This is a genomic window from Micromonospora thermarum (genome assembly GCF_012034245.1).
GTDB classification, from domain to species: Bacteria; Actinomycetota; Actinomycetes; order Mycobacteriales; family Micromonosporaceae; genus Micromonospora; species Micromonospora thermarum.
Window position 1 is genome coordinate 55,909 of sequence record NZ_JAATEO010000020.1, and the last position, 55,611, is coordinate 111,519.

General features: G+C 74.1%; 58 protein-coding genes, 1 tRNA gene, 1 pseudogene and 1 riboswitch (2 of these 61 cut by a window edge). Of the genes and pseudogenes, 16 read left to right on the forward strand and 44 right to left on the reverse strand.

Going from position 1 to position 55,611, the window contains the following annotated elements; all coding sequences use genetic code 11:
* Both gcvP and HCJ94_RS18825 read right to left on the reverse strand, forming a co-directional pair.
* Positions 1-770: the beginning of an aminomethyl-transferring glycine dehydrogenase gene (gene gcvP, locus HCJ94_RS18820; RefSeq protein WP_168002339.1), read on the reverse strand. It extends 2,047 nt beyond the left edge of the window; 770 of the gene's 2,817 nt are visible here — the first part of the coding sequence; it begins with the start codon at positions 768-770; its stop codon lies off the left edge, out of view.
* A gap of 72 nt (positions 771-842) precedes the next feature.
* Positions 843-941, reverse strand: a riboswitch (glycine riboswitch).
* A gap of 68 nt (positions 942-1,009) precedes the next feature.
* Positions 1,010-1,867, reverse strand: coding sequence for an NAD-dependent protein deacetylase (locus HCJ94_RS18825; protein ID WP_168002401.1), 858 nt, complete (start codon positions 1,865-1,867; stop codon positions 1,010-1,012).
* A 184-nt stretch (positions 1,868-2,051) separates the two neighbouring features.
* On the opposite strand from HCJ94_RS18825, the gene HCJ94_RS18830 reads away from it, so the two are divergent.
* Both HCJ94_RS18830 and HCJ94_RS18835 read left to right on the forward strand, forming a co-directional pair.
* Complete coding sequence (locus HCJ94_RS18830) at positions 2,052-2,711, forward strand: NAD(P)H-binding protein (RefSeq protein WP_168002340.1); 660 nt, start codon at positions 2,052-2,054, stop codon at positions 2,709-2,711.
* A 92-nt stretch (positions 2,712-2,803) separates the two neighbouring features.
* Complete coding sequence (locus HCJ94_RS18835; RefSeq protein WP_168002341.1) at positions 2,804-3,271, forward strand: DUF6194 family protein; 468 nt, start codon at positions 2,804-2,806, stop codon at positions 3,269-3,271.
* A 49-nt stretch (positions 3,272-3,320) separates the two neighbouring features.
* Here the strand turns inward: HCJ94_RS18835 and HCJ94_RS18840 are convergent, their stop codons facing one another.
* The 15 genes from HCJ94_RS18840 to HCJ94_RS18910 form a co-directional block, all read right to left on the reverse strand.
* Positions 3,321-4,004: a DivIVA domain-containing protein gene (locus HCJ94_RS18840; RefSeq protein WP_309227338.1), complete on the reverse strand. Its 684-nt coding sequence runs from the start codon at positions 4,002-4,004 to the stop codon at positions 3,321-3,323.
* Between the two features lie 52 nt (positions 4,005-4,056).
* Positions 4,057-5,241, reverse strand: coding sequence for a globin domain-containing protein (locus HCJ94_RS18845; protein ID WP_168002342.1), 1,185 nt, complete (start codon positions 5,239-5,241; stop codon positions 4,057-4,059).
* A 2-nt stretch (positions 5,242-5,243) separates the two neighbouring features.
* The gene (locus tag HCJ94_RS18850; RefSeq protein WP_168002343.1) at positions 5,244-5,642 is read right to left on the reverse strand and encodes a group I truncated hemoglobin; all 399 of its coding nucleotides are present in this window, start codon (positions 5,640-5,642) and stop codon (positions 5,244-5,246) included.
* A gap of 469 nt (positions 5,643-6,111) precedes the next feature.
* Positions 6,112-6,699 carry a MerR family transcriptional regulator gene (locus HCJ94_RS18855; RefSeq protein WP_168002344.1) on the reverse strand — a complete coding sequence of 196 codons (588 nt, stop codon included), beginning with the start codon at positions 6,697-6,699 and terminating at the stop codon, positions 6,112-6,114.
* Between the two features lie 173 nt (positions 6,700-6,872).
* Positions 6,873-7,337 (reverse strand): bifunctional nuclease family protein, encoded by a 465-nt coding sequence (locus tag HCJ94_RS18860; protein WP_089014393.1) that lies wholly within the window; start codon positions 7,335-7,337, stop codon positions 6,873-6,875.
* A gap of 172 nt (positions 7,338-7,509) precedes the next feature.
* Entirely contained in the window at positions 7,510-8,205 is a 696-nt protein-coding gene (gene ftsR / locus HCJ94_RS18865) for a transcriptional regulator FtsR (protein ID WP_205801517.1), read from the reverse strand.
* Between the two features lie 50 nt (positions 8,206-8,255).
* Entirely contained in the window at positions 8,256-8,708 is a 453-nt protein-coding gene (gene odhI, locus HCJ94_RS18870) for an oxoglutarate dehydrogenase inhibitor Odhl (protein WP_007071101.1), read from the reverse strand.
* A 214-nt stretch (positions 8,709-8,922) separates the two neighbouring features.
* Positions 8,923-9,303, reverse strand: coding sequence for a glycine cleavage system protein GcvH (gcvH, locus tag HCJ94_RS18875; protein WP_168002346.1), 381 nt, complete (start codon positions 9,301-9,303; stop codon positions 8,923-8,925).
* 64 nt (positions 9,304-9,367) lie between these two features.
* Positions 9,368-10,324, reverse strand: coding sequence for a DUF881 domain-containing protein (locus tag HCJ94_RS18880; RefSeq protein WP_168002347.1), 957 nt, complete (start codon positions 10,322-10,324; stop codon positions 9,368-9,370).
* 10 nt (positions 10,325-10,334) lie between these two features.
* Complete coding sequence (locus HCJ94_RS18885; RefSeq protein ID WP_155332176.1) at positions 10,335-10,667, reverse strand: small basic family protein; 333 nt, start codon at positions 10,665-10,667, stop codon at positions 10,335-10,337.
* Positions 10,664-11,596, reverse strand: a complete 933-nt coding sequence (locus HCJ94_RS18890; RefSeq protein ID WP_168002348.1) for a DUF881 domain-containing protein — start codon at positions 11,594-11,596, stop codon at positions 10,664-10,666. Before HCJ94_RS18890 ends, HCJ94_RS18885 begins: the two co-directional genes overlap by 4 nt.
* Positions 11,593-12,204, reverse strand: a complete 612-nt coding sequence (clsA, locus tag HCJ94_RS18895; protein ID WP_168002349.1) for a cardiolipin synthase ClsA — start codon at positions 12,202-12,204, stop codon at positions 11,593-11,595. The genes HCJ94_RS18890 and clsA overlap by 4 nt, the downstream gene beginning before the upstream one ends.
* Before the next feature lie 290 nt (positions 12,205-12,494).
* Positions 12,495-12,962, reverse strand: a complete 468-nt coding sequence (locus HCJ94_RS18900; RefSeq protein WP_168002350.1) for a MarR family winged helix-turn-helix transcriptional regulator — start codon at positions 12,960-12,962, stop codon at positions 12,495-12,497.
* Between the two features lie 57 nt (positions 12,963-13,019).
* Complete coding sequence (locus HCJ94_RS18905; RefSeq protein ID WP_168002351.1) at positions 13,020-14,195, reverse strand: PP2C family protein-serine/threonine phosphatase; 1,176 nt, start codon at positions 14,193-14,195, stop codon at positions 13,020-13,022.
* Between the two features lie 108 nt (positions 14,196-14,303).
* Entirely contained in the window at positions 14,304-15,059 is a 756-nt protein-coding gene (locus tag HCJ94_RS18910; RefSeq protein ID WP_168002352.1) for an SAM-dependent methyltransferase, read from the reverse strand.
* A 112-nt stretch (positions 15,060-15,171) separates the two neighbouring features.
* Here HCJ94_RS18910 and HCJ94_RS18915 point away from each other — a divergent pair, with 112 nt between their 5' ends.
* The 3 genes from HCJ94_RS18915 (at position 15,172) to HCJ94_RS18925 (ending at position 16,839) form a co-directional block, all read left to right on the forward strand.
* Positions 15,172-16,053: a universal stress protein gene (locus HCJ94_RS18915; RefSeq protein WP_168002353.1), complete on the forward strand. Its 882-nt coding sequence runs from the start codon at positions 15,172-15,174 to the stop codon at positions 16,051-16,053.
* Between the two features lie 109 nt (positions 16,054-16,162).
* Entirely contained in the window at positions 16,163-16,375 is a 213-nt protein-coding gene (locus tag HCJ94_RS18920; protein ID WP_168002354.1) for a phosphatidylethanolamine-binding protein, read from the forward strand.
* On the forward strand, positions 16,372-16,839 hold the full coding sequence (locus tag HCJ94_RS18925; protein ID WP_168002355.1) for a hypothetical protein: 468 nt from the start codon (positions 16,372-16,374) through the stop codon (positions 16,837-16,839). Before HCJ94_RS18920 ends, HCJ94_RS18925 begins: the two co-directional genes overlap by 4 nt.
* Before the next feature lie 64 nt (positions 16,840-16,903).
* Here HCJ94_RS18925 and HCJ94_RS18930 read toward each other — a convergent pair whose 3' ends face one another.
* Positions 16,904-17,098, reverse strand: coding sequence for a hypothetical protein (locus HCJ94_RS18930; protein ID WP_168002356.1), 195 nt, complete (start codon positions 17,096-17,098; stop codon positions 16,904-16,906).
* A 169-nt stretch (positions 17,099-17,267) separates the two neighbouring features.
* Between HCJ94_RS18930 and HCJ94_RS18935 the strand changes: the two genes are divergently transcribed.
* Positions 17,268-17,891, forward strand: coding sequence for a hypothetical protein (locus HCJ94_RS18935; RefSeq protein ID WP_373684351.1), 624 nt, complete (start codon positions 17,268-17,270; stop codon positions 17,889-17,891).
* 24 nt (positions 17,892-17,915) lie between these two features.
* Here the strand turns inward: HCJ94_RS18935 and HCJ94_RS18940 are convergent, their stop codons facing one another.
* The 8 genes and pseudogenes from HCJ94_RS18940 to fdh all read right to left on the reverse strand — a co-directional run.
* Entirely contained in the window at positions 17,916-18,086 is a 171-nt protein-coding gene (locus HCJ94_RS18940; RefSeq protein ID WP_205801539.1) for an amidophosphoribosyltransferase, read from the reverse strand.
* A gap of 84 nt (positions 18,087-18,170) precedes the next feature.
* Positions 18,171-18,368, reverse strand: a complete 198-nt coding sequence (locus tag HCJ94_RS18945) for a hypothetical protein (protein WP_168002359.1) — start codon at positions 18,366-18,368, stop codon at positions 18,171-18,173.
* Positions 18,369-18,467: 99 nt separating this feature from the next.
* The gene (gene selB / locus HCJ94_RS18950; RefSeq protein WP_168002360.1) at positions 18,468-20,225 is read right to left on the reverse strand and encodes a selenocysteine-specific translation elongation factor; all 1,758 of its coding nucleotides are present in this window, start codon (positions 20,223-20,225) and stop codon (positions 18,468-18,470) included.
* Between the two features lie 2 nt (positions 20,226-20,227).
* A complete protein-coding gene (gene selA / locus HCJ94_RS18955) occupies positions 20,228-21,535 on the reverse strand; it encodes an L-seryl-tRNA(Sec) selenium transferase (protein WP_168002361.1) in 1,308 nt (435 codons plus the stop codon).
* An 18-nt stretch (positions 21,536-21,553) separates the two neighbouring features.
* A tRNA-Sec gene (locus tag HCJ94_RS18960) sits at positions 21,554-21,649 on the reverse strand.
* A gap of 184 nt (positions 21,650-21,833) precedes the next feature.
* Positions 21,834-23,048, reverse strand: a complete 1,215-nt coding sequence (nrfD, locus tag HCJ94_RS18965; protein WP_309227339.1) for an NrfD/PsrC family molybdoenzyme membrane anchor subunit — start codon at positions 23,046-23,048, stop codon at positions 21,834-21,836.
* The gene (locus HCJ94_RS18970) at positions 23,045-24,103 is read right to left on the reverse strand and encodes a 4Fe-4S dicluster domain-containing protein (protein ID WP_168002404.1); all 1,059 of its coding nucleotides are present in this window, start codon (positions 24,101-24,103) and stop codon (positions 23,045-23,047) included. Before HCJ94_RS18970 ends, nrfD begins: the two co-directional genes overlap by 4 nt.
* A 26-nt stretch (positions 24,104-24,129) precedes the next feature.
* Positions 24,130-27,374, reverse strand: a pseudogene (gene fdh / locus HCJ94_RS18975) (formate dehydrogenase); the annotation flags it as partial.
* 1,025 nt (positions 27,375-28,399) lie between these two features.
* Here fdh and HCJ94_RS18985 point away from each other — a divergent pair.
* Positions 28,400-30,022 (forward strand): alkaline phosphatase D family protein, encoded by a 1,623-nt coding sequence (locus tag HCJ94_RS18985; protein WP_168002362.1) that lies wholly within the window; start codon positions 28,400-28,402, stop codon positions 30,020-30,022.
* A gap of 60 nt (positions 30,023-30,082) precedes the next feature.
* Here the strand turns inward: HCJ94_RS18985 and HCJ94_RS18990 are convergent, their stop codons facing one another.
* On the reverse strand, positions 30,083-30,853 hold the full coding sequence (locus HCJ94_RS18990; RefSeq protein WP_168002363.1) for a hypothetical protein: 771 nt from the start codon (positions 30,851-30,853) through the stop codon (positions 30,083-30,085).
* A 394-nt stretch (positions 30,854-31,247) separates the two neighbouring features.
* On the opposite strand from HCJ94_RS18990, the gene HCJ94_RS18995 reads away from it, so the two are divergent.
* Entirely contained in the window at positions 31,248-33,029 is a 1,782-nt protein-coding gene (locus HCJ94_RS18995) for a sensor histidine kinase (protein ID WP_168002364.1), read from the forward strand.
* A 43-nt stretch (positions 33,030-33,072) separates the two neighbouring features.
* Here the strand turns inward: HCJ94_RS18995 and HCJ94_RS19000 are convergent, their stop codons facing one another.
* A complete protein-coding gene (locus tag HCJ94_RS19000; RefSeq protein WP_168002365.1) occupies positions 33,073-33,702 on the reverse strand; it encodes an MBL fold metallo-hydrolase in 630 nt (209 codons plus the stop codon).
* Positions 33,702-34,787 carry an S-(hydroxymethyl)mycothiol dehydrogenase gene (locus HCJ94_RS19005; protein ID WP_168002406.1) on the reverse strand — a complete coding sequence of 362 codons (1,086 nt, stop codon included), beginning with the start codon at positions 34,785-34,787 and terminating at the stop codon, positions 33,702-33,704. Before HCJ94_RS19005 ends, HCJ94_RS19000 begins: the two co-directional genes overlap by 1 nt.
* 184 nt (positions 34,788-34,971) lie before the next feature.
* Here HCJ94_RS19005 and HCJ94_RS19010 point away from each other — a divergent pair, with 184 nt between their 5' ends.
* Complete coding sequence (locus HCJ94_RS19010; RefSeq protein ID WP_168002366.1) at positions 34,972-35,391, forward strand: hypothetical protein; 420 nt, start codon at positions 34,972-34,974, stop codon at positions 35,389-35,391.
* Positions 35,392-35,441: 50 nt separating this feature from the next.
* Here HCJ94_RS19010 and HCJ94_RS19015 read toward each other — a convergent pair whose 3' ends face one another.
* The 3 genes from HCJ94_RS19015 to HCJ94_RS19025 form a co-directional block, all read right to left on the reverse strand.
* On the reverse strand, positions 35,442-36,758 hold the full coding sequence (locus HCJ94_RS19015; protein ID WP_309227341.1) for an MFS transporter: 1,317 nt from the start codon (positions 36,756-36,758) through the stop codon (positions 35,442-35,444).
* Entirely contained in the window at positions 36,755-37,444 is a 690-nt protein-coding gene (locus tag HCJ94_RS19020; RefSeq protein ID WP_168002367.1) for a GntR family transcriptional regulator, read from the reverse strand. The genes HCJ94_RS19015 and HCJ94_RS19020 overlap by 4 nt, the downstream gene beginning before the upstream one ends.
* Before the next feature lie 86 nt (positions 37,445-37,530).
* A complete protein-coding gene (locus HCJ94_RS19025; protein ID WP_205801519.1) occupies positions 37,531-38,673 on the reverse strand; it encodes a CapA family protein in 1,143 nt (380 codons plus the stop codon).
* 56 nt (positions 38,674-38,729) lie between these two features.
* Between HCJ94_RS19025 and HCJ94_RS19030 the strand changes: the two genes are divergently transcribed.
* The gene (locus tag HCJ94_RS19030) at positions 38,730-39,617 is read left to right on the forward strand and encodes a glycosyltransferase family 2 protein (protein WP_168002368.1); all 888 of its coding nucleotides are present in this window, start codon (positions 38,730-38,732) and stop codon (positions 39,615-39,617) included.
* Positions 39,618-39,685: 68 nt separating this feature from the next.
* Complete coding sequence (locus tag HCJ94_RS19035) at positions 39,686-40,810, forward strand: low temperature requirement protein A (protein ID WP_168002369.1); 1,125 nt, start codon at positions 39,686-39,688, stop codon at positions 40,808-40,810.
* Here HCJ94_RS19035 and HCJ94_RS19040 read toward each other — a convergent pair.
* Genes HCJ94_RS19040 through HCJ94_RS19050 form a run of 3 tightly spaced genes read right to left on the reverse strand, consistent with a single transcriptional unit; the run spans position 40,805 to position 44,122 of the window.
* The gene (locus HCJ94_RS19040; RefSeq protein ID WP_168002370.1) at positions 40,805-41,710 is read right to left on the reverse strand and encodes an alpha/beta fold hydrolase; all 906 of its coding nucleotides are present in this window, start codon (positions 41,708-41,710) and stop codon (positions 40,805-40,807) included. The two genes, HCJ94_RS19035 and HCJ94_RS19040, sit on opposite strands and share 6 nt — an antisense overlap.
* The gene (locus HCJ94_RS19045; RefSeq protein ID WP_168002371.1) at positions 41,707-42,642 is read right to left on the reverse strand and encodes an SDR family NAD(P)-dependent oxidoreductase; all 936 of its coding nucleotides are present in this window, start codon (positions 42,640-42,642) and stop codon (positions 41,707-41,709) included. The genes HCJ94_RS19040 and HCJ94_RS19045 overlap by 4 nt, the downstream gene beginning before the upstream one ends.
* A complete protein-coding gene (locus tag HCJ94_RS19050) occupies positions 42,635-44,122 on the reverse strand; it encodes a flavin-containing monooxygenase (RefSeq protein WP_168002372.1) in 1,488 nt (495 codons plus the stop codon). Before HCJ94_RS19050 ends, HCJ94_RS19045 begins: the two co-directional genes overlap by 8 nt.
* A 114-nt stretch (positions 44,123-44,236) precedes the next feature.
* Here HCJ94_RS19050 and HCJ94_RS19055 point away from each other — a divergent pair, with 114 nt between their 5' ends.
* Positions 44,237-44,887, forward strand: a complete 651-nt coding sequence (locus tag HCJ94_RS19055) for a TetR/AcrR family transcriptional regulator (protein WP_168002373.1) — start codon at positions 44,237-44,239, stop codon at positions 44,885-44,887.
* Positions 44,888-44,905: 18 nt separating this feature from the next.
* Here the strand turns inward: HCJ94_RS19055 and HCJ94_RS19060 are convergent, their stop codons facing one another.
* Positions 44,906-45,364: a hypothetical protein gene (locus HCJ94_RS19060; RefSeq protein ID WP_168002374.1), complete on the reverse strand. Its 459-nt coding sequence runs from the start codon at positions 45,362-45,364 to the stop codon at positions 44,906-44,908.
* Positions 45,364-45,843, reverse strand: coding sequence for a hypothetical protein (locus HCJ94_RS19065; protein ID WP_168002375.1), 480 nt, complete (start codon positions 45,841-45,843; stop codon positions 45,364-45,366). The genes HCJ94_RS19060 and HCJ94_RS19065 overlap by 1 nt, the downstream gene beginning before the upstream one ends.
* Positions 45,844-45,887: 44 nt before the next feature.
* Here HCJ94_RS19065 and HCJ94_RS19070 point away from each other — a divergent pair, with 44 nt between their 5' ends.
* A complete protein-coding gene (locus tag HCJ94_RS19070) occupies positions 45,888-46,892 on the forward strand; it encodes a helix-turn-helix transcriptional regulator (RefSeq protein ID WP_309227342.1) in 1,005 nt (334 codons plus the stop codon).
* Between the two features lie 27 nt (positions 46,893-46,919).
* Here the strand turns inward: HCJ94_RS19070 and HCJ94_RS19075 are convergent, their stop codons facing one another.
* Together HCJ94_RS19075 and pdxR are read right to left on the reverse strand one after the other, a co-directional pair.
* Positions 46,920-47,270, reverse strand: coding sequence for a nitroreductase/quinone reductase family protein (locus HCJ94_RS19075; protein WP_168002409.1), 351 nt, complete (start codon positions 47,268-47,270; stop codon positions 46,920-46,922).
* Positions 47,271-47,502: 232 nt separating this feature from the next.
* Positions 47,503-48,987, reverse strand: coding sequence for a MocR-like pyridoxine biosynthesis transcription factor PdxR (gene pdxR, locus HCJ94_RS19080; protein ID WP_168002377.1), 1,485 nt, complete (start codon positions 48,985-48,987; stop codon positions 47,503-47,505).
* Between the two features lie 29 nt (positions 48,988-49,016).
* Here pdxR and HCJ94_RS19085 point away from each other — a divergent pair, with 29 nt between their 5' ends.
* Positions 49,017-49,628 (forward strand): LysE family translocator, encoded by a 612-nt coding sequence (locus HCJ94_RS19085; RefSeq protein ID WP_168002378.1) that lies wholly within the window; start codon positions 49,017-49,019, stop codon positions 49,626-49,628.
* 12 nt (positions 49,629-49,640) lie between these two features.
* Positions 49,641-50,333, forward strand: coding sequence for a B3/B4 domain-containing protein (locus HCJ94_RS19090; protein ID WP_168002379.1), 693 nt, complete (start codon positions 49,641-49,643; stop codon positions 50,331-50,333).
* A 58-nt stretch (positions 50,334-50,391) separates the two neighbouring features.
* Here the strand turns inward: HCJ94_RS19090 and HCJ94_RS19095 are convergent, their stop codons facing one another.
* Genes HCJ94_RS19095 through HCJ94_RS19105 form a run of 3 tightly spaced genes read right to left on the reverse strand, consistent with a single transcriptional unit; the run spans position 50,392 to position 53,218 of the window.
* The gene (locus HCJ94_RS19095; protein WP_168002380.1) at positions 50,392-51,012 is read right to left on the reverse strand and encodes a mycothiol transferase; all 621 of its coding nucleotides are present in this window, start codon (positions 51,010-51,012) and stop codon (positions 50,392-50,394) included.
* Position 51,013: 1 nt separating this feature from the next.
* Positions 51,014-51,631 (reverse strand): MBL fold metallo-hydrolase, encoded by a 618-nt coding sequence (locus HCJ94_RS19100; RefSeq protein WP_168002381.1) that lies wholly within the window; start codon positions 51,629-51,631, stop codon positions 51,014-51,016.
* A 51-nt stretch (positions 51,632-51,682) separates the two neighbouring features.
* The gene (locus tag HCJ94_RS19105; protein WP_168002382.1) at positions 51,683-53,218 is read right to left on the reverse strand and encodes a multicopper oxidase family protein; all 1,536 of its coding nucleotides are present in this window, start codon (positions 53,216-53,218) and stop codon (positions 51,683-51,685) included.
* A 148-nt stretch (positions 53,219-53,366) separates the two neighbouring features.
* On the opposite strand from HCJ94_RS19105, the gene HCJ94_RS19110 reads away from it, so the two are divergent.
* Positions 53,367-53,795 (forward strand): archease, encoded by a 429-nt coding sequence (locus tag HCJ94_RS19110; RefSeq protein WP_309227343.1) that lies wholly within the window; start codon positions 53,367-53,369, stop codon positions 53,793-53,795.
* A gap of 11 nt (positions 53,796-53,806) precedes the next feature.
* Here the strand turns inward: HCJ94_RS19110 and HCJ94_RS19115 are convergent, their stop codons facing one another.
* Both HCJ94_RS19115 and HCJ94_RS19120 read right to left on the reverse strand, forming a co-directional pair.
* Positions 53,807-55,225 carry an RtcB family protein gene (locus HCJ94_RS19115; RefSeq protein WP_168002384.1) on the reverse strand — a complete coding sequence of 473 codons (1,419 nt, stop codon included), beginning with the start codon at positions 55,223-55,225 and terminating at the stop codon, positions 53,807-53,809.
* Positions 55,226-55,283: 58 nt separating this feature from the next.
* On the reverse strand, positions 55,284-55,611 hold the 3' portion of the coding sequence (locus HCJ94_RS19120) for a DUF5818 domain-containing protein (RefSeq protein ID WP_168002385.1). 140 nt of this gene lie beyond the right edge of the window; 328 of the gene's 468 nt are visible here — the last part of the coding sequence; its start codon lies beyond the right edge, outside the window; it ends in the stop codon at positions 55,284-55,286.

Below are 55,611 nucleotides of genomic sequence, written 5' to 3' on the forward strand. Positions count from 1 at the left end.
GCGATGTCGGCGCCGATCTCGCCCGGCGGGCGCAGGAGGGTCAGCGCGAGCAGGTCCGCGGCCACGGTCACCAGCGCGCCGGCGGCGTGGGCGGCGTCGACCAGGCCGGAGTGGTCCCGCACCGCGCCGGACGCGCCCGGGTACTGCAGGTGCAGGCCGAAGAACTCCGTTGGCAGCTCGTCGGTGTCCAGGTCCACCACCCGCACCTCGATGCCGAGCGGCTCCGCCCGGCCGGTGAGCACCGCGACGGTCTGCGGCAGCGCGTCCGCGTCGACCACGTACACCGGGCTCTTGCTCTTCGACGCGCGGCGGGCGAGGGTCATCGCCTCGGCCGCGGCGGTGCCCTCGTCGAGCATGGAGGCGTTCGCGGTGGCCAGCCCGGTCAGGTCGGTGACCATCGTCTGGAAGTTCAGCAGCGCCTCGAGGCGGCCCTGGCTGATCTCCGGCTGGTACGGGGTGTACGCCGTGTACCAGGCCGGGTTCTCCAGCACGTTGCGGCGGATCACCGCCGGGGTGTGGGTGCCGTGGTAACCGAGGCCGATCATGGACACGGCGACGGTGTTGCGGGCGGCCAGGGCGCGCAGCTCGGCGAGCGCGTCGTGCTCGCTGGCCGGTTCCGGCAGGTCGAGGGTGCCGTGCCAGCGGATCACCTCGGGGATCGCCGCGTCCATCAGCTCGTCGATGGAGCCGTAGCCGACGACCTCCAGCATCCGGCGCTCGTCGTCCGGGTCGGGGCCGATGTGGCGGGCGGCGAACTGCTCTGCGGTCATGGGCTGCGCTCCCGGGGGCGAGGTCGACAGGTCGCCCTCCCCCTCTGTCGCGCCCACGGGCGCTCCACAGTGCCTGCCCACGCGGTCCTTTTGCCTGAGAGGTTCCGGGGAGGATTTGCCCCTTCGGCGCCGCCCCGGGTGGTTCCGGGCGGTCTCTCCCACGTGGGTGCTGCCGGCATGGTCAACGCTACCAGCGCGCAGGAATCCCGCGCCGCCGTCCCCCGGCCGCCGCGCCCCGGCTACGACGCGACCGGCGTCACACCCACCGGCACCGGCTCGGGCGGTGCGACGCGGTCGGCGAGCGCCGGCAGCAGCCGGCCCAGCGGGGCGTCCACCGTCAGCGCCGCGTACGCGTCGCCGCGGGTCGGGCCCTGGTTGACGATCGCCACCGGGATGCCCAGCTTCGCCGCCCGCAGCACGAACCGCCGCCCCGACATCACCGTCAACGACGACCCCAGCACCAGCAGCAGCCGCGCCGACTCCACCATCGCGAAGCAGCGGGCCACCCGCGCCGCGGGCACCGTCTCGCCGAAGAACACCACGTCCGGCTTCAGCATGCCGGTGCGGCACACCGCGCAGTCGACCGTCCGGAACCGGGCCACCGCCTCGTCGGCGAGATCCACGTCACCGTCCGGGTTGACCGCGGCCACCTGCGCGTCGAACCCCGGGTTGGCCTCGGTCAGCCGCCGGTCCAGTTCCTCCCGGGAGGTGCCGTTGCCGCAGTCCAGGCAGACCACCTCGTCGAGGCGGCCGTGCAACTCCACCACCCCGCCGCTGCCCGCCGCCGTGTGCAGGCCGTCGACGTTCTGCGTGATGATCCCGTCGACCAGGCCGGCGTGCTGCAGACGGGCCACCGCCCGGTGGCCGTCGTTCGGGGCGGCCCGGGCGATCGTCCGCCACCCCAGGTGGCTGCGCGCCCAGTAGCGCCGCCGCGCCGCCACGTCACCGGTGAACGCCTGGTACGTCATCGGGGTGTGCCGGCGGGCCGCGCCGCTGGGCCCCCGGTAGTCGGGGATGCCCGACTCGGTGGACAGGCCCGCCCCGCTGAGCACCACCACCCCACCGCCGCCGACCAGGCGCGCCAGGGGCTCGACCATCTCCTGCGTCACGTGACAATGCTGCCCCAACCCCCGCTCACCCGCCCACACACCGCCCCGGCGGACCCGGTCGACCAGGAAGGTCCGGCTGCGCCCACCGCCGACGGTCGACCTGGACCCGGCCGCGCCGGTCCGGCCGTCCACGCGGGGCCGCACGCCGCCCCGGGCCGGTAGGTTCGGCGGTATGCGTGTCGTCATCGCCGGGGGCCACGGCAAGATCGCCCGGCTGCTGGAACGGGAACTCGCCGGACGCGGCGACACCGCCGTCGGCCTCATCCGCAATCCGGACCACGCCGCCGCCCTCACCGCGGCCGGCGCCCACCCGGTGGTGTGCGACCTGGAACACGCGACGGTCGACACCGTCGCCGGCCACCTGCCCGGCGCCGACGCGGTCGTCTTCGCCGCCGGAGCGGGCCCCGGCAGCGGCGCCGCCCGCAAGGACACCGTCGACCGCGCCGCCGCCGTGCTCCTCGCCGACGCCGCCCAGGCCGCCGGCGTGCGCCGCTACCTGCTGGTCTCGTCGATGGGCGTCGAGGCGCCACCCGCGCCCGGCACCGACGCGGTGTGGGCGGCGTACCTGCGGGCCAAGAAGGCCGCCGAGGACGACGTCACCGGCCGCGACCTGGACTGGACGGTGCTGCGCCCCGGCCGGCTCACCGACGACGCACCCACCGGCCGGATCACCCTCGCCCGGCACGTCCCGCGCGGGGCCGTGACCCGCGCCGACGTCGCCCGCGTCCTCGTCGCCCTGCTGTATGCCCCCGACACCGCCGGCCGGATCCTCGAACTGGTCGACGGCGACACCCCGATCGGCGACGCGGTGCCGGCCGCCACCGGCCGCTGACCGTTCGCCCCGGAGTTGAGGGTTGCCCGCGCACCCCCGAGCGAACGCCCAGCAAAAGCCTCACAAAGCACGTCAATGAGAAAATTGAAGGTGTGAACGCCGACGAGATGACCCGCCACATCCTCGACACCTTCGACGGTGTCACCGCCCTCGAGGCCACCGGTGACACGTTCTTCATCTACGACCCGCACGGCGACCTCCCCGCGCAGCGGCAGCTCCCGTTCGCGACGATCGTCACCGGCGACCACTACGACACCGTGTCCGACCTGAACCGGCCGGGCGCCTACCGGCTCAACATCGGGCTCACCCGGGCCGGCTACACCACGCTGTTCGGCCCCGCCCCGTCCCGCCGGGACGAGCAGGGCGTCCTGGACACCGGCGTCGACTACGCGGCGACGGACACCCTGATGCCGCATCCGATCTACGCCTCCCAGCACTGGGTGAGCGTGGTCGATCCCGGCGACGCGACGCTGCCGGCCGTGCGCGCGCTGCTGGCCGAGGCGCACGGCTTCGCCGCCCGCAAGCACGCCAACCAGCGAACCCGACGCTCACCGGCCTGACACCGGACCCTGGCGTGGGGGCCGGCCGGACGCCGGACCCCACGCCGCGTCACCGCTGACCGTGGCGGGGCAACGCACCCTGCCCGGCGCCCGCACCGACCGCCGGACCGTCCTGCGCCAACCGCTGCATCGTCCGCGCCAGGTGCTCGCTGCCGTCGTCGAGGTGCCGCGCCGCCGCCTGCATGTGCGAGATCATCATCTCGCCGTAGATGCGCAGCGCCTCCCGCGCCGCCACCGAGTCGTCGAAGCTCGCCCCGGCCGACGCGCGGTACTCCTGCACCGCCCGCTCCGCCTCCTGCCGGGCCTCCTCCGCCGCGGCCCGCACGTAGCTCTCGTACTGCGCCCGGGCGTACTCGGCGACCCGCCGGGCGTAGTCGTGCGCCTGGGCGATGATCTGCTCGGCCTCCCGCTGCGCCGCCGACAGCAGGTTCACCTCCTTCGCCGCCGGCATCGCCGCCGCCGGCGCGCTCGGCAGCACCCCGTGCCGGTGCAGCTCCAGCTGGTCGTTGAGCCGCTCGTTCTCCGCCCGCAGGTGCGCGATCTGCGACGCCAGCAGATCCAGCTCGTCGGCCACCTGCACCCGGAACCGGTCCACGTCGGCGTTGTCGTAGCCCCGGCGGGTGAACGAGGCGGTGCCGAACTCCCACCGCCGCACCCGGTCCGCGGTCATCCGCACCTGCACACCACCGGAGACGTGCATACCGTCGTACCGGCTGATCTGGCTCGCGCTCACCGTATCCGCCCTTCGTCCGCCACTGCGGGGCTCGCGAGCTCACTCCTCGCGCTCACGGGACCTGCCTCTCATCCCCGGATGACGGGGTCGCCGCCTGCTGCACCGCCGTCCGCCACGACGGCCCGTACCAGTGCGCGCCCAACCCCTCGTGGTGCAGCTGGCCGGCGTGGTAGCCGGCGCGGCCCAGCGTCGTCACGGCGTGCGACACCATGTCGTCGGAGCCGCACACGTACACGTGCCGGGACCGCCAGTCGCCGTCGGCGAGGGCCCGGTCCACCGGGGACGTGAACGTCTCCGGGCGGCGCATGTCCACGCCCACCACGTAGGTCACCGACAGCCACGGGTGCGACGACGCCAGCTTGTCGATGGCGTCGCTGTCGTAGAACTCCGTCCGCGACCGCGCCCCCACGTACAGGTCGACCCGCCGCCGGGAACCCTCCGCCGTGACCTGCTCGACCAACGACTTCACCGGCGCCCAGCCGGTGCCGCCGGCCAGCAGCAGCAGGTCCGCCGACCCCGCCGAGGCCAGGGTCAGCCGGTCACCGACCGGCGACGACAGGTGGATCTGGTCGCCGGTCGTGCACCCGTACACCAGGCGGGACGACACCGCGCCGCCCGGCGCGGCCCGCACGTGCAGCTCCAGCGTGCCGTCGCTGCGGGGGGCGTTCGCCGGCGAGTAGTACCGCCACGACCGCACCGACGGGTGCGACACCCCGATCGACTGGCCGGGGGTGAACGGCAGCAGGTACTGCGGGCGCAACGTCAGCACCGCCACGTCGAACGCCCGCCGCTCGTGGCCGACGATCTCCGCCACCCACCACGGCGGGTTCACCGCCTCCGCCGCCTGCGCGCCGTCCATCATCACCTTCGACACCAGCCCGTACGCGCCGGCCCAGTCCTGGGCCAGTTCCTCGGTCCACTGGTCGGCCAGGAAGTGCCGCAACGTGGCCAGCAACGCCTCACCCACCGCCGGGTAGTGCTCGGCGCGGACGGCGAACTTGCGGTGGTCCGCGCCGAGGTCGGTGAGGAACCCGACCAGCCGGTCCACCTGGTCCACGTTCGACACGACGTGCCCCAGCGCGGTCACGAGCCGGTCCCGCTGCCCCGCCATGTTCGTCGGGAACATCTGGCGGGTCTCCGGGTGCGCCAGGAACAGCGTGGAATAGAAATAGAGCGGCACCTGGTCGCCGTGCGCGGCGACCAGGGACCAGCTCTGCTTGAGCCGGGCGACGTCCACGCTCAGACGCCCGCCCGGGTCCCGCCGGCCACCACCTGGTCCTGCACCTGGGCCAGCACCGCCTGCACGTCGGCGATGACGTCGCCCGGCACACCCAGCTCGGTCAGCGTGTCGGTGAGGTGGCCACCCACCAGGGCGTAGTGCGCCGGCGGGATGTTCAGCGGCTGGTGCGCCTCGGCCAGGCCGCGCCCGGCGTACTCGTTCGGCCCACCCAGCACCACGGTCAGCATCAGCACCATGTGCCGCCGCTGGGCCGGCATGTCCACATCGGTGAAGTAGCCGGCCAGCTCCGGGTCGGCCAGGACCTTGTCGTAGAACACATCCACCGCCGCCTTCACGGAACTGGCGCCGCCGATGCGCTCGTAGTGGGAGGTGGGGGCGGTCTCTTCGGTAACCGTCACGGTCGATTCCTTCCGTGCTGAGGGGGCTCGCGCTGGGGTCGGCGCGCAAGGGGTCACGCCCACCCGCTCCGGCGCGTCGTCCACAGTCGGCGCCAGCGCCAAGGTGGGCCGTGACGGACCATAGCGCGTCGCACGCGCCCGGTCACGGCCGGCCTATCGGATTGCTGACAACAGTCGGCCACGGAGCGTGATATAACGCCCCTGGTCGGTCGACAGTGGGCGATCACACGGACGCGCAGCGTCATCGACCCGCGTCACCCTCCACCGTGGACGTGGCATTCCCACCAACCGCAACTCACGGCGTCACCGGCCGGTTCCCCCACCGAGCACCGCCGCCGGCCGCCCACAGAACCGCCCCCGGGCCAACCCCGCGCGCCCGCCAGCGACAACCCGCAGTAGTCCCCACACACGGAAACGCCCGGGCGCGTCACACACGCCCGGGCGTACACCCACACCTCGCGGAGAACCGTCAACCCGCCCGGCGCCGCGCCCGACGCGCCGCCAACTCGTCACCGACCACATCCTCGGCCACCGGAGCCACCGGCTCCGCCCCCGCCGGCTCCCCGCCGGCCGGCTCCGACGGCAGATGCGACAACGACCCCAGGATCTCCTTGAACGCGCCACCGATCGCGATGCCAAACACCCCCTGGCCACCCTGCAACAGGTCGACCACCTCCTCCGGCGACCGGCACTCGTACACCGTCGTCCCGTCCGAGATCAACGTGATGCCCGCCAGGTCCTCCACACCCCGCGACCGCAACGCCTCGATCGCCTTCCGGATGTTCTGCAAGGACACCCCGGCGTCCAGCAACCGCTTCACGACCTTCAGCACCACCAGGTCCCGGAACGAGTACAACCGCTGCGTCCCCGAACCCGACGCGTCCCGCACACTCGGCACCACCAGACCCGTCCGAGCCCAGTAGTCCAACTGCCGGTAGCTGATACCCACCGCGTGGCACGCCGTCACACCCCGGTAGCCCACCGCGCCGTCACCGTCCGTCGCCGGCAGCGGCGCACCCTGTTCCGTACCCGAATCGGGATCCCGCGGCTCCTGCATCCGGACAACCTCCCCGCCCGTGCGGTGACACGTCGACTCCGGGACGCGCACCCCTCGATACGGCAACCCTAACGCCGCACCGGACGGTTACCACGCAACGACAGCCTCGACACGCCGCAGCCACCACACCACCACAGCCGCCGTCACACAACGTGACGACCGGATGGTCGCGGTCAGCCGGCGAAATCCTCCGGACGCACCTGCTCCAGGAACTCGCGGAACTTCTCCACCTCGTCCTCCTGCTCGTCCGGAATCACGATCCCGGCCTCACTGAGAACCTCCTCGGCACAACGAATGGGCGCACCCACCCGCAACGCCAACGCGATGGAATCACTCGGCCGCGCCGACACCCGCACCCCGTCACCGATCAACAGGTCGGCGTAGAACACGTTCTCCTTCAACTCCGTGATCTCCACCGCCCGCAACGGCGCCTTCAACGCCGCCAACACATCCCGCAGAAGATCATGCGTCAACGGGCGGGCCGGCTTGACCCCCTGCTGCTCGTAGGCGATCGCCGTAGCCTCGACCGCGCCGATCCAGATCGGCAGATAGCGGTCCCCCTCGACCTCCCTGAGCAGGACGATCGGCTGGTTGCTCGGCAGCTCCACCCGAACCCCGACCACGCTCAGCTCGCGCACCGCCGCCTCCGTGTCGTTGTCACCTACGCCGCACCGCGCCCTCTCCTGCACGGTACACGGACCGCGACACGGCCGTCCCACGCGCTGCAAGCGCCACGCCCGCGCCAGAAAGGGGTTACCCCGGCAAGCCTACGGCACGCTTCCCCGCACAGATCTTTCCGCACGGACCCCGTCACCGGCCCAACGTCGACCGCAACCCCACCCGCACCAACGCCGCGTGCAACTGCTGCGACAACGCCACCAACTCCCGCGCCGTCTCCGCCGCCCGCGCCCGCGCCGCCGGATCACTCTGCCGCGCCAACGGCGCCACCAACTGCGCGAACAGACCCACCTCACGGTCCGCCGCCGACCGATACCCCCGCACGTGCCGCGGCTCCAACCCGTACGCCGCCAGACCCGCCACCGCCCGAGCGATGATCAACGCGTCCCCGTCGTACCAACCCGGCGGATCCGACACCACCACACCGAGCCGCTCCAACTCCACCAACGTCGACTCGTCGAGCCCGCTCCGCGCCACCAACTCGGCCCGGCCCAGCCGCACCTCCGGCGACTCGACCTCCGCCTCCCGCCCCGGCACCTCACCACCGGGACCCACCGCCACCAACTGCGGCCGCGACCGACCCGGCGGCTCACCCGTCGCGTCCCACTCCGCCAACTGCTCACGGATCACCCGCAACGGCAGGAACTGGTCCCGCTGGGCGGTCAGCACGAACCGCAGCCGAGCCACGTCGTCCCAGCTGTACTTCCGGTACCCCGCCGCCGTCCGCTGCGGCTCCACGAGACCCTCAGCCTCGAGGAACCGCAGCTTCGACAACGTCGTGTCCGGAAAATCCACCCGCAACTGGGCCAGCACCTCGCCGATACTCATCAACGGCTGCGTACGGGCCGACCCCGGCGCGGCGGAGGCCGCAGGCTCGTTCACCCCCGGCCGGCCTCCTCCTCCGGGCGCGGACCGGCGATGAACACCACCCGGAACTTACCGATCTGCACCTCGTCACCGTTGCTCAACGTGGCCGCCTCGACCCGCTCACGATTCACGTACGTGCCGTTCAGGCTTCCCACGTCCCGCACCGTGAACGTCCCACCGTCCCGGTGGAACTCGGCGTGCCGCCGCGACACCGTCACGTCATCGAGGAAGATGTCACTGTCGGGATGCCGCCCACTCGTCGTCACATCGTGGTCCAACAGGAACCGGGCACCCGCGTTCGGACCCCGCCGGACCACCAGCAGCGCCATCCCCGGCGGCAACGAACCGGACATCCGGCTCGGCACCACATCGGTGTCCGGCCCCTCCAGGACCTCGTCGAGCGAACCGAGATTGAGCGTCGAAGTGACGTCGAGCGGGGGGAACTCGTCGTCTGGGCGCGTCATGGGACCACCTCACGGATCAGTTGCGTCGGCGCACGGGAATGGCGGGTCTGGCCGCCGGGCACTCTCTCACCCGGCGGCTGGCTCCCCCTGCCAGGGAAGGCAATTCCGCAACGCTCAACTATCGGATTCTCGGTCGACTGGGCGAGCCTAGCCAGCGCCGAAATGCAGGGCAACCGGACGCGCGGACCAACCGCCGCACCGGCAACGGACACACTCAGCTCTCGGTGAGCTCGCGGTACGCACCCGCCGACAGCAGCCCGTCCACCGCCGCCGGATCGTCCGGAGTGATCTCCACCAACCAACCCGCACCGTACGGATCAGTGTTGATCACCTCGGGAGTGTCGCCGAGCGCCTCGTTGCGCGCCGACACCGTCCCACTGAGCGGTGCGTAGATCTCCGACACGCTCTTCGTCGACTCGATCTCACCCAACGACTCACCAGCCGTCACCACCGCGCCCGCCTCAGGCAGCTGGACGTACACGATGTCACCCAGCGCGTCCTGCGCGAAGTGGGTGATGCCGACCCGGACAGCACCGTCGCCACCACCCGCCACCCACTCGTGCTCGGCGGTATACCGCAGATCCTCAGGAATCACCAGACGCGTCCTTCATCCCATCGGTGCACCGGCCCCCAAGGGAAACCGGCGCCGGCCGCGCCGGTCAGGAGACCGGACGGGCGTGTTCCAGCTTGATCGGCGCGTGCAGCGCCGAAACCTCGGCAGCCTCACGATCCTCGACGATCACCGTACCGCCGTCACCCGCGACCGTCGCCACCACCCCGCCCGGAATGTTCAACGCCGTACGCATGGTCGCCGGATCCCCGATCACCGTGATCGTGTACGGCCCCGTCAACCGCCGCCCGTCCACGATCAACGACCCGTTCTCCCCGTCCAGGAAGAACGTCGACGCGATGATCCGCACCGTCGCCCGATCACCGCCGGAAATCTGCATCGCCTCCGCGCCCGCGCCCCGCAACTCCTGCACCGCGTCCAGCACCCGCGACGCCGAGATCGGCTTCCCACCACCGGCCTCGAACCGCACCGACAACCCCGGCCCCGTCGCCGGCAGCGTCCCCGCCAGGATGCCCAGCTCGTCCGCCCGCCGGCTCGCCTCCTCCAACGCCGCCTGCCGACCCTGCTCACCCGAGCGCAACTGCCGCTGGCTCTCCTCCAACGTCGCGATGTCCTGCCGCAGCCGAACATCCCGCGCGTTAAGGTCGTACAGAATCCGCACCAGGTCCTCCTGGCGCGCCGCCGACGTCGTCGGATCCGCCGACGTCGTCCGCAGCTGCTCCACCAGCGTGAACCCCAGCAACGCCAGCAGCACCGCGATCATCAGCGCCGCCGAACTCATCCGCCGCCCCGCACCGGCCGGTGCCCCAGCGGCCGCCCCGTCCCCGCCGGCCGGCTCCGCCGTCGACAGATTCACCGTCGGCTCACCACCGTCCCGCGCCGCCGGCTCCTCCCCCGGGGCGGCCTCCGGCGCCAGCGGGCTCAACTCGTCCGGATCCGGCGCGTCCGGCCGCGGATCCGGCTCCCCCGCCGGACCCGACGGACGCCGCGGATCCGCCGGCTGCGGCCAACCGGTGCCCGTCTCGGTGTGCTCGTCGCTGCTCATCACAGACAACCTACGCCCGGAACAGGTGCCGGCGGATCGCCGCCACGTTCCCGAAGATCCGCACCCCCAGCACGACCACCACACCCGTCGACAGCTGGCTGCCCACGCCCAACTGGTCCCCCAGATACACGATCAGACCGGCCACCAGCACGTTCGAGATGAACGACACCACGAACTGCTTGTCGTCGAAGATCCGATCCAGCTTGGCCCGCACCCCGCCGAACACCGCGTCCAACGCCGCCACCACGGCGATCGGCAGGTACGGCTGCAACGCCGCCGGGACCGTCGGGTCGAGCCACAACCCGAGCCCCACACCCGCGAGCAACGCCAACACCGCGATCATCGACTACCTCCGGAGGGGGTGGGAGACGTCCCCGAACCGGACGCCCCCGGACTGACCGACCGACCCGACGGCGTCGGACTCGGGCTGGCCGGCGGCTGCGCGTAGCGTAGCCGCGGCTCCGGCGCGGCCGGCAACGTGAGGTCCTCGGCGTCGCGGATCCCGAACGACAAGCCCGTGTCCTCGGCGACCTTCCGCATCGTCGACGCGCTCCGGCCCCGCTCGTACCGCTCCCGCATCTCCTCCGGCCCGATCGCCGACACCTCGTACGGCCCCGTCACGGGCCGGAAGTCCACCAGGATCGCCTGCCCCGCCTGCCGGATCGTCGACGTCGCCGTCAACCGCTGACCGTTGATCGCGATCGCCTCCGCGCCCGCCGCCCACAGGTCGTTCGCGACCCCCTGCAGGTCGGTGTAGATCACCTTCGACGGCCCCACGTCCGCGTCGGGCACCGCGTCCTCGTCCGGCGGCGCGTCCGCCAGCCGCACCACGACGCCGTCACCGCGCACCCGGCCCAGCCCGGTGCCCGCCTCGAGGTTCCGCAGCCGCGCCGCCTCCGAACCGCCCAGCGCGGCGGCCCGCAGCCGGGCCACCTCCGCCCGCAGCGCGTCAGCCCGCTCGGACAGGTCGTCGGTCTCGCTCTCCCGCTGCTTGATCTGCTGCACCAGACCCTCCCGGGCCTGGGTACGTCCCGGCGCCTCCGCCACCGTCTGCCGGTACGCCACCGCGAACAGGAAACCCAGCACCAGCAGGACGACCAGGCTCACCGACCGCGCCGACCACTGCCGCCAGCTCGCCGGCGGCGCCTCCCGCCGGCGCTCGGCCGCGTCCGCGTACCCCGGATCGAGCGGGTTGCGGAACAGTTCGGTCAGGAAGTCCGGCGCGTACACCCGCGCCGTGCGCTCCGGGCGCTCCGTCGGCGTGCCGGTCATCGCCTCGCCTCCCGCACCAGCCGGTACGCCTGCACCACGTACATCCCGCCGGCCACCCAGTAGAGCACCAGACCCCACCACGCCAGCCCCCAACCGATGGCGCCGGCCGCCGTCGCCGCGGCCGGTACCGCCGCCGCGAGCAGCAGGATCGGGAACGCGGCCAGCAGCAGGAACGTCGCCGTCTTGCCGACGTAGTGCACCGGCGGCGGCCCGTACCCGTGGCGCCGCAGCACGGCGAGCGAGCCCAGCAGGAGCACCTCCCGGGCCAGCAGTGCCACCGTGAACTGCCACGGCACCACCTCGCGGGCGGTGAACGCCAGCAGCGTGGCCAGGATGTAGAGCCGGTCGGCGAGCGGGTCCAGCAGCTCGCCCAAGCGGCTCACCTGGCCGAGCCGGCGGGCGATCCAGCCGTCCACCCAGTCGGTGGTGCCGCCGACGGCCAGCACCACGATCGCGGCCACGTCGGCGCGCGGCACCAGCAGCAGGTACAGGAACAACGGGACGCCGAGCAGCCGGATGAAGCTGATCAGGTTGGGCAGGGTGAGGATCTGGTCGCCCGAATCGGCGGAGGCTCGCGGATGCCCTGCCCGAGCCGGCCGACGCGACACCGAACCTCCTCCGCGACGCGCTCCGGCGCCCGGCCGTGATCGGACGGTGCGGAGGCTCGTACGCACTGTCGGGCCGGCTGTCGCCGGCTCCCCCTGCGGCCCCGGGCCCGGGGCCGACTTCCGACGCGGCCCGTGATCACGTGGGATCACGGGCCGGGCGAGTTGCGCTGCCACTATATCCGCCCTGTCGCGGGCTTCCCGGTGTCCGGTGCCGTCCTCGCCGCGCATTCCAGCGGTGTGGTGTAGGCCACATCGCGCAAGGCGTCCTAGGAAGCTAGATGACGCCGGGATCAGGCCGAGCGGGCGGCCACCCCCGGTGCCGGTTCGGGAGCCGAGGCCGCGGCCCGGCTGAACGCCAGCAGCGCGACGAGCAGCTCCTGCTGCACCCGGCCGGGCATCCGGTCGAGGACCGCCTGCACGGCGCGGTGCCGGCGCTCCTTCACGTCGCAGAGCAGCGCCTCCGCGGCGGGCGTCGGCACCAGCCGCACCTCCCGCCGGTCGTGCGGATCCCCCACCCGCCGCAGCAGGCCGGTAGCCTCCAGCCGGTCGCACAACCGGCTCGCCGACGACGGTACGACGTCCAGCAGCTCCGCCAGCCCGTTGACGTTGGTGTCCGGTCGGCTGCTGAGCAGCGACAGCACGCGCAGCTGCGTGGGCGAGACGGCCAGCTGCTGCCGGGAGACCGCCGAGTCCAGCACACCGATGAGGGCCTCGGCCGCCCCGTCGATGGCCGCCGCCAGATCCGGAGAACGCTCCACCCGCTGTCTCCTGCGATTGTCCCGCTCGGGTCGACGCCGCCGTCGCGGCGACCGCCCTCATTCCACGTCCCTGCCGGAACCGCGCCAGTCCAGGCAGACCACCACCGCGTCGTCCCGCAGGTCCGCGTCGTCGTGCCAGGCGCGCAGCTCGCGCATCACCGTACCAACCGCCTCCGGTGGCGGTTGCAACCGCGCCGCGCGCATCGCCCGGCCCATCGCCCGGTCCCCGTACCGGCCGCGCCCGGCCGGTACGGCCGCCCACACGCCGTCGCTGACCACGAACAGCCGGTCCCCCGGTTCCAGGTCGACCTCCTGCACGTCGTAGCGGGTCTCGGCGAACATGCCCAGCGGCAGCTGCTGCTCCAGGCTGATCGGGGTGAGCGCGCCGCCGCGCAGGCGCAGCAGGTGCGGAGAGCCGGCGTCGACCGCCCGCAGCCGGCCGGTGGCGGTGTCCAGCTCCAGCAGCAGCGTGGCGACGTGCCGCGCGCCCCGATGCTGGTGGAAGACGGTGTCCGAGGCCAACTCCGCCTGCTCCACCAGGCTCTCGCCGGAGCGGCGCGCGTTGCGCAGGGCGTTCACCGTCACGGCGGTGAGCACCGCCGCCGCGAGTCCGACGCCGTGACCGTCCAGCACCGTCACGGTCAGCCGGTCACCGTCCACCGACCAGTCGAAGTGGTCACCGCCCACCGTATACGCCGGCTCCAACTGGCCGGCGAGCTGGAACGCGTCGTGGCTCATGCTGCGGGCGGGCAGCAGCTCCCACTGCAACTCGGCGGCCATGCTCAGGCGCTCGCGCCGGCGGGCCCGGTGGTAGCGGTCGGTCCCGCGGTCCGCCGCCCGCAACGCCGTCGCCAGCTCCCCCGCGATCTCCAGCGCCTGGCCGACCACCTCGGGGCCGGCCGGGCCCGGCAGCTCGACCAGCAGCACACCGATCCGGTCCCCCCACGCCGTCAGGGGCAGGTACCACCGGCACCGGCCCGCCGCGTCCTCCTCGCTGATCGCCTGCTGGCTGCTGAAGCACCGCCGCGCCAGCCCCCGCCGGTCGGGTGGGCCGCCGTCGGGCCGGTCCGCGTCGCCCACCGGCCACAGCCCGCCCAGGCGGTAGTCGGCGATGAGCACCTCCGTGCGCGTCGCGCCGAGCCCGGAACGGATCGTCCGGTCGGCGGCCTCCACCAGCCGGTCCGGCGGGGCCGCACGAAGCGCGCGCGACACCAGACCAACCGGGTCCGACATGATTCCCTCCGACAACACTTGCAGCAGGGCAAGCATCATACGGAGACGGTCGCCCGTCGCCGCGCCCGGCATCGACGCGACCGGACGGCACCGTCACGACCTGGGAATTCAGTCCGCCCCGCGCACGGCCACCCCGCCGTGGAAGGCGTCCGGCACCGCCGCCGGCGTCCCCTCGGGCCGCCAGTGCGTGATCGGCCCGATCCCGTCGGCGGTGGGGGTCCACCGGCCGAGCAGCGGGCGGAACGCCGCCGGCGCCCGCATCCGGAAGGCCGGCCCCATCATCGCCAGCGCCTGCGGGTACGCGGCCAGCTCCTCGGTGTCGAAGTCCACCGCGAGCAGGCTGCCCGGTGCCGTCGCCGCGTACAGCTCGTCGAGGGTGCGGGCCAGCGTCCCGTCGTCCAGGAACGCGGCCAGCCCCAGGAAGACCACCCCGACCGGCCTCCTCCCCCACCCCGGCACGAACCGGTGCAGCTGCGCCGGGTCGACGGTGCCGATGTCCGTCGCGTCGCCGAACCCGTAGCCGGCCCGGTCGCTGTCGGCCAGGATCCGCTGGCCGAGCCGGATGGTGACCGGGTCGACGTCGGTGTAGAGCACCGTCGCGTCGGGAACGGCCTCGTGCACGTTGCCCCTCGTGGGCACCCCCGCCCCGAAGACCAGGAACCCGTCCACCCCCTCGGCGGCCATCGCCCGCACCGCCCGGCCGAGGAAGGCCCGCAGCTCCCGGAACACCGGCGCGCACGGCCCGTACGCCGACTCGAACGCGCGGGCGGCGGCGACGTCGACCGGGAAGTGGTGCTCCCCGCCGAGCCAGTGGTCGATCATCCGTGCGGTGCTCGGCTGGTCCGGTTCCGGTTCCTCAACCATCGACGACGCTCCCTCCCCGGTGGTCGTCGCCCAGCGTACCGACCGTCCAGTGCGGGCGGTATCGCCGCGCAACCGCCCGGTGACCGGGATACTGACCCCGGAGGTGAGCGGGGTGAACTCGGCCAACGGCGCGGCGGTGGTGGTCGGCGTGGACGGGTCGGAGCAGGCCCTGCGGGCCGTCCGCCTGGCGGCCGTCGAGGCGGCCCGCCGCAACCGTCCACTGCGTGTCGTCCACGGATTCATCTGGCCGCTGCTGCACGTACCGGTGGACGCGCCGCCCGGCGGCCCGCCCGGCGCGGGCATCCGCCACCAGGCCGAGCAGCTGGTCGCCGCGGCCGTCGCCGAGGCCGAGGCGACCGTACCGGACCTGCGCGTGTCCGGGGAGATCATCGACGGGGAGGCTGCCGCGGTCCTGCTCGGCGAGTCCCCGACCGCCGTGATGATCGTGCTCGGCGACCGCGGGCTCGGCGGGTTCGCGGCCCTGGTGGTCGGCTCCGTCGCGGTGCAGGTCGCCACGTACGCCGACTGCCCGGTCCTGGTCGCCCGCGGCAGCGACCACCCCGACGGACCGGTCGTGGTGGGCGTGGACGGTTCCGAGGTGTCCCGCCTGGCCGTCGAGTTCGCGGCGGAGGAGGCAGCGCTGCGCGACGCCGAACTGGTCGCGCTGCACGCCTACCGGCACCCGGTCTCCGCCGGCCCCGGCGACATGCAACCCCTGGTGTACGACGAGAGCGAACTGCGCGACGAGGAGCAGCGGGTGCTCGCCGAATCCCTCACGGGGCTCGGCGACCGGTGGCCGGACCTGACCATCCGCCGGGCGACCACCCGGGGCCGCCCGGCGCGGATGCTCACCGAGGCGTCCCGCCAGGCGCAGCTGCTGGTGGTCGGCGGGCAGGGCCACAGCGAGCTGGCCGGCCTGCTGCTGGGCTCGGTGAGCCACTCGGTGCTGCACCACGCCGACTGCCCGGTCGCCGTCGTCCGCGCGCCCCGCTGACCGGCCCGGCACCGCGCCGTCGGCACCGGCCCTGGGCACGGTTGGCCGGCGCGCCGACGGGTAGACCAGCCCGGTACGCCAACGGCGAGGACGACCGGAGGAGGCAGCGATGCCAGGACCACGGCCGGGGAGCAACGCGTACGACAAGCAGCGCGCGCGCATCCGGGACGCGATCGACGATTCCGGACGGCGGGTGTCGGACCGGAAGGCGAACGAGGTCGCCAACCGGATCCTCCAGCAGGACCGGGGCCAGCGGGGTGTGGTCCGCGGTGACCGGATCTACGGCCCGAAGAGCGAGCGGGAAGCCGGCGACCCCACGTGAGAGCGGTGGACCTGGTCGACGGGGCGATCGCCGGCGCGGTCGGCAGCAGCGCCCTGAACGCGGTCGGCTTCCTGGACATGACGCTGCGGGCCCGACCGGCCAGCAGCACCCCGGAGGAGAGCGCCCGCCGCCTCGCCCAGATGACGCACGTCGACCTCGGGCCCGAGGACCGGGCGGCCAACCGCCGCTCGGGGCTCGGCCCCCTGCTCGGCTACGGTCTGGGTCTCACCGCCGGGATCGGGTTCGCTCTGCTGGCCCGTGGCCGGCGCATGCCGCTGCCACTGGCCAGCGGGGTGCTCGGCGGCGGGGTGATGACGATGTCGGACGGGTCGTTGACCGCGCTCGGCATCACCGACCCGCGCACCTGGAGCCGTACCGACTGGCTGTCCGACATCATTCCGCACCTGGCGTTCGGCGTGGCGGCGGCCGCAACCTGGAACCGGCTCCGGTCGCCGCGCGGCTGACCCGGAACGCGTTCGCGCCGCCCGTCCCTGGTGGGAACGGGCGGCGCGAGCCTGTGGTCGGCGGTCAGCTCTCGTCCTCGGCCACCGGTTCCGACGCAGGGCCGTACGGCGAGACCTGTCCCTTGGGCACCGGACGTCCCTCGTCGCCTCGGGAGGAGCCCCGGTTGAGCGGATGACCCGTCGGCTTCGGACCCTTGCTGTCCTGGCTGGTCGCGCCCTTGTTGTTGCGCCGGAACTCCTCCTGCTGCGGGTTCACCACGAGCCTCTCCTTCCGGGTGGGCGACAGCGCACGGCGTACGCCGCCTCCCCGATCGGGTACCCGCAGCCACCGGCCCCATGCCGGGCCGATGCCGTCGCCCCCGGACAGGGCTAACCCGACGCCGGCCGGGTACGTCCCGGCGGTGGGCGACGACCGAAGGACGGCACGGGTGCTGCTGGAGCGGCGCGGGCACACGTACGCCGAGGAGGCCGGTATCCGGTTGGCCGACCGGCCAGGGCCGCTCTACCAGCTGCTGGTGCTCGCCACCCTGCTGAGCACCCGGATCCGGGCGTGCGTGGCGGTGGCCGCCGCCCGGGAGCTCTTCGCCGCCGGCTACCGCACGCCGCAGGCGATGGAGGCGGCGAGCTGGCAGGACCGGGTCGACGCCCTCGGTCGGGGTCACTACCGCCGCTACGACGAGCGGACCGCCACGATGCTCGGCAACGGCGCGCGGGTCTGCCTGGACCGCTGGCACGGGGACCTGCGCCGGATGCACCGCGAGGGGCAGGGGCAGCCGGCCCGGCTGCGCCGCCTGCTGACCGAGTTCCCCGGCATCGGGCCCACCGGGGCGGACATCTTCCTGCGCGAGGCGCAGGCGGTGTGGCCGGACCTGCGCCCGTACGCCGACCGGCGCACGCTGAGCGGGGCGGAGCGGCTGGGCCTGCCCCACAGCCCCGAGCGGCTCGCCGGGCTGGTCGACGACGCGGACTTCGGCCGCCTCGCGTCGGCCCTCGTCCGGGTGGCGCTCGGCGAGGAGTCCGCCGGGGAGGTCGCGCGGGCGGCGGGCCGCTGAGCCCTCGGCGTGGACGCCGGCGACTCACTTCGCCGCGTTGTTCCCCGGCTTGGTCAGGTGCCACACGAGCAGGGCAGCGAGCACGGCGAGCACCACCAGGCCGCCGGAGATCCCCTCCCCGTCCTCGGGGTCGCTGCCGGTGGTCCCGAAGTAGATCACCGCGAGCCCGGCCAGCACCGTGACGGCGGTGCGCAATCCTCGGTCCTTCACGTTCAGCGACAGTAGCCAAGCAGTGGGGGCGAAGGAGGCTGAACGGCGCATTTCCCACCGATCGGGGACTCAGTCGACTTCCAGGTCGTCCAGCGAGATCTTGTGGCTCATCAGCCACCGGGCCAGCGCCGTCATCCCGAACAGCCACAGCGGCGCGGACTCGGTGGTGCCGTTGGTGGCGAAGATCGCGAAGCGCAGGTCCGGCGCCCGGTACGCCTCGATCCGCCACCGGTGCTGCTTGTCCCGCCAGACCGCCGAAGGGTCCATGGCCCGACGCTAGGCGATCCCACCCCCGCCGGGGCCGGTTACGTCCGCTCCGGCCGGGTCGGCTGGAGAACGGCCGGGCCGGGGTGCCACGGCGGGCCGCTACCGCTCGACGACGATCCGGCTGTCGCCCGGCAGCCGGCGGGTCGCGCCCCGCCGGTCCAGCAGCTCCAGCAGGGGTACGGCCACCCGCCGGGTCGTGTCCAGCGCCTGCCGCGCCGTGCTGAGGGTGAACGGCTGCGGCAACCCGGCGAGCACGCGGACGGCGTCGTCGAGCGCACCGGGCAGCAGCACGACGTTGTCGGCCAGCCGCAGCAGTGCTCCCGCCCGTACCGCGGCGCCGATCTCACGAGGCCCCAGCCCCAAATCGGCGAGGTGGTCCGCCTCCGGGGCCCGGAACGGGTGCGCGGCGCACGCGGCGCGGACCCGCGCGACGGCACGAGCCACCGGCTCGGGCAACGCGTCGGCCGGCGCGGCGGTGACCCGCCCCGCGTGCAGCCGCAGCGGGGGCCGCACCAGGGCGGCGACCAGCGCCCGGTCGGGCAGGTCGAGGCGCTGGCGCAACAGCTCGACCGGGGCACCGGGGTCCAGCGGATGCGCGGTGGCGTACCGGTCGACCTCCTCGGCGAGGCGGGTGCCGAGCCGTCGCCAGTGCCCGGGGTCGGCCAGCCAGTCCCCGGCGACCGGCCGGCCCGCCGGGGCCACGCCCATCCGGGTGAGGTCACCGGCGCGGGCCAGCCCCCGGCGGCGCAACTCGCCGGCGAGGTCGGGGCGACCGTCCAGAGTGGCCAGCACGGCCGCCCGGGCGGCGGCCGCGCCGCGACGGCGCAGCGGCGGAGGCGCGACGTCCAGCACGGTCACGCCGCCGGCGACGTGGTGGCGGCCCGGGTCGCGCAGCAGCGCCCGGTCCCCGACCAGCAGCGGCAGCGGACGGGCCAGCCGCAGCCGGGCGGTGTCCGCGCCGAGCGGGCGGACCCGGGCGGGCACGGCGGCGGACCCGACGTGCAGGGTGAGGGCGGTCGGCAGGTCGGCGGCCGGGTCACCGGCCACCCGGACGTCCAGCAGGTCGGTGCGGCGGAACCGGCCCGCCGAGAGCAGGGCGTCGCCCCGACCCAGCCGCTCGCGGGGCGTGCCGCGCAGGTTGACCGCCACCCGGGCGACGGAGGCGACCGCGTCGCGGGCGGTGCCGAGGGAGTGCAGCCCGCGTACCCGGACCACCTCACCGGTCGCGGCCAGCTCCAGCTCGTCGCCGACGACGAGCCGGCCGGCGCCCAGGGTGCCGGTCACCACGGTCCCGCTGCCCCGCACGGTGAAGCTACGGTCCACCCAGAGCCGCACCGGCGCGTCCGCCGCGGGGGCGGGCAGCGTGCCGGCCAGCCGGTCCAGGGCCGCCCTGAGCTCCGGCAGCCCGGCGCCGGTCACCGCACTCACCGCCACCGCGTCGACGGAGCGCAGCGAGGTGCCGGCGAGCCGGTGCCGCGCCTGCGCCAACGCCGGCCCCGGATCGGCCAGGTCCGCGCGGGTCACCACCAGCAGCCCGTACGACACGCCGAGCGCGTCCAGCGCCGCCAGGTGCTCGGCCGACTGGGGCATCCAGCCCTCGTCGGCCGCGACGACGACCAGCGCCGCCGGCACCGGGCCGACCCCGGCGAGCATGTTCGGCACGAACCGCTCGTGCCCCGGCACGTCGACGAACGCGACCGTCCGCCCGGACGGCAGGGCGGTCCACGCGAACCCGAGGTCGATGGTCATGCCCCGGCGGCGCTCCTCGGCCCACCGGTCCGGCTCCATGCCCGTCAGCGCCCGCACCAGCGTCGACTTGCCGTGGTCGACGTGCCCGGCGGTGGCCACCACGAACATGCTCAGCCGTCCGCGGGGACGCGCAGCACGGCGGCGCGGACGGTGTCGTCGGCGTCGGCGGGGACGCAGCGCAGGTCCAGCAGCAGCCGGCCGTGGGCGACCCGCCCGAGCACGGGCGGCTGCCCGGTGCGCAGCGGGTACGCGTACGACTCGGGCAGGCTCAGCGCCCACGAGTCCAGCTCCACGCCGGGGGCGCCGCCGCCACCGACGACGGCGACGGCCGGTACGACCTCGGCCTTGCACCCGTCGGCGGCGAGGGCGTCACGCAGCCGCTCGGTGCGGGTCCGCAGCGCCGACGGGTCGGCGTGCAGCGCCGCCCGGGTGGGTGTCACCGGGTCGGCGAGGGTGGCGCCCAACGCCGCGAGGGTCAGCTTGTCCACCCGCAGTGCCCGGGCGAGGGGGTGCCGGCGCAGCCGCCGCACCAGGTCGGCGTCGCCGAGCAGCAGCCCGGCCTGCGGGCCGCCGAGCAGCTTGTCACCGCTGGCGGTGACCAGCGCCGCGCCGTCGCGCAGGGTGGAGGCGGCGTCCGGCTCGTCGGGCAGCAGCCGGTCGGGGGCGAGCAGCCCGGAGCCGATGTCGGCGACGACCGGCACCCCGAGGGTGGCCAGCGCGCGCACCGGCACCGCCGACGTGAAGCCGCTGACCTGGAAGTTCGACGGGTGCACCTTGAGCACGAAACCGGTCTGCGGGCCCAGGGCGGCGGCGTAGTCGTCGAGGTGGGTGCGGTTGGTGGTGCCCACCTCGCGCAGCCGCGCACCGGTGCTCGCCAGCAGGTCCGGCAGGCGGAAGCCGTCGCCGATCTCCACCATCTCGCCGCGGCTGACCACGATCTCCCGGCCGGCGGCGAGCGCGGTGGCGGCGAGCACCAGCGCGGCGGCGCCGTTGTTGACCACGTGCACCGCCCCGGCGTCGGGGACCGCGGCGGCGAGCGCGTCGAGGGCGTCCCGGCCGCGCCGGGCTCGGCGACCGGTCGCCAGGTCGAGTTCGACGTCCGTGTGGCCGGCGGCGGCCACGACCGCGGCGACGGCCGCCGGGGACAGGGGCGCCCGGCCGAGGTTGGTGTGCAGCACGACCCCGGTCGCGTTCAGCACCGCACGCGGGGCCGGCGCGGACAGCGCGGCGAGCACGGCGTCGCGTACGCCCTCAGGGGTGATCTCGCCCCGCCGCGCCTGCTCCTGCGCCCGGTGCACGGCGGCCTTGACCCGGTCGCGGCCGTGGGTGGCGACGGCGGCGGCGACCGGCGGGTCGGCCAGCAGCGTGTCGGTGCGCGGCACCCGCCGGCGTGGATCGGCGGTGCCGTCGGCTGTCACGTCATCTCCCACGATGCTTGGCGGAGACGGACGGGAATCGAACCCGCCTGGCCCGGGTCCCGGACCACACCGGTTTTGAAGACCGGGAGGGGCACCAGCCGCCTGAACGCCTCCACGCAGCATTTGACCACAGGGCAGCCCGCTCCGCCCGCCGGGCGGCGGGGATCGGCCGGGGCTGGCCGCCGCAGGCGGTCGTCCGGGCCGGCTACCGGCGGCGGGCCGGCACCGGCTCGGGGCGGGCCGCCACCGGCTGGGCGGCCGGCACTCGCTGGGCGGCCGGCACCTGCTCGGCGGGCCGTCACCGGCCGGCGTCGCCGGCCTCCGCCCGCCGCCGCGCGACACGTTCCCGCTGCGGCACCACCGTGTACTTCGGGTCGCGCGCCGAGGCGACCCCGCCGTAGAAGATCCCGAACCGGGTGGCCACCGACGCGGCGAGCAGCGCGACCCCGGACGCCGCGGAGACCACCCGGCTGCGCCGGCCGAGCAGCGCCCCGGCGGCCCCCGCGACGGTCAGCGCCCGCGCCGCGCGCAGCAGCCGGCCCGGCCGGCCCGTCGTGTAGGGCTCGCTGAGCAGCCCGAGCCGGGTCTCCACGCGGTGCGAGCCGAACAGTTCGAGAGCCGCGCCGGCCACCGCCAGCCGACGGGCCGGGCCGGCCTCGCCGGGCGGCGCGGCGACCAGACCGATGCCGGCGCCGCTGGCCAGGGCGCTGCCCGCGAAGATGACCGGCAGTTCCGGGTACGCCTCGTGCCACGACGGCACGGCCGTGTCGGCGAGCAACACCCCGGTGTACGTGGCCAGGGCGGGCGCCGTCACCGCGGCGGCCAGCCCGGCGGCGTGCCCCACCGGCGGCAGCACCCGGCGGGCCAGACCGGTCACGCCGCGCCCCGGCAGCCACGGGGCGGCCTCCGCGACCGCCGCGAGCCCGGCCGCCGGCCCGTACGCGGTGAGGATCCACGTGCCGACGGACATCGGCGACGTCGGCTTCGCCACCCGCAGCATGTGGTGGAACCGCGCCGGCCGGCCCAGGTCCTTGACGAGGAAGACCGCGCTCGCGGTGACCGCGGCCAGCGCGGTGACCCGCCCGGCCCGCCGCAGCACCGGCCGGCCGGTGACCTGCCCGCCGGCGGCCAGCAGCGACGACCCGGCCGCCAGCCCGCCGGTGAACAGGTACGCGGCGATGTCCCACGTCCACACCGGCGGCTTGAGGATCGGCCGGCCGTAGTACGAGGTGAACTCGGCCTCCGGGACGGCCAGGTCCTCGCCGCCGCGCCGGCCGCGACGTCGCCGCACCGGGTCGGACGAGCGGTGCGGCCGGGGCTCCAGCCCGGCGTCGGCCGCTCCCGCGTCGCTGCGCGGCGCACCGGAGTCGAAGCCCACCGAGTGGGCGGCGTCGCCGGTCGGCCGGTCCGGCGGCGCGGCCCGTCCCGCGCCGGAGGACGGGTCGGACGCCGCGGCGTCGAGACCGTCCCGGAAGCGGCGAAACCGGTCACCGACCGGGTGCTCCGCGCTCACGAGGACCGTCCGACGAACGCGGCGACGGCCGCCGCCGCCATGGCCAGGGCGGCCAGACCGGCCCGCTTCCACATTCTCGGCAGGTCCCGCGTCGGCACTACCGGGTCCGGCGGCAGCCCGTACACCTCCGGCTCGTCGAGCAGCAGGAAGAACGCGCCGTCGCCGCCCACGCCGTCGGTCGGGTCGTGCCCGTAGAGGCGCGCCTCCGGCACCCCCCTCTCGTGCAGGGTGGCGACCCGGGCGGCAGCCCGCTCGCGCAACTCGTCGAGCGGGCCGTACTGGATGGACTCGGTGGGGCAGGCCTGGGCGCAGGCCGGGGTCTTCCCGGCGCCGATCCGGTCGTAGCAGAGGGTGCACTTCCACGCCCGACCGTCTTCCTTGCGCCGGTCGATCACCCCGTACGGGCAGGCGGAGACGCAGTAGCCGCAGCCGTTGCAGATGTCCTCCTGCACCACCACCGTGCCGAACTCGGTGCGGAACAGCGCGCCGGTCGGGCAGACGTCCAGGCAGCCCGCGTGCGTGCAGTGCTTGCACACGTCGGACATCATCAGCCAGCGGAAGTCGGTGCGCCCCTCGGCGCTGCCGGTACGGCCGGGCGGGCGCGCCCCCGGCATGCCGAGGAACTGCGTCCCGCCGGCCTCGCCGCCCGCCGCCATCCGGGCGGCCACCTCGGACGAGCCCGGTGGCACACCCGGATCGGTGCCGGTGTCGTTCCGGGTGCCGGCGGCGACGGCCGCGGACGCGGCGCTCACCGCGGCCTCGGTGGGGTTACCCGCGAACGGCGGCGTCCGGCGCCCGGCCGGACGGGGCTGCTCGATGAACGCCACGTGCCGCCACGAGTTCGCGGTCAGCGCGCCGGTGTTGTCGTAGGACATGCCCAGCAGGTCGAAGCCGGAGGCGGGAACGTCGTTCCACTCCTTGCAGGCCACCTCGCAGGCCTTGCAGCCGATGCAGACGCTCGTGTCGGTGAAGAAGCCCATCCGCGGCGGCGCCCCGGTCCAGCCGGCGTCCGGAGCGGGGTCGAGGGGCCCGTAGAGGCTGTTGCCCTCCAGCATGGTCATTCGCGCTCCCCGTCGGTGCCGGCGTCGGTGGTGACGATCGGGACATCCCGCTCCACGGTCAGCCCGGCCCGGCGCTGGTACTCGGCGACCAGGTCGAGCAGCGCCGGCCCGGTGGGCCGCCGGCCCGGCCGGATGTCGCAGGTGCCCACCTTGCTCTCCTGGATGAGCACGTTCGGGTCGAGGGTGATCCCGATGAGGTCGTTGACCGAGTCACCGGTCACCATGCCCTGGGGGCCGAAGTGGTACGGCAACCAGACCTGGTGGATCACGCGGCCCTCGACCCGCAGCGGCGTGAGCCGGTCGGTCACCAGCACCTTGGCCTCGATCACCGCGCGGCCGCTGACGAGGTGCGCCCAGCCCAGGTGCGCCAGCCCGACCTCCGCGGCCAGCTCCGGCGACACCTCCACGAACATCTCCGGCTGCAACTCCGCCAGCGGCCGGACGAACCGGCTCATCCCGCCGGCGGTGTGGTGTTCGGTGAGCCGGCTGACGGTGAAGACGTACGGATAGACCTGGCTGTGCGGCTCCGGCGGGCTCGGATTGATCCGGTTCACCGGATGGTGGTAGATCTTGCGCATCGGGTTGCCCTGCTGCCCGTACATCGGGTTGCGCATCGGCGACTCGGGCGGCTCGTAGTGCGTCGGCAACGGACCGTCGAGGACGCCGGTCGGCGCGTACAGCCAGCCCTTGCCATCGCCCTGCATGATGAACGCGTCGTCGCCGGCGATCGCCTCCACACCCGCGGCACCCGGTGGCGGCCGGTACGACGGCGGCTTGGACTTCTCGAAGTCCGGCACGTCGTAGCCGGTCCACTCGCCCTTGTCGGCGTCCCACCAGACGTACTTCTTGCGCTCGCTCCACGGCCGACCCTCCGGGTCGGCGGAGGCCCGGTTGTAGAGCGTGCGCCGGTTCGCCGGCCAGGCCCAGCCCCACTCGGCGGCCACCCAGTCCTGCTCGTGCCGCGGCTTGCGGCGCGCGGCCTGGTTGACCCCGTCCTTGTAGACCCCCGTGTAGATCCAGCACCCGACGGCGGTGGAGCCGTCGTCACGGGCCTCGGTGAACGTCGACAGCGGGCGGCCGGTGGCCACCTCGTACCCGTTGATCTCGCGCAGCACCGCGTCGGCGCTCGGCTCCGCGTACGGACCGTGCGTGGGGTAGTCCCAGGCGAGGTCCAGCAGGGCGCGGTCGCGCGGCTTGTCGGAGCCGGCCAGCTTCTCCCGCAGCCGGCGCCCCAGGTGGTAGAAGAACCACAGTTCCGAGCGGGCATCGCCCGGCGGCTCGACCGCCTTCTCCCGCCACTGGAGCAGCCGCTGGGTCTGGGTGAAGGTGCCCTCCTTCTCCACGTGCGACGCCGCCGGCAGGAAGAAGACCTCGGTGCGGCACTCCTCCGGGACGATCTCGCCGGTCTCCACCTCCGGGCTGTTCCGCCAGAACGTCGCGCTGTCGATCATGAACAGGTCACGGACCACCATCCAGTCGAGGTTGGCCATGCCGAGGCGCTGCGCCTTGCCGTGCGCCGAGCCGACCGCCGGGTTCTGGCCGAGCAGGAAGTAGCCCTTGACCTTGCCGTCGATCATGTTCAGCACCTGCTGGTACGTGCCGTGATCGCCGGTCATCCGCGGCAGGTAGCCGTAGCAGAAGTCGTTCTCCGGTGTCGCCGCGTCCCCCCAGTACGCCTTCAGCAGGCTGGCCGCGTACGCCCGCGCGTTCGCCCAGTAGCCCTTCTGCCCCGGGTGGCGAATGCTGTCCACCCACTGCTGGAAGGTGGGGTGACTGGCGTGGTGCGGCATCGGCAGGTAGCCGGGGAGCAGGTTGAACAGCGTCGGGATGTCCGTCGAGCCCTGGATGCTGGCGTGCCCCCGCAACGCCAGGATGCCGCCACCGGGACGCCCCATGTTGCCCAGCAGCAACTGGATGATCGCCCCGGTACGGATGTACTGCACGCCGACGCTGTGCTGCGTCCAGCCCACCGAGTAGACCAGCGCGCCGGTCCGCTCCCGGCCGGAGTTCTCCGTCCAGGCGCGGGCCAGCTCGAGGAACTTCTCCTGCGGGATGCCGCAGACCCGCTCCACCATCTCCGGCGTGTAGCGGGCGAAGTGCCGCTTGAGGATCTGGTAGACGCAACGCGGATGCCGCAGCGTCTCGTCCCGCTCGGCGACGGCCGCCACCGGCATGCCGTGCGACTCGTGGCGCAGGCCGGCCGCGCTGTCCCGCTCCCGGCCGGTGTCCTCGATCCCACCGTCCCGCTCCTGGCCCGCGTACTGCCAACTGGTCTGGTCGTACGCGCGCGTCTCCCGGTTGAAGCCCGAGAAGAGCCCGTCCAGGTCCTCGGAGTCGACGAAATCCTCGCTGACGACGGTCGCCGCGTTGGTGTACGCCAGCACGTACTCCCGGAAGTCCAGCTCGTTCTCCAGGATGTAGCGCACCACCCCGCCGAGCAGCGCGATGTCGGTGCCCGCGCGGATCGGCAGGTACGTGTCGGCGAGCGCGCTCGTGCGGGTGAACCGCGGATCGACGTGGAAGACCTTCGCGCCGCGCTTCTTCGCCTCCATCACCCACTGGAAGCCCACCGGGTGGGCCTCGGCCATGTTCGAGCCCTGGATGACGATGACGTCAGAGTGCGCCAACGCCTGCTGGAAGTCCGTCGCGCCGCCGCGACCGAAGCTGGTCCCCAGACCGGGGACGGTGGCAGAGTGTCAAATGCGCGCCTGGTTCTCGATCTGGAGCGCCCCCATCGCGGTGAACAACTTCTTGATGAGGTAGTCTCCTCGTTGTCCAGCGTCGCCCCGCCCAGGCTGGAGATGCCCAGCGTCCGGTTCAACGGCCGGCCCTCGCTGTCGACATCCTCCCAGGTCTGCTCGCGGGCGGCGAGGATCCGGTCGGCGATCATGTCGAGCGCGACGTCGAGGTCCAGGTCCTCCCACTCCGTGCCGTACGGCCGCCGGTAGCGGACCTTGGTCTCCCGCAGCGGGCTGGTGACCAGGCTCTTGCTGGCGGAACCCTTCGGGCAGAGCCGGCCGCGGGAGATGGGACTGTCCGCGTCGCCCTCGATCTGGACGACCTGCTCGTCCTTGACGTAGACCCGCTGCCCGCAACCGACGGCGCAGTACGGACACACCGAGCGGGCCACGCGGTCCGCCGTCTCCGTGCGCGCGGTCAGCTCCGCCGACCGCTTCGCCTGCGCCGCGGCACCCCGGCCGAGCGGATCGGTGCCGGTGAGCTGCCGGTAGACCGGCCAGCCCTCGATGAAGGTCCGCAGACCCACCGCGACACCCCCTCCCGGCCCCGACGCCGACCCCTCGAACATTAGGGCAGGCGACCGACACTCGCGACCCGAGCGTCGCGATCACCCTTCGGGTACGCGAACAGCGCCGCCCCCGGGCCCGGTGGGCTCGGGGGCGGCGCTGGGGTGTCGGTGTGTAGGTCGCCTCTCGGCGAGTGGCGCGTGGCGGCTCCAGCCGGACGGCATTCCGCGACGGCAATTTAGGTGAGGCCCGGGGACACTGGACACACCGACACCCGACTCAACACGCTACCCCGCCCGGCTCTTCCACCCGCCGTGGTGACGGCGACCACGTCCTGGCCGGGTCGGGCTCGGGGTTCGTTCGTGGGCCGGGCTCGGGGTTCGTCCGTGGGCCGGGCTTGGGGTTCGTCGGTGCGTTCCGGCTTTGGTCGTTGGTTGCGGTGGTGGGGTGGGGCCCGCCGTGACCGGCTCCGGGCGGTCAGGCTTGATCCCTGCGCCGGTCACGGCGGGCCCCACCCCCGACCCGGTCCGGGTCCGCCCGGCCGTCTCGGCCCGAAAACCCGGCACCCACACCTCTTGATCGACTCGACGTCCTTGATGTCGGGGTGTCCGACCGTCGGTGATACCCCGACATGCAGGAAGCCGAGTCGATCACCAGGTGTGCAGACGGTGTGTGTGGAGACGCCGCTGTGAGGAAAGACTGTGTTGTGCTCGGGGGTCAGCTGTTCCAGTACTTGGCGACCAGGTCGGCGGCCTGGGTCTCCCACTGCGCGTAGTGGAACGGTTCTGCTCCACCGTGCCCCACCCCGAGGACGGACGCTGCTGGAACAGGCCCTGCGAGCAGACCCCCCGGACACACCCCCAACCTGCAACCATGCGACGGAGCAAGTCGGAACTCGCGAACAACCGCAAGTCAGACAAGGAACACGACCGTCTACAAGAGACGACGGTGCGGGACGGCAATTGCGAACCTGGATGGAAGTACTGAAGAACACTCGCCGTGCGGGGCAGCGGAAGGGGGTTACTTGACGGTAGACACATAGACCATGACGAACACCCTCGACCGTCGTACCCTCCTGCGTGTCGCCGGCGCCTCCGCCGGCACGGCCGTGCTCGCCGGCGCCACCCTCGCCGGCCCGGCCCAGGCCGCCGGTGGCGCATTCCGACACGGCGTGGCCTCCGGTGACCCCCTCCCCGACGGCGTCCTGCTCTGGACCCGGCTCACCCCCACGGAAGAATCGCAGCCGGGCTCCGGTGTCGGCCCGGACGTGACGGTGACCTGGCAGGTCGCGACCGACCCGGACTTCGGGTCGGTGTCCGCGCAGGGGACGCTGGTGACCGGTCCCGCCCGTGACCACACCGTCAAGGTGGCGGTCAGCGGGCTGGCGGCGGCCACGACGTACTGGTTCCGCTTCGGCTACGCCGGGGCCTGGTCGCCCACCGGCCGCACGATGACCGCCCCGCCGGCGGACGCCGAGATCGACCGGCTGCGGCTGGGCGTGGTGTCCTGTTCAAACTGGGAGGCGGGGTACTTCGCGGCGTACCGGCACCTGGCCGAGCGGGGCGACCTCAACCTGGTGGTGCACCTCGGCGACTACGTGTACGAGTACGGCACCGGGGAGTTCGCCGCCGGGGACACGGTGGTGCGGCCGGTCCGCCCGGCGCACGAGACGCTGACGTTGCAGGACTACCGGATCCGGCACGCGCTCTACAAGAGCGACCCGGATCTGCAGGCCCTGCACGCGGCCGTGCCCTGGGCGATCACGTGGGACGACCACGAGGTGGCCAACGACCAGTGGTCGGGCGGGGCCGAGAACCACACCCCGGGCACCGAGGGCAGCTTCACCGACCGGGTGGCGGCGGCGCGACAGGCGTACGCCGAGTGGATGCCGGTGCGCACCGGCGCGGACGGCGCCATCTACCGGCGGCTGCGCTTCGGCCGGCTCGCCGACCTGTCCATGTTGGACCTGCGAACGTACCGGTCGCAGCAGGCGTCCGGCGTGGCTGTCGACGACCCGCGGCGGACCATCACCGGCGAGGCGCAGATGGCCTGGTTGAAGGCGGGGCTGGCATCGTCGGACGCGCGCTGGAAGCTGGTCGGCAACCCGGTGATGATCTCCCGGCTGGACGTGGGCGCGCTGCCGGCGTGGCTGCTCGGGCCGCTGGGGACCCTGCTGGGGATCCCGCAGAACGGGGCGGCGCTCAACACCGACCAGTGGGACGGCTACAACGCCGACCGCAACCAGCTGGTCGACCACCTGCGGGCCAACGGCACGAAGGACGTCGTCTTCCTGACCGGTGACATCCACACGTCCTGGGCGAACGAGGTGACCACCAGGTCGACCGGGTTCGCCGACCCGGCCGCCGCCGAGTTCGTGGTGCCGTCGGTGACCAGCGACAACGTCAACGACTTCCTGGGCCTGCCGGCGGGTAACGCGCTCAGCGCACTGGGCGCGGGCCTGATCCGCTCCACCAACCCGCATGTGCGGTGGGCTGAGCTGGACGGGCACGGCTACGGCGTGCTGGAGGTGACGCGGCAGCGCTGCCGGATGGACTGGTACCACCTGGCCGACCGGACGCGCGCCGCGACCGGTAGCCGCTGGGTGGCGGGGTGGTCGGTGGGCGCCGGCTCGGCGCGGCTGCGCCGGGAGAGCGCACCGCTGGTCTGACGGCACGGAAACGGAACCGGCCGGTCCCCGTTCGGGACCGGCCGGTTCGTCACGCGGTTGTCACCAGTTCTGGGCGACGATGTCGGCCGCCTGCTCCTCCCACTGCGCGTAGTGGAACGGGTACGCCGAAACCTGCACCGTCTGCGCCGCGGTGGTCAGCGGCAGGTCCTGCCAGCCGTCGACGTTCTTCAGCGCCTCGAAGAACGCCGTGGAGGCGTACTCCGGGTCGGTGATCTGCTCGGGCGTGCCCCAACCCGACGACGGGCGCTGCTGGAACAGGCCCTGCGAGTCGTGGTCGTTGTACATGCCCAGGTGGCCCAGGTTGTACAGCTTCGATTCCTGCAGCGCGGTGGCGATGCCGATGACCGCGCCACGCTCGCCGACGCCGGTCTTCTTGGCGACCTTGATGATCTCCTTGGCGTTCTTCCGCTGGTCGTCGTCGAGCGGGACGCGCGACTGGGCGCCCTGCACGCCGTGCGGGATGAGCTCGTCGCGGGTCGGCTTGCCGGCCCTCGGCTTGTCGGTGGTGCCGCCGGTCGTCAGGCCCGACTCGACAGGCACGTCGGAGCTGCCCGACTCGGAGTCGTCCGACGTGGCGTTCTTGCCGGTGGCCAGTTCGATGGCGGCCACGGCGCCCGCGTGGGGGCCGCTGGTGATGGGCGCGGCCACGGCCGACGGAGCGACGGCCAGGGCGCCGATGGCGGCCACGCCGGCCACGCTGAGCGCGACCTTGCGGTTCGGGTCCTTCGTGACGGCGGGGAGCCATCCGGCGATCTTCTGCTGCGAGTCCTTCGCGATGGCCGGGAGCCATCGAGTGAAGTCGTACCTCACGATGTGCCCTTTCGGTCAGGCGAAGCGCTCCGGAATGAGCACTCCATGGGGGAACTGCCAGGCCGGAGGGAGTTTGAGTTCCGGCGGTACGGGGGACACAACCAGCTTGGACTGGCGGCCATTCCGGAGAACCACGTCCGCCCGCTCCTCTGCGGCCCAGGTCACGTCACGTTCCGGACGACCGGCCGGGGGCATCGCAGGGCGGGACGGACGGGTCGGTTCCACGCGGTTCCGGTCGCCGTGGCCGTCGGCGGAGATGGTCGGAACCGGACAGCCGACGCAGCCGCGTCGAATCGACGCAGGAGGGGGCCCGGAGGCGTGCTCCCGCAGCGCCCGCCGAGCGCGGATCGGGGCCGGGGTTAGAGTGAGGGGGCCGACTGGAAAGGCGAGGACGGTGAACACTGGAGCGGCGGTCGGCCAGGTCGACCTGGGTGACCACATCTGCTGGACGTACGACGACGAGACCGTCGGTCTCGACGCCGTGGGCTGGTTCGTCGCCTCCGGTCTCCTGCAGGACCAGAAGGTCGTCTGCTTCCTCGGTGTGCTCGACCCGGCGGCGGTGCTGGCCGCCGTGCGCGAGCGGGGCGCGGCGCCGGAGGAAGCCCTCGCGGACGGCCACCTGCGGATCGGCCCGGCCGCGGAGAGTTACCGGCCGGACGGGCGGTTCGATCCGGACCGGATGATCTCCGCGCTGGCCGACGAGAGCGCCCGGGCGCAGCGGGAGGGCTACACCGGGCTCCGGCTGGTGGGCGACATGTCGTGGGCGACTCGTGACGACGTGGTCGAGTTGTGCCGCTACGAGGCGAGCGTCAACCGGCTGTTTCCCGACGGGCGCGTGGCGGCGCTGTGTCTCTACGACCGGCGGCTGTTCCCCGCCGACGACCTGCGGGAAATGACGTCGACACACCCGTCGACGGTCGGTCCCCGCACCGGGCGTACGTGGGTCCCGCTGCTGCGTGCGTACCGCACCGGGCAGCCGCCCGGCCTGCGGTTGGTCGGGCAGGTCGACATCAGCAACCGGGCCGCGTTCGCCGCGATGCTGACCGACGCCACTGACCGTCTCTCGTCCGGGCGGGCGGTCGTCCTCGACCTGTCCGAGGGTCAGCTTCGCCGACGTGGCCGCCGCCACCGCCCTGGTCGACGCCGGCCGGGCGGTCCGCCCGCGCGAGGTGCGACTGGTGGGGTGCCGCCCACCGCTGCGCCGACTGCTCGACCTGGTCGGCGCGGGGGTGCCGGCGTGACGGGGACGTTGCCGGCTCAGGACGAGTTCGTCCACGAGGGACTGTTCTACCTGGACACCGATGCGCTGGTCGCCGGCCTGGTGCCGTTCGTCGCCGGCGGTGTGGCCGCCGGGGAACCGGTCCTGGTGGCGATGCCCCGCGCCCACCTGGACCTGGTCCGCGACGCCGTGGACGACCCGGACGCGGTGTGCTGGGCGGACATGGCCGACGCGGGGCGCAACCCGGGGCGGATCATCCCGTGGGTGTTGCAGGCGTTCGTCGACCGGCACCCCGGCCGGCGGGTACGCATCGTCGGCGAGCCGATCTGGGTCGGGCGCAGCGACGTCGAGTACCCGGCGTGCGCCCAGCACGAGGCCATGATCAACGCCGCCTTCACCGGCCGCCCCGCCACGATCCTGTGCCCGTACGACGCGGCGGGCCTCGACGACACCGCGCTGACCGACGCATACGCCACCCACCCGGTGCTCGTCGACGCCACCGGCCGCCGGTCCAGTCCCGCCTACGCACCGTCGGACGTGGTGGCCCACTACAACACGCCGCTGCCGGCTCCGCCCGAGCCGGTCGACGTCCGCGCGTACCACGTGGACACGCTGCCCGAGCTGCGCCGCTTCGTGGCCGGCCGCGCGACGGTGGCCGGCCTCGACGCGGACCGGGTGGCGGACCTGCAGATCGCCGTCACCGAACTGGCCGCGAACAGCATCGCCCACGCGGGCGGCAGCGGGGTGCTCCGGATGTGGACGACCTCCGAGCACCTGGTGTGCGAGATCCACGACGGCGGCTGGCTGACCGATCCGCTCGCGGGCCGGCTGACCCCGGCGAGCGACGGCGTCGGCGGCCGAGGTTTGGTGATCGTCCACGCCCTCTGTGACCTGGTACGCGTGCACACCACGCCCGCCGGGACCACCGTACGCCTGCACATGCGTTGCCGGCCCTGACGGCGGCGCGGCCCGGCGGAACCGCGACGGCGGCGCGGGCCGCTCAGCGCCCGCGGGCCACCCACTCCTCCAGGTGCGGCGCCTCGGCGCCGATGGTCGTGCTCGCGCCGTGCCCGGTGTGGACGACGGTCTCCGGCGGGAGCGTGAGCAGCAGGTTCCGGACGGAGCGGATGATCGTGCCGAAGTCGCTGTACGACCGCCCCGTGGCACCCGGCCCGCCGGCGAACAGGGTGTCGCCGGTGAACACCACGCCGAGCGCCGGCGCGTGGAAGCAGCACGCGCCGGGGCTGTGCCCGGGGGTGTGCAGCACGAGCAGGCTGGTGCCGGCCACCTCGACGGTCCCGCCGTCGAGCAGTTCCCCACCCGGTGGCTCGTCGGGGTGGACCAGGTCCCACAGAACCCGGTCGGCGGGGTGCAGGAGCACGGGAGCCCCGGTGGCCCGGGCCAGCGCGGGCGCCACCCGGACGTGGTCGTCGTGGGCGTGGGTGGCGAGGATCGCCCGCACCCGCCGGCCGGCGACGACGGCGAGGATCGCGTCGACGTCGTGCGGGGCGTCCACCACGACGCACTCGGTGTCGTCGCCGAGCACCCACACGTTGTTGTCGACGTCGAAGGTCTGCCCGTCCAGGGAGAAGGTGCCCGCGGTGACGGTGTGGTCGACGCGGACGGCCATCAGAAGACCACCACCGAGCGGAGCACGTCGCCGCGGTGCATGCGGGCGAAGGCCTCCTCGACCTGGTCGAGTGCGATCTCCTCGGTGACGAACGCGTCCAGGTCGAGCCGGCCCTGCAGGTAGAGCTGGGTGAGCAGGGGGAAGTCCCGGCTCGGCAGGCAGTCGCCGTACCAGCTGGACTTGAGGGCCCCGCCGCGCCCGAACACGTCCAGCAGCGGCAGCTCGACGGTCATCTCCGGGGTCGGCACGCCGACCAGCACCACCGTGCCGGCGAGGTCGCGGGCGTAGAACGCCTGCTTCCAGGTCTCCGGCCGGCCGACCGCGTCGATGACCACGTCCGCGCCAAAGCCGCCGGTCGCGGCACGGATCGCCTCCACGACGTCCTCCGTCGTGGCGTCGACGGTGTGGGTGGCGCCGAAGCGGCGGGCCCAGTCGAGCTTGCGGGCGTCCCGGTCCACCGCGATGATCGTCGTCGCGCCGGCCAGGGTGGCCCCGGCGACGGCGGCGTCGCCCACGCCACCGCAGCCGATCACGGCCACGGAGTCGCCGCGGGTGACGCCGCCGGTGTTCGTCGCCGCGCCGAGGCCGGCCATGACGCCGCAGCCGAGCAGGCCCACGGCCGCCGGCCGGGCGGCCGGGTCGACCGTGGTGCACTGTCCGGCGTGGACGAGGGTCTTCTCGGCGAAGGCGCCGATCCCGAGGGCCGGGGCGAGTGCGGTGCCGTCGGTGAGCGTCATCTTCCGGGTGGCGTTGTGGGTGGCGAAGCAGTACCACGGGCGGCCGCGGCGGCAGGCCCGGCACACGCCGCAGACGGCCCGCCAGTTGAGCACCACGAAGTCCCCGGGCGCGACGGAGTCGACACCGGCGCCCACCTGCTCGACGATGCCGGCGGCCTCGTGCCCCAGCAGGAACGGGTAGTCGTCGGTGATCCCGCCCTCGCGGTAGTGCAGGTCGGTGTGGCAGACCCCGCAGGACAGGACGCGGACCACCGCCTCGCCCGGCCCGGGATCCGGCACCACGATCGTCGTCACCTCGACCGGCGCGCCCTTGCTGCGGGAGATGACTCCCCTGACCTGCTGGCTCACGATCTCCTCCTGCTCCGCGACGTCGCCACGCCGCCGGCCGACGGTCACGGTGCCCCGGCACCGCCGATCACGCTTCCGGGTGAAAATACCGCCGAAGTTCGCGATCGTCGTGCCGCTGCGGGGGGTTAGCGCCGCCGGTGCCGGGTAGGCGGGCGCACGGTTCGACGTCGGACGGGAGTGGGCCATGAGGGTCAGTCATGTGCCGCTGCGGATCAGCATCGGCGCGTTCTTCCTCAACTCGGGGCTGAGCAAGCGGACTCTGGAGGGCGAGGCCGCTCAGGGCATGCACGCGATGGCCGTGGGAGCCGTCCCGCAGCTCAAACAACTGGACGCGAACCGGTTCGCCCGGCTGCTCTCCGGGGCCGAGACCGCGCTGGGGGTCGCCCTGCTCACGCCGTTCGTCCCGTCGGCGCTGGCCGGTCTGGGACTGGCCGCGTTCAGCGCCGGCCTGGTGCAGCTCTACCTCAAGACGCCCGGGATGCGCGAGGCCGGCAGCCTGAAGCCGACCCAGCAGGGCATCGCGCTGGCCAAGGACGTCTGGCTGCTCGGGGCCGGCCTGACCCTGGTCCTCGACGACCTCATCCTCCGCCGCCGGTTCAGCTGAGCACCGGTCCGCGCGCCGAACCGCCCGGCCGACCGGGGGCGGCCGGGCGGTCAGGACGTCGCCGGTACGGCAGCCGGCGCGGTGGCCGCCCGTTCGGCGGCGTGGCGCCGCCGGGCGGCGTTGCGCCAGCGCAGCACCTGCACCGCGCCGAGCGCCCAGAGCGCGTACTGCACGCCGAAGGCCCAGCGGAACGCGGCCAGGTCGGGTGTGCCCCGTCCGCCGGGGGTGGCCAGGTCCAGGACCACGCCGACCGCCAGGACGAGGCCGATCGAGGCGACGAAGCCGCCGACGTTGACGATGCCGGCGGCGCTGCCGATCCTGCTGACCGGGTTGAAGGTGCGGGCGTAGTCGAAGCCGATCATCGAGCCCGGACCGTTGACGGCCAGGACCAGCACCAGGGTCACCAACAGCCAGCCCGGCGCGCGGCCGGGCCAGGCGAGCACGACCGTCCAGATCGTCGCGGTGGCGCCCGTGATGGCGAAGACCAGCGCCGAGCGCCGGTACGGGTGCCGGGCGCACAGGTGCGCGATCACCGGCCCGGAGAGCAGCGTCGCGACCGTCATGAGGGTGAGCAGCGAGGCGGCGGCGGTGGGGCTGAGCTTCTGCCCCTGCACCAGGAACGGATATCCCCAGAGCAGGGCGAACACCGCACCGGAGAACTGGGTGACGAAGTGCGTCCAGAGTCCGAGCCGGGTGCCGGGCTGGGCCCAGGCCGCGCCGAGTTCCCGGCGCACGGCGGCGAGGGTGGGGGACGGGCCGCTCGCGGTCTCCCGGTGCGGGGTGTCCCGGACGGCGGCGACCACCATCACCAGGACGGTGGCGCCCACCGCGGCGGCGACGAGGAAGGCGGTGGTCCAGCCCGCGCGGTGCAGCAGCGCCACCAGGGGTACGGCGCCGAGGATCGCCCCGAGCTGGCCGAGCGTCCCGGTCAGCTGGGTCACCAGCGGGTTGCGGCGGCCGGGGAACCAGAACGCCACGATCCGCAACACGCTGATGAAGGTCGTCGCGTCGCCCAGGCCGACCAGCATCCGGGCGAGCACCGCCAGGCGGACGTCGGTGGCGAGGGCGAAGCAGAGCTGGCCGGCGAGCATCAGCGCACCGCCGGCGATCAGCAGCCGGCGGGAGCCGAACCGGTCGAGGAGCACACCGACCGGCACCTGCATCGCCGCGTACACGGCGAGCTGGGCGACGGAGAACGTGGCCAGCGCCGAGGCGTTGATGTGGAACCGCTCCACGGCGTCGACGCCGGTGACGCCGAGCGAGCTGCGGTGGAACACGGCCGCCAGGTACGCGCTCAGCGCCACGCCCCAGACGAGCGCGGCGGAGCGGCGGGGCACGACCGGGGCGGCGGCGACCGGCAGGGTCACCGCAGCGTCCGTAGCACGGTCGCCGCCTTGTCGATGTGGGCGGCGACCGACGCCAGCCACGGCTGCGGATCGTCCGCGTCGAGGGCGGCGAGTTGCGCCGCGTGCTCGATCAGTGCCACCTCGGCCCAGCCGGGCGAGAGCCGGAAGCTCGCCTCGCCCATCCGGAGCTGCCGGTCGCGCAGCCGCTGGTACAGCTCGGCGAGGATCTCGTTGCCGGCGGCGTCGACGACGGTGGCATGGAAGGCGCGGTCGGCGGCCATCAGGGCGGTCAGGTCGCCGGCGGCGTGCGCGACACGCATCTCGGCCAGCCGGGTCGCCAGCTCGGCCTTGAGAGCGGCGCGGCGGGGCCACACCCGCTCGGCGGCGTGCAGTTCGATCAGCCGCCGCGCCTCGATCACGTCGGCGATCTCCCGGGCGGAGACGGGACGGATCAGCGCGCCCCGCTTCGGGTAGAGCTTGACCAGCCCCTCCGCCTCCAGCCGCAGCAGCGCCTCGCGGACCGGGGTGCGGGAGACCCCGGTGGCCTCGGCGATCTCTCCCTCGCTGACCAGCGACCCGCCGGGGTGGATCTGCTCGAGGATCGACCGCTTCAGGTGCCGGTATGCGCGTTCGGCCGCCGACGGCGCCGCCGGATGCCGGGCGGCCGCTTCGACGGGCACGCGCTCGGGCGCGGAGGGATGCGTCATGTATCTATGATGCGGCCCGGCGTTCCGTCGAGGTGGGCCGACCACCGTGACGGTGGCTCAGGCCACGCCGAGGTCCGGCCGAGGGGTCAGGACGGGGTCCCGGTTCCACCGGAGACGTCCCTCGCGAGCAGGCCGTCGGGGCCGACGGTGAAACCGCCGGCGAACGGCGCGCCGAAGCCGCCGAGCAGGTCGGCGAACCACCGCGCGTCGTCCGGGCCCGCGCGCTCCAGCCGCAGCCGCCGCATCCGCACCGGGACGGCCCGCAGGCGGAGCAGCCGGCCGGTCGCCCGGTCGAGCGTGGGCAGCCAGAGCAGGCGCAGCTCCGGCCGGTACTTCTCGTACCCGCTGATGCCCTCGTAGTCGTCGACGACGTCGCCGCAGCCGTAGAGGACCAGCCGGTCCCGGTACACCTCGACCGGGCGCGGGTGGTGGGAGGAGTGCCCGTGCACCACGTCCACGCCGGCGTCGACGAGGCGGTGGGCGAACGCCACGTGCTCGGGCGGCACCTCGTACCCCCAGTTGGTGCCCCAGTGCACGGAGACCACGACCCGGTCACCCGGCCGCGCCTCGGCGGCGATCCGGGCGGCGAGGGCCTCCGCCGACGCGGCCGACACCTCCGGCAGGTACGCGACGCCCGGGCCGTCGTCGGTCGCCGCCCAGTACGGTGGCACGCCGCTCGACGGCGCGGCCACCGACCAGACCAGCAGGCGGTGGTCTGCGAGAGGCACCGCGGCGGGCCGCCAGGCGGCGGTGGCGTCCGGCCCGGCGCCGGCGGTCGCCACCCCCGCTCCGGCGAGCGCGTCCAGGGTGTCGGCGAGCCCGACCGGCCCGAAGTCGAGGCAGTGGTTGTTGGCCAGCACGCAGACGTCGAGCCGCGCGGCGGTCAGTGCGGAAACGTTCGCCGGGTGCATCCGGTAGTGGATGCCCTTCGTCGGGTCGTGCGTACCCCGCCCGGTCACGGCGGTCTCCAGGTTGACGATCCGCACGTCCGGGGCCACCGCGTCGAGCAGGCCGAGCGCGTCCCCCCAGAGCCGGTGCGGTGGCGCCGGCTTCGGGACGGGACCGTTGGCCGCCTCGGCGAGGGCCACGTACTCCCGGGCGTCGCGCACCGCCGGCTCCCGCAGGTCCGCCGGGGCCGGACGGGCCAGGACCGCGTCGACGCCGCGGCCGGTCATCACGTCGCCCCCGAGCAGGAGCGTCACGTCGCCCATGCGGTCCGTGTTCCCCACCCGGCCGTCCCCTCACCTGCCGCATGAACCCGTCGCCCTTGGGTAGCAGGGCCGCCATGACCGAGGACGTGACGGTGGTCGTGGCCACCCGCAACCGGCGCGCGCGGCTGCTGGAGACGCTGGCCCGGCACGAGGCGCCGGTGATCGTGGTGGACAACGGCTCGGACGACGGCACGCCCGAGGCGGTGTCGAACGCCTTCCCCGGGGTGCGGGTGGTGCGACTGGGCCGGAACGCCGGTGCCGGGGCCGCCCGCAACGTCGGCGTGGAACTCGCCGGCACGCCGTTCGTCGCGTTCGCCGACGACGACTCGTACTGGGCGCCGGGCGCGCTGGCCGAGGCGGTGCGAGTGTTGCGGGCCCACCCGGGTACCGGGCTGATCGCCGGGCAGGTCCGCGTCGGCCGGGAGGGGCGGCTCGACCCGGTGTCGGCGGAGATGGCCCGGTCGCCGCTGGGCACCCGACCGGGGGCGCCGGGCCCGTCGGTGCTGGGCTTCCCGGCCTGCGCGGTGGTGCTGCGCCGTGCGGCGGTCCGGCAGGTCGGTGGGTTCACCGAGCGCCTGGGGACGTACGGCGAGGAGGCGCTGCTGGCGATGGACCTGGCCGCGGCCGGCTGGCAGCTGGCGTACGTCGAGGACGTCGTCGCCCACCACCTGCCGCTGCCGGCGGGCCGGAACCGGGACGAGCGGCACCGGATCGAGGCCCGCAACCGGGTGCTGACCGCCGCCCTGCGCCGCCCCACCGGGGTGGTGCTGCGCGCGGCTGCCGACGCGTTGCGGAACCCGGCCGGCCGGCGGGGGCTGCTCGACGCGGGCCGGGCACTGGGTTGGGTGGTACGGCACCGCCGCCGCCTGCCCGACGAGGTCGAGGCGGCCCTGCGCCTGCTGGAGCGCGATGTGGCCGCCGAGCCGGCGCCGGTCGCCGCGGCGGTGTCGGCGGGGAACTGACCCGTCGCGTCCGCGGGCCGCCTTGCGGGGTGACCACGACGGGCGGCCTGCGGCCGTGGTACCGGCCGATGAGGGCCCACGAGCGCGACGAGGAGCATCGCTCGGCGACGCCGCTGGAGCTCTTCTTCGACCTCTGTTTCGTGGTGGCGGTCGCTCAGGCGGCGGCCAACCTGCACCACGAGCTGTCCGAGGGACACGTCGGTGAGGCGGTGGGCAGCTACCTGATGCTCTTCTTCGCCATCTGGTGGGCGTGGATGAACTTCACCTGGTTCGCCTCCGCGTACGACACGGACGACGACGTCTACCGGATCACCACGCTGGTGCAGATCAGCGGCGCGCTGATCCTGGCCGCCGGCGTGCCCCGCGCCTTCGTCGAGAACGACTTCAGCGTCATCACGTACGGGTACGTGGTGATGCGCCTCGCGGCCGTCACGCAGTGGATCCGGGCGGCGGTCGGCGACCCCGGCCATCGGGCGGCCGACCTCCGGTACGGGATCGGCGTCAGTCTGGTGCAGGCGGGCTGGCTGCTGCGGCTGCTGCTCCCCGACGACTGGAGGACGCCCTCCTTCGTGTTGCTGGTGGTGGCGGACCTGCTCGTGCCGGTGGTCGCCGAGCGACCCGGGATGACGCCGTGGCACCCCCGCCACATCGTCGAGCGGTACGGGCTGTTCACCCTGATCGTGCTCGGCGAGGTGGTGCTGGCGACCTCGATCGCCGTGCAGACCGGGGTGGACGCCGGCGACACCGGGCTGTGGCACCTGGCGGCGGCCGGCGCATTGATCGTCTACGCGCTCTGGTGGCTGTACTTCGACCGCGAGATCCGGGTGTCCCCCCGGTTGTCCCGCGGGTTGACCTGGGGCTACGGCCACTACCTGGTCTTCGCCGGCATCGCCGCCGTGGGCGCCGGGCTGGAGGTGGCGGTGGACCACCGACGCCACATCGGGCACGTCACCGGGACGGTGGTGGGGTACGCGGTGGCCGTGCCGGTGGCCGTGTACCTGCTCACCGTCTGGGTGCTGCACATCTGGGGACAGCAGCGCGCCTCCGTGGTGGTGGCGTTCCCGGTGACCGCGGCGCTGGTGCTGCTCGCCCCGCTGACACCGGGATCGGTCTACCTGGTGGCGGCGTCGCTCCTCGCGCTCGTGGTGGTCACCGTGCTGGTCCGGCAGCGGGAGATCCGGGCGGCGTCATGACCGGACGGCGTCGCCGTCGACCGGGACCTCGGCCGGGGAACCCTCCTCCCAGAAGTCGAGCAGCATGCGGTGGAACTCCTCGGTCCGCTCGATCTGCGGCATGTGACCGCAGTCGCGGAACAGGTGGGTGCGGGCCCGGGGCAGCCGCGCCCGCGCCGCCTCCAGGTGCGTCGCCGGCAGGATCAGGTCCCGGTCGCCCCACACGATCAGCGTCGGCAGATCGAGCTTCTCCATCCGGGCCAGCAGGTCCTCCCGCCACTGCGGGCTGACCCCGCGGAGGGTGCCGAGGTTGTGGGCGGTCTCCAGCATCACCCGCGCGGCGTGCGGCTGGCGGGCGATCTCCAGGGCGTACGCGATCCGCTCGGCGGTGGCGAACGCCGGGTCGTGGAAGAGGGCGCGCTCGGCGCGGCGCGCCGACCACCGGCTGGGCCGCAGCAGCAGCCGCCCGAACGGGCGCAGCGCGAGCAGCCGCAGCAGGATCGTCACCTCGCTGCCGAAGCCGGCGGGCGTGATGAGCCCGAGGCTGGCCACCCGGGCCGGCTCGGTGGCCGCGAACTGCATGGCGACCGCGCCGCCGAGGGAGTTGCCGACGAGGTGCGCCGGCCGGTCCACACCGACCACGTCCAGGTAGCGGCCGACGAAGCCGGCCAGCTCGGGCAGCGTGTAGGGGGCCGTCATCGGCAGCGACCCGCCGTAGCCGGGCAGGTCGACGCTGTGCACCCGGAACCGCTGCGCGAGCCGCTCGTGCAGGTCGTCGAAGTCGCGCATCGTCCGCCCGATGCCGTGCAGCAGGACCACCGGCGGGCCGTCACCGTCGACCCGGTGACAGACCCGCCGCCCCGCGACGGTGACGTGACGCGGGCGGGGGCGTGCCGAGGAGGCAGGTTCCGTGGTGCTCACGCGAGGTCTCCCGCCGGGTCGGTCGCCGGCGCCGTCTCCGGCTGCCGGGCGGCCGGGATCGGTGGGGGCGCGGACGTCGTGGTGAGGCGGCGGGCCGGGTCGCCGGCCGCGCGGTTGAGCCCGGCCCGTAGCAGCTTCCCGTACGAGGCGGGTGCGATGCGGGCGAGCACGTCGGGCAGCTTCGCCGACCAGCCGATGAGGACCCGGCCGCGACGCCGCTCCACGCCGCGCAGGATCACCTCGGCGGCCTTCGCCGGCGGGATGCTGAGCAGCTTGTCGAACTGCCGCCGGCCCTCCTCGTACTCCTCGCTGGAGACGCCGCTGCCGACGCGGGCGTTCTCGGTGATCCGGGTGGCGATCCCGCCCGGGTGCACGGACGTGACGCCGATGCCGTCGTCGACGAGCTCGTGCCGCAGCACCTCGGTGAAGCCGCGCACGGCGAACTTGCTGGCCGAGTACGCGGCCTGCCCGGGCGGCGCGATCAGCCCGAAGAGGCTGGAGACGTTGACCAGGTGGGAGCCGGGCTCCGCCTTCAGGGTGGGCAGCAGCGCATGGGTGAGCTGCACGACCGCCCGGAAGTTGATGTCGATGACCCACTGGAACTCGTCCAGGGTCACCTGGTCGAAGCGGCCGCCCAGGGCGACACCGGCGTTGTTGACCAGCAGCCGGATCCGGGGGTGCCGGGCCCGGATCTCCTCGGCCACCCGAGCGGTCGCGGCGGCGTCGGCGAGATCCACGACGTACGTGGTCACCCGCCGGTCCGGATGGGCGGCGCGGATCGCGTCCACCACGGCGTCGAGGCGCCGCGCGTCGCGGTCGAGCAGGACCAGATCGCTGCCGCGCCGGGCCAGCCCGTGGGCGAGCGCCTCGCCGATCCCGCTGGCGGCGCCGGTGACCACGGCGGTCGCGGCGGTGAAGTCGAACCTACGCACGGACGATGCTCCTCTCCGGCGTGCCGGCCCGGGAGAACCGGACGCCCTCGTCGGTGAGCCGGCCGTACCGCATCAGCAGCACGTCCCGGGGGTAGTTCTGGTGCAGCCGCCACGGCGCCCGCGCGCCCTGCTTGGGCAGCGCGTCGACGCTGCGCAGCACGTACCCGGCGGTCAGGTCGATGATCGGGTGCAGGTCGCCGTCGGGCGGCGGCAGCGGCGTGACGACCTGCTGGCCGGTGCGGTCCAGGTGCGCCAGCAGCCGGCACACGTACGTGGCGACCAGGTCGGCCTTCAACGTCCAGGAGGCGTTGGTGTAGCCGATGGTCATCGCGAAGTTGGGGACGCCGGAGAGCATCATGCCCTTGTAGGCCACGGTGTCGGCCAGGTCGACGTCCTCGCCGTCCACGGTGAGCACGGTGTCGCCGAAGGCGAGCAGGTTGAGCCCGGTGGCGGTGACGACGACGTCCGCCGCCAGCTCCTCCCCCGACGTGAGCCGGACGCCGGTCTCGGTGAAGGTCTCGACGGTGTCGGTGACGATCGAGGCGCGGCCCCGCCGGATCGCGTCGAACAGGTCGCCGTCGGGCACCACGCACAGGCGCTGGTCCCACGGGTCGTAGCGGGGCGAGAAGTGCCGGTCGACGTCGTACCCGACCGGCAGCCGGCCCCGCGCGGCCCGGCGCAGCAGGCGCTTCACCAGCGTGGGGGCGCGGCGGCTCAGTTGGAAGTTCGCGGTGGCGAGCAGGACGTTCTTCCAGCGGACCACCGGGTAGACGGCCCGCTCCGGCAGGACGCGGCGCAGCGCGTCGGCGACGACGTCGCGCGAGGGCAGCGCCATGATGTACGTGGGTGAGCGCTGGAGCATGGTGACGTGGGCGGCCTGCTCGGCCAGCGCGGGCACCAGCGTCACCGCCGTGGCGCCGCTGCCGATCACGACGATCCGCTTGCCGGCGTGGTCGAGGTCGTCGGGCCAGTGCTGCGGGTGCACGACCCGCCCGGTGAACCGCTCCACGCCCGGGAAGTCGGGGGTGTAGCCCTCGTCGTAGCGGTAGTAGCCGGAGCAGGTGTGGAGGAACGAGCAGGTCAGCCGGACGTCCTCGCCCGTGTCGGTCCGGTGCGCGTGGACGGTCCAGCGGGCGGTGGTGCTGTCCCACTCGGCGCGGACCACGCGGTGGTGGAACCGGATGTGCTCGGTGACGCCGTACTCGCGGGCGGTCTCCCGGACGTACTGCCGGATGGCGGGCCCGTCGGCGATCGCCTTCGGGTTCGTCCACGGCTTGAACGAGTAGCCGAGGGTGAACATGTCCGAGTCCGACCGGATGCCCGGGTAGCGGAACAGGTCCCAGGTGCCGCCGATCGCGCCCCGGGCCTCCAGCACGGCGTACGTCTTGTCCGGACAGTTGCGCCGCAGGTGGCAGGCGGCGCCGACGCCGGAGAGGCCGGCACCGACGATGAGCACGTCGACGTGGTCGGTGGTGGCCATGTCGTCTCCCGTGACGAGGCGGTGGTGCCGGACACTATCCACCGCCGTCGACACGCGTCAACACCCTGTCGAGAACAATCGACACCCTGTCGACCGGGTGTAACATCCACGGTCATGACGCCCATCGCGACCTCGTCCCCCCGGGGTCGCCGCACGGCGCGCTCCTCAGGGGACGATCGGGAGTCGGCCATCCTCGCCACCGCCGAGCGGCTGCTCGGCGAGCGGACGTTCGCCGACATCTCGATCGACGACCTGGCCCGGGGCGCCGGGATCTCCCGGCCGACGTTCTACTTCTACTTCCCGTCGAAGAACGCCGTCCTGCTGACCCTGCTCGACCGGGTCATCGAGGAGGCGAACGCGGCCGCCGGCGACGTGCTGGACCGGCTCGCCGAGAACCCGCGCGCACGGTGGCGGGAGCTGATCCACCGGTTCCACGAGACGTTCGGCGGTCACCGGGCGGTGGTGCTGGCCTGCGCCCAGGTGCGCGGCACCAACGGGGAGGTGCGCCGGCTCTGGGCGACGGTCATGGAGGGGTGGGTCCAGGCCATCGAGGCGGCGATCGACGCGGAGCGCAGCCGCGGCGCGGCCCCGGACGGGCTGCCCGCCCGGGACCTCGCCATCGCGCTGAACTCGATGAACGAGCGCGTCTGGTACGCGACGTTCGCCGGCGACGGCCCGGCCGTCGCCGAGCCGGACGTGGTCGCCGTGCTCCTCGACGTGTGGCTGGCCGCCATCTACCGCAACGCCACACCCGCACCGTCCTGAGAGACCCGGCGCCCGGACTCAGTCCGACGCCCGGGTGAAGTCCATCGTCCAGTTGGTCTCCCAGGTGTCTCCGGCATCGGTCGAGAAGGCCTGCTCCCAGCGGCAGGAGGTCGGGGTGATCCGGGACCAGATGAACCGGCAGCGGATCGGCCGGCCCTCGTCGACGTCGTCGGCGTAGAAGGTGCCCACGCCGTCGACGAAGCGGCCGACCACGGGCGGCACCTCCAGCACCCCTCGGCGGCTGTTCACCCAGTAGATCGACCACGTGCCGGCGGCGGGATCGAAGATCCGGACGGTGGCGCCGGAGAACCCCCGCGTCGGGAAGGTGATCTCGTCGAAGCTGCCGGCGCCGTCGAAGAACCGCCGCGCCACGCTGCGGCCGGGGAACTCGTCCCAGTCGTCGCTCCCGACGTGCCGCGTGGTCAACCGCCGGTTCGCCACGTCCCAGGTGCCGACGAAGAAGTCGAAGTCGCCCATCAGCGCCCCACCGGCCCCTCGGCCCGGGTGTCGGCGACGTACGCCTCGACGTCCGGCTGCTCGGGCGCGAGCACGTGCCGGATCCAGGCGGCCCGCTCGTGCTCCAGCACGCCCAACTCCCAGACGCAGCCCGCCACCGGCCGGCGCATCTCCACGAAGTGCGTCGGGTCGTCGTCCGGGCAGCCGATCGCCGGTTGGCCCGCCTCGGCGACGTGCGCCTCCACCACGTTGTCGAAGAACCAGGTGTACGCGAGCAGGTACGCCCCGGTGTCCGCACCCCGGTGCAGAACCACCCAGCTCACGGGCGGGGTCCCGTCGGTACCGGCGGGCGGCAGCAGGCGGGGCAGGAACGCGTACGCCGCCCGCTCCGCCTCCGGTTCGAGCGGGCGCTCCGGCTGATCGATGTGGTACCGCTTGACACGCCGTCCGGCCACCGTGACGGGCGCCGGTACGCGGAGTTCCTTGTCGCGAAATGCCATGCCGGGACGGTACGGAGGCTTCCCTGACACGTAGTGTCAGTGGAGTGCGGGCCAGTCGACTCCTCTCCCTGCTGTTGCTGCTCCAGACGCACGGCCGGATGACCGCCGCGCAGCTCGCCGAGCGGCTGGAGGTCTCCGTCCGCACGGTCTACCGCGACGTCGAGTCCCTGCACGCGGCCGGCATCCCGCTGTACGGGGAGGCCGGGCACGCCGGGGGCTACCAGCTGGTCGACGGGTGGCGTACCCGGCTCACCGGGCTGACCGCCGAGGAGGCGGAGCGGCTCTTCCTGGCCGGCCTGCCCGGGCCGGCGGCCGAGCTGGGCTACGGCGCGGTGGTCGCCACCGTGCAGCGGAAGCTGCACGCCGCGCTGCCGTCCGCGCTGGCCGACCGCGCGGCGCGACTCCAGCAGCGCTTCCACCTGGACACGCCCGGCTGGTACGCCGACGGCGACGCCTCGCCACACCTCGCCGAGGTGGCGGAGGCGGTGTGGCGGCAGCGCCGGGTGGCGGTGCGCTACCGCAGCTGGAACGGGGAGACCGAGCGGACGCTGGAGCCGTACGGCCTGGTCCTCAAGGGCGGCCGGTGGTACGTGGTGGCCGGCCGACCGGGGCGGGATGGCGCGGCGACCTACCGGGTCAGTCAGATCCTGGCGCTCACCCCGCTCGACGAGGACTTCGACCGGCCCGCCGGGTTCGACCTGCCGGCCTGGTGGCGGGCGCACGTGGTGCACTTCCGGGCCGGACTGCACCGCGACGAGGCCGCGATCCGGCTCTCGCCACGAGGCCGGGAACGGCTACGGGAGATCGCCAGCGACGTGGTGGTCGCCGCCGCCGAGGGGTCCGCCGGCCCGCCCGACGACGCGGGCTGGGTGACCGCCGTGGTGCCGATCGAGTCGCTCACCCACGCGCACGGCGACCTGCTGCGGCTCGGCGCCGACGTGGAGGTGCTGTCCCCTCCCGAGCTGCGGGCCCGCCTGGCGGCCACCGCCGCCGGGCTGGCCGCGCTCTACGCGGCGACCTCCACCGGCTCGTCCGCCGTGGCCGGCTGACGCCGCGAACGCCGACGTGCCGGTCCGTCAGCCGAGCGGCACCTGGACGGCGACGTCGCGCTTCGGGTAGTGCTGTGCCACCTGGTCCGGGCCGTACTTCTCGCCGAACATCGCCACGATGTGCGCCACCCGGTCCGGGTCGGTGATCGGTGTGGCGGGGCCGTTCACCGCGGTGCCGTTGGCGGACACCTCGATCATCGGGGTCTTCCGGACGTTCTTGTACCAGTCGCTGTCCGACCCGGTGATCGGCACCAGGAACATGCTCTCCTCCTCCTGCACGAACCACACCGGGTGGGAGATCTGCCGGCCGGTCTTCCGGCCGGTCACGGTGATCTCGACCTCCTGCTCGCCGGCGAAGGCGTCTCTGGCCGCCTCCATGCTCACGCTGGCTCTCCCGTCCTCGGACCTGCTCCTGGTGTCAGGCTATGGACCGGACGGCCGGCCCGGCGTCGGTTCCGCCAGACCGGCCCGGGGTGGCCGGGTCAGTGCCGGCGGAACAGGGCAGAAACTCGGCCGCCGCCCGCGCGGCGCGCGGGAGATCCACTCGGGATGCAGGAAGTCGGGGTGTCCGAACGACCGGGACACCCCGACTTCCTGCATGTCGAGTCGATCATCGGCGGGACCGGTACGCCGCACCGAGGACGGCGACGCCCTCCTCGATGGCGGTCGCCGGGTTGGCCGCGTACCCGAGGACCAGACCGGGCGGCCCGGGCCGCTGCCGGTGCCAGGAGAGCGGCTGGACCTTCACGCCGCGCTCCAGCGCCGCGGTCGCCACGTCCGTGTCCGGCACGTCCCCGTCGAGGGTGACCGTCAGGTGCAGCCCGGCCGCCGCGCCGTGCACGGTCGCGCCGGGCAGATGGCGGGCGATCGCGGCGATCATCGCGTCCCGCCGCCGGACGTGCCGGCGGCGAAGCAGCCGCAGTTGCCGCTCCAGCCCCCCGGAGGTCATCAGCTCGGCGAGCACGAGCTGCGGCAGCACCGCGTTGCCCAGGTCGGCGTTGCGCCGGGCGTCGACCACGGCCGCCCGGTGACGGTCGGGCACGAGCAGCCAGCCGATCCGCAGCGCCGGCGCGAGCAGCTTCGACACGCTGCCGGCGTAGCAGACGCTCTCGGGCAGCGTCGCGCGCAGCGCCGGCACGGGCGGCCGGTCGTACCGGTGCTCGGCGTCGTAGTCGTCCTCGATGACCAGACCGCCGGCCCGCGCCCAGGCGGCGAGCTGCCGGCGGCGGTCCCCGTCGAGCACCACCCCGGTCGGGAACTGGTGCGCCGGGGTGAGCATCACCGCCGGCGCGCCGCAGGCGACCAGGTCGGCCACCCGCACGCCGGCCGCGTCCACCGGGACCGGCGGGGTCTCCACCCGCCAGTTGTTGAGCTGCTGGCGCACGCCGAGCGACCCCGGATCCTCCACCGCGACGCGGGTGATACCGGCGCCGCGCAGCGCCTGGGCCAGCAGGCCGAGCGCCTGCGAGACGCCGGTGGTGACGATGACGTCGGCCGGGTCGACGGTGACACCCCGGTAGCGCGCGAGCCAGGTGGCGACGGCCCGCCGCAGCGCGGGCGCGCCGCGCGGGTCACCGTAGCCGAAGTCCGACGCGACGAGGTGCCGCAGCACGGTCCGCTCGGCGCGCAGCCAGTCCGCGCGGGGGAAGGCGGCCAGGTCGGGTACGCCGGGCGTCAGGTCGATGCGGGCGGGCGCCGCGCGTACCGCGTCGAAGATGTCGGTGCCGGGGGCCGGCGGGAACGGCCGGGCCGGGACCGGCGCGGCGGCCGGAACCGGGGCCGGCGGCACGGCCGGCGCCGCGACCACCACCGTGCCGCCGCGCCCCCGGCCGGCCACGTGCCCCTCCTCCACCATCCGCTGGTACGCCTCGACCACGACGCCCCGGGAGACGCCGAGGTCGGCGGCGAGCACGCGGGTGGCGGGAAGGCGACTCCCGACGGGGATCCGCCCGTCCGCGATGGCGGCGCGCAGCCGGCCGGCGAGCCAGTCCGCGCGACCGCCGGGCGGGGCGTCGGTGACGTCGAGGTGCAGGAAGTCCGACCCGGGGACGGCCGCTTTGGTCCTACCGTCGGGGGCCGGTTTGGCTCTGCTCACCGGACCATCCTGCCCGGCAGGGTGGGCACATGACCATCGCCTTCCTGGTGACCACCCTCGTCGTGGTCGCCACCCCCGGCGCCGGGGTGCTGTTCACCCTCTCCGCCGCGCTGTCCGGTGGCCGCCGGGCCGCCCTGGTCGCCGCGTTCGCCTGCACGGTCGGCATCGTGCCGCACCTCGCGGCGGCGGTGACCGGGCTGGCCGCCCTGCTGCACTCCAGCGCGCTCGCCTTCGGGCTGCTCAAGTACCTCGGCGTGGCGTACCTGCTCTGGCTGGCCGTCGCGACGCTGCGCGACCGGGACGCGATCGCCGCCACCGCACAGCCGGTGCCCCGGTCGGCGGCCCGGACGGTCGGGTCGGCGGTGCTGATGAACCTGCTCAACCCCAAGCTGACGATCTTCTTCGTAGCGTTCCTGCCGCAGTTCGTCGACCCGGACCGGCCGGGGGCGGTGCCCGCCATGCTCGCACTGAGCGCGGTGTTCATGCTGGTGAGCCTGGTCGTGTTCGCGGCGTACGGGCTCTGCGCCGCCGCCGTCCGCCGGCACGTGCTGGACCGGCCCCGCGTGGCCGACTGGCTGCGCCGGGGCGTCGCCGGCTCCTTCCTCGCGCTGGGCCTGCTGCTGGCCCGCGCCGACGCCTGACGGGAGGACGACGTGTACTTCCAGCACTCGCCACGGATCCGCGCGGAGCACCCCGACCTCGTCGTCGGCGTCCTGTACGCCGAGGGCGTGGCCGGCGAGCCCCGCGTCGACCTGCCCGTCGCCGATCTGCACGCGGTGGCCCGGGAGCGGCTGACCACCGGAAGCGAGGGCGGTTTCCCCGAGATCCAGGCGTGGCGGCGGGCGTTCGCCCGGATGGGCCTGGCCCCGACCCGCTACCGCTGCGCCTCCGAGTCCCTGCTGCGGCGGCTGCGTACCGAGGGCACGCTGCCCGTGCTGCACCCCCTGGTGGACCTGGGCAACGCGGTGTCCGCCGCGTACGCGATCCCGGTCGGGATCCTCGACGTCGACCACGTCGCCGGCGGCATCGAGGTGCGGCACGCCCAGGGCGACGAGCGGTACCTGACGTTCACCGGGGCCGAGGAGCACCCCGACCCGGACGAGGTCGTCTTCGCCGACGAGGCGGGGCGGGCGCACGCGCGGCGCTGGACCAACCGGCAGAGCGGCTGGTCGGCGGTGCGCGACGGCACCAGCCGGATCCTCGTCGTGGTCGAGGCGATGCACGCCGGCGCGGACCGGGACGTGCCCCGGCTGCTGGACACCCTGGCCGGGGAGCTGACGCGCGGCTGGGGCGTGGCGGTACGGCGCGCGCTGCTCGGTGCGGCGACGCCCCGGTTCGCGGCCTGACCGCTCGGGCCGGCGGGGGCACCGCGACGGGCGACACCTCGGCTCGCGGCCCGACCGCTCAGGCCGGTGTGGACGCCGCGACGGGCGGCGCCTCGCCACGGGGGCCCTCGTCGCCGGTGCGGTCGGCACCGGCCCGGCCGCCGGCCACCCCTCCGGCGGCGGCCTCACCGGCGGTGGCGACGGTCGCACGATGGTCGGCCGTGCCGTCCGCGCCACCACCGGCGGCCGCCTCGCGCAGCAGGTCGAGGTGACCGAGGTGGCGGGCGGTCTCCGCGACGAGATGGTGCAGGATCCACCGCAGCGTGTGCCGGCCGTTCGCCGCCACGTCGTCCAGGCCGTGCGCGTTGACCACCTCGTCGCAGCGGCGCGACTCGGCCACGTACGCCTCGACCAGCTCGGGCAGCGGCACCCGGTCCGGGGTGGGTGGCGCGCCCACGTCGTCGGTGTCCAGGCCGAACGCGGGCAGGTCCTTCTCGCCTGCGAACCACCGCCGCAGCCAGCACCGCTCGACGTCGCGCAGGTGGCCCACCAGCCGGGGGACGGTCAGCCCACCGGCTGTGGCGACCTGGCGCGCCTCCTCCGGCAGGTCGGCGACGGCGCACACCACCTGGTCCCGCTGGCGTTGCAGGAAGGCCAGCAGCATCTCCCGCTCGTCGGCCGCGTACGTCGTCAGCGACATGTCACTCCTCCTCGGGTGGGATCGTTTCGCCGGTTCTCCGGTACCGGTAGCCGGGGACGGTCTCGCCGAACCAGCCGTTGACGCTGGCCAGCCCCCGGTCGTTGAGCTGGGCGTCGTGGATCGCGACCGTGCGGGCCGCGCCCGCCGCGACCGCGAAGTCGATCGCCTCGGTGAGCTTCAGCCAGGACGCCTGCGCGGGAACGAGCAGCGTGTGCACCCGCCGGCCGGGCGGGTGCAGCGAGTCCCCCGGGTGGTAGACGGCGTCCTCCACCAGGTAGCCCAGGTTGGCGCAGTCCGGCTGGCCACCGTGGATGGTCGCGTGCCGGCCACCGGTGGCGGTGATCGTGAACCCGGCCGCGGTGAAGCGCTGCCCGGCGCCGACCCGGGTCACCGGCAGCGGCGCGGACGCGGGCAGCCGGGCTCCCTCCGGGGCGAAGACCGGCACGCCCAGGCCGGCCAGCCGCAGCACGTCGATGTGGTCGGTGTGCTCGTGGGTGACCAGCACCGCGTCGGCGTCGGCCAGCGCCGCCGGCTCGCTCCAGGTGCCCGGGTCGATCACGAGCACCCGCCCGTCGTGCTCGATCCGGACGCAGGAGTGGGTGAACTTGGTGATCCGCATCGGCCGACCGTACGCGGTCCGGCCGCGGCGCGGTGGCCCACGCCGGCCGCCTCAGCCATGCCCGCCGTGGGCGCTGTGCGCGGGCGGGCGGCCCGGTCGCTGGCCCGGCTCGACGACCACGAACTGACCCATCATCCCGGCGTCCTCGTGGTACAGCAGGTGGCAGTGGTACATGTACGGCACGTCCGGGTCACTGTGGTCGGTGAAGCGCATCGCGATCCGGACCGGTCGTTGGGGCGCCAGGTACACGGTGTCCTTCCAGCCGGCGAGCTCCGGCGGCGGGGCCGCCCCGGCGACGGAGAGCACCTGGAACTGCACGTCGTGGACGTGGAAGTTGTGCGGTGTGCCGTCGATGTTCACCACCTCCCACACCTCGGTGGTGTCCCGGGTGGCGGCGAAGTCGATGCGGTCCATCGCCATCGACTGGCCGTTGATGGCGCGGCCGGCGAACTCCAGGCGGCGGGTCGCGCTCGCCGCGTCGGGGTCGATCCGCTCCATCGGGACCAGCGTGCCGGGCACGGCCGGTGACGGGGTGAGCCGGTCGGCGGCCCGCAGTTGCAGCACGTCGAAGCGGTCCCGGCCACCGGCGAAGCGGTCGGCGAGGAAGCCGGCGCCCAGGTCCGGGGCGGTGCTGCGCAGGGTGACCCGCTCCCCCGGCCGGACGGTCACCACGATCTCGGCGCGCTCGCCGGGTGACAGTTGCACGCGGGTGAGCCGGGCCGGGCGCGGGAGCAGCCCGCCGTCGCTGCCGATGAGGTCGAACGGCCGGTCGTCGGCGAAGCCGAAGTTGTACAGCCGGGCGGTGGAGCCGTTGAGCAGCCGCAGCCGGACCCGCTCGGTGGTCACGTCGAGGTACGGCCCGACCGTGCCGTTGACCAGCAGCGTGTCGCCGAGCACCCCGATCGCGTTGATCATGTTGCGGGTCTTGCGGAACTGCCCGTCGCCGGAGAAGCTCCGGTCCTGCACGATTACCGGGACGTCGTCGACACCGTAGCGCCGCGGCAGCGGCAGGGCGGCCTCACGGTCGTCGTCGACGAGGAACAGGCCGGCGAGGCCGCGGTAGACGTGGTCCTCCGTCTCGCCGTGCGGGTGCGGATGGTACCAGAGCGTCGCCGCCGGCTGGTCGACCGTCCAGGTGGGCGACCAGGTGGCGCCGGGCCGGATCATCTGGTGGGGCCCGCCGTCCATCCGGGCTGGCAGGTGCATGCCGTGCCAGTGCACGCTGGTGCGCCCGGCCAGCCGGTTGACCACGTTGACCACCACCTGCTCACCGCGCCGGGCGCGCAGGGTGGGCCCGAGATAGTCGCCGTCGAAGCCGGCGGTGCGGGTCAGCCGGCCGTCGCCGTGGAAGTCCCGTCGCCCGTCGCGGGCGAGCAGGTCGAAGACCCGCCGCCCGCGCTCGTCCACCCGCGACTCCGCGAGGGGCGGGACGGCCAGCGGGCGGGCGAAGCCGACCTGGTCGACGGTGTCGGTGCCGGCCCGACTGTACGCCCAGCCGCCGGCCGCCACCCCGCCGCAGCAGAGGACGAGGCTGACGGCGAGCAGGCCGAGCAGGAGCCGGACCAGGGGTCGTCGTCGGGCGGCCACGATGGCACCTCCAGTAGGGTCGGTACCTGTAGTCTCGCTTCCTATCGGGCGGGAAGCCACCCCATCGGCCCGAATTCCGGGGTTCTCTCCGGGATGCCCCGGAGGGCAACCCGCCCCGCCGGGTGCCGCGGTGCCGGATGATCGGGGTGTGGACTCCCGACCGGAACGCGGCCACCGGTGCGTCCCGCACACCGCGGACGTGCGGATCGAGGCCTGGGCGCCGACACGGGAGGCCTGCGTGGCGGAGGCGGTCACCGCCCTGGTGGACAGTTTCACCGACCCGGGCGGGGCCCGCCCGGCCGCCGACCGGGAGTTCCACACCCCGCCCGCCGACGACCAGGACCTGCTGGTGGACGTGCTCGACGAGGTGATCTTCCGGATGGACACCACCGGGGAGCTGCCGCTGCGCACCGAGGTCACCGACGACGGCGACGGCGGGCTGCGGGTGCGCTGGCAGACGGTCGGCACCGACGCGCTGGAGCTGATCGGGGCGGTCCCCAAGGCGGTCGCCCTGCACGAGCTACGGTTCGGCCCCGACGGGCCGGGCTGGTCCTGCGCGGTGACCCTCGACGTGTGAGGCCCCGTCGGTCAGCCCTTGACCACGCCGATCGGCACCAGGCGGGCCACCTTCCGGCACAGCCCCGCCCCCTCGGCCGCCTCGACCACGGCGGAGACGTCCTTGTACGCCGCCGGCATCTCCTCGGCCAGCCCGCGCCGCGAGGCGCCGCGTACCGCGATGTCCTGGTCCTCCAACTGGCGGCGCGGGTCGAGGCCGCGCTCGGCCTTGACCGCCTGCTTGCGGCTCTGCACCCGACCCGCGCCGTGGCAGGTGGACGCGAACGCGGGCGAGCCGGCCACCCCGGTGAGGACGTACGAACCCGTGCCCATGGAGCCCGGGATCAGCACCGGCTGGCCGGCGTCCCGCAGGTCGTCGGGGAGCTCCGGGTGCCCCGGCGGCAGCGCCCGGGTCGCGCCCTTGCGGTGGACGCAGAGGCGCCGGGAGTCCCCGTCGGTCCCGTGGGTCTCGATCTTCGCGAGGTTGTGCGAGATGTCGTAGACCAGGTCGAGGCGGCTGCCGGTGACCCGGCTGAAGACCGTACGGGCGGCATGGGCGAGCAGTTGCCGGTTGGCTCGCGCGTAGTTGGCGGCGGCGGCCATCGCGCCGAGGTAGGCGCGGCCCTCGTGGGAGTCGACCGGTGCGCAGGCGAGCTGCCGGTCCGGCACGTGGATGTTGTACTGGCGCATCACCTTCTCCATCTGCCGGACGTAGTCGGTGCAGATCTGGTGGCCCAGGCCCCGGGAACCGCTGTGGATCATGACGGTGACCTGACCCGGCCGCAGGCCGAACGCGGTGGCCACCGCCTCGTCGTAGACCTCCTCGACCGCCTGCACCTCCAGGAAGTGGTTGCCCGAGCCGAGGCTGCCCACCTGTCGGGCGCCCCGCTCGATGGCCCGCTCGCTCACCTGCGCCGGGTTCGCGTCGTCCACCGCGCCGTAGTCCTCGCAGCGCTCCAGGTCCCGCTCGACGCCGAAGCCGCGCTCGACCGCGTACCGGGACCCGCCGCGCAGCACCGCGTCGAGTTCCTCACCCTTGGACAGGTGCCACACCGCCCCCTTCCCCATCCCGCGCGGGGTGGCCTCCCCCAGGCCGTCCATCACGGCGCCGAGCTTCGGGCGCAGCCCGGCCAGGTCCAGGTCGGCGGCGAGCAGCCGGACGCCGCAGGAGATGTCGAAACCCACCCCACCCGGCGAGACCACCCCGCCGTGCTCGACGTCGGTGGCCGCGACCCCGCCGATCGGGAAGCCGTAGCCCCAGTGGATGTCGGGCATGGCGTACGAGGCGTCGACGATGCCCGGCAGGGTGGCGACGTTGGCCACCTGCTCCAGCGACTTGTCCGCCCCGGCGTCGGGCAGCAGCGACTCGGACGCGAACACCACGCCCGGCACCCGCATCGGGTCGTGCCGGTCGATGCGGAAGCGGTAGGGCGACTCCTCGACCAACTCCATCCGCGCGACCTACCCGGTGCGGCCGGTGTTACACGCCCCGGGGGCCGAGGGAGGCCGGTCAGGCGGGTTCGACGCGGGTGACGGCGACCGTCTGGTCGATGTCCTCCCGGTCGCCGCAGCCGGCCGGGAGCGGCGCGATCGCGCCCCGCACGGTGACCCGGGCGCCGGGGCGCAGCGCCGCCGCCTCCTCGCCGCTCAGGGCCCAGCGCCGCTCCCCGACCAGCAGCATGGTGCACTCCCCGACGCGCTCCACGGTGCCGGTCAGTGTGCGGGCTCCGAACGGCAGCGGGCCGGGCACCTCACCGGTGCCGGACGGGATCGGCGCGGCGGAGGGAGCGCCGGACGTCCCGGACTCGCGGCCGGCCGGTTCGGGTCGGGCGGTGGCG

Bases quoted from the DNA above. Each gene is read 5' to 3' on its own strand.
- HCJ94_RS18910 (WP_168002352.1), bottom strand. From the start codon at position 15,059: ATGGTTGAGGAACCGGAACCGGACCAGCCGAGCACCGCACGGATGATC.
- HCJ94_RS18855 (WP_168002344.1), bottom strand. From the start codon at position 6,699: ATGCAGGAGCCGCGGGATCCCGATTCGGGTACGGAACAGGGTGCGCCG.
- ftsR (WP_205801517.1), bottom strand. From the start codon at position 8,205: ATGAGTATCGGCGAGGTGCTGGCCCAGTTGCGGGTGGATTTTCCGGAC.
- HCJ94_RS18970 (WP_168002404.1), bottom strand. From the start codon at position 24,103: ATGCTGGAGGGCAACAGCCTCTACGGGCCCCTCGACCCCGCTCCGGAC.
- HCJ94_RS18920 (WP_168002354.1), top strand. From the start codon at position 16,163: ATGCCAGGACCACGGCCGGGGAGCAACGCGTACGACAAGCAGCGCGCG.
- HCJ94_RS18890 (WP_168002348.1), bottom strand. From the start codon at position 11,596: ATGACCGGCACGCCGACGGAGCGCCCGGAGCGCACGGCGCGGGTGTAC.
- HCJ94_RS19085 (WP_168002378.1), top strand. From the start codon at position 49,017: ATGACCATCGCCTTCCTGGTGACCACCCTCGTCGTGGTCGCCACCCCC.
- HCJ94_RS19035 (WP_168002369.1), top strand. From the start codon at position 39,686: ATGAGGGCCCACGAGCGCGACGAGGAGCATCGCTCGGCGACGCCGCTG.
- HCJ94_RS18905 (WP_168002351.1), bottom strand. From the start codon at position 14,195: ATGTCGGACCCGGTTGGTCTGGTGTCGCGCGCGCTTCGTGCGGCCCCG.
- selB (WP_168002360.1), bottom strand. From the start codon at position 20,225: ATGTTCGTGGTGGCCACCGCCGGGCACGTCGACCACGGCAAGTCGACG.
- HCJ94_RS19030 (WP_168002368.1), top strand. From the start codon at position 38,730: ATGACCGAGGACGTGACGGTGGTCGTGGCCACCCGCAACCGGCGCGCG.
- HCJ94_RS19100 (WP_168002381.1), bottom strand. From the start codon at position 51,631: ATGCGGATCACCAAGTTCACCCACTCCTGCGTCCGGATCGAGCACGAC.
- HCJ94_RS18830 (WP_168002340.1), top strand. From the start codon at position 2,052: ATGCGTGTCGTCATCGCCGGGGGCCACGGCAAGATCGCCCGGCTGCTG.
- HCJ94_RS19050 (WP_168002372.1), bottom strand. From the start codon at position 44,122: ATGGCCACCACCGACCACGTCGACGTGCTCATCGTCGGTGCCGGCCTC.
- HCJ94_RS18825 (WP_168002401.1), bottom strand. From the start codon at position 1,867: ATGGTCGAGCCCCTGGCGCGCCTGGTCGGCGGCGGTGGGGTGGTGGTG.
- odhI (WP_007071101.1), bottom strand. From the start codon at position 8,708: ATGACGCGCCCAGACGACGAGTTCCCCCCGCTCGACGTCACTTCGACG.
- HCJ94_RS19010 (WP_168002366.1), top strand. From the start codon at position 34,972: ATGAGGGTCAGTCATGTGCCGCTGCGGATCAGCATCGGCGCGTTCTTC.
- HCJ94_RS19115 (WP_168002384.1), bottom strand. From the start codon at position 55,225: ATGGAGTTGGTCGAGGAGTCGCCCTACCGCTTCCGCATCGACCGGCAC.
- HCJ94_RS19055 (WP_168002373.1), top strand. From the start codon at position 44,237: ATGACGCCCATCGCGACCTCGTCCCCCCGGGGTCGCCGCACGGCGCGC.
- HCJ94_RS18885 (WP_155332176.1), bottom strand. From the start codon at position 10,667: ATGATCGCGGTGTTGGCGTTGCTCGCGGGTGTGGGGCTCGGGTTGTGG.
- HCJ94_RS19000 (WP_168002365.1), bottom strand. From the start codon at position 33,702: ATGGCCGTCCGCGTCGACCACACCGTCACCGCGGGCACCTTCTCCCTG.
- HCJ94_RS18945 (WP_168002359.1), bottom strand. From the start codon at position 18,368: ATGGACCCTTCGGCGGTCTGGCGGGACAAGCAGCACCGGTGGCGGATC.
- HCJ94_RS19020 (WP_168002367.1), bottom strand. From the start codon at position 37,444: ATGACGCATCCCTCCGCGCCCGAGCGCGTGCCCGTCGAAGCGGCCGCC.
- HCJ94_RS18880 (WP_168002347.1), bottom strand. From the start codon at position 10,324: ATGAGCAGCGACGAGCACACCGAGACGGGCACCGGTTGGCCGCAGCCG.
- HCJ94_RS19095 (WP_168002380.1), bottom strand. From the start codon at position 51,012: ATGTCGCTGACGACGTACGCGGCCGACGAGCGGGAGATGCTGCTGGCC.
- HCJ94_RS19065 (WP_168002375.1), bottom strand. From the start codon at position 45,843: ATGGCATTTCGCGACAAGGAACTCCGCGTACCGGCGCCCGTCACGGTG.
- HCJ94_RS19075 (WP_168002409.1), bottom strand. From the start codon at position 47,270: ATGGAGGCGGCCAGAGACGCCTTCGCCGGCGAGCAGGAGGTCGAGATC.
- HCJ94_RS19060 (WP_168002374.1), bottom strand. From the start codon at position 45,364: ATGGGCGACTTCGACTTCTTCGTCGGCACCTGGGACGTGGCGAACCGG.
- HCJ94_RS18985 (WP_168002362.1), top strand. From the start codon at position 28,400: ATGACGAACACCCTCGACCGTCGTACCCTCCTGCGTGTCGCCGGCGCC.